Source organism: Qipengyuania aurantiaca, from assembly GCF_019711375.1.
Lineage (GTDB): Bacteria > Pseudomonadota > Alphaproteobacteria > Sphingomonadales > Sphingomonadaceae > Qipengyuania > Qipengyuania aurantiaca.
In genome coordinates, this window is record NZ_CP081295.1 from 2,651,437 (window position 1) to 2,707,256 (window position 55,820).

57 protein-coding genes (2 of these 57 only partly in view) are annotated in these 55,820 nt (G+C 64.0%); 19 read left to right on the plus strand and 38 right to left on the minus strand.

Translation table 11 applies throughout. The annotated features are described in order from the left end of the window. From ilvD to K3148_RS12935, 5 genes are all read right to left on the minus strand, one after another. On the minus strand, positions 1-1,744 hold the 5' portion of the coding sequence (gene ilvD / locus K3148_RS12915; RefSeq protein ID WP_221425166.1) for a dihydroxy-acid dehydratase. The gene continues 104 nt to the left of window position 1, outside the view; the window shows 1,744 of its 1,848 coding nt (coding positions 1-1,744); it begins with the start codon at positions 1,742-1,744; its stop codon lies beyond the left edge, outside the window. Positions 1,745-1,832: 88 nt separating this feature from the next. Then, positions 1,833-2,558: an N-formylglutamate amidohydrolase gene (locus K3148_RS12920; protein ID WP_221426726.1), complete on the minus strand. Its 726-nt coding sequence runs from the start codon at positions 2,556-2,558 to the stop codon at positions 1,833-1,835. Continuing rightward, positions 2,558-3,370 carry a 4-(cytidine 5'-diphospho)-2-C-methyl-D-erythritol kinase gene (locus K3148_RS12925; RefSeq protein ID WP_221425167.1) on the minus strand — a complete coding sequence of 271 codons (813 nt, stop codon included), beginning with the start codon at positions 3,368-3,370 and terminating at the stop codon, positions 2,558-2,560. The genes K3148_RS12920 and K3148_RS12925 overlap by 1 nt, the downstream gene beginning before the upstream one ends. 15 nt (positions 3,371-3,385) lie before the next feature. Next, the gene (locus K3148_RS12930) at positions 3,386-3,634 is read right to left on the minus strand and encodes a hypothetical protein (RefSeq protein ID WP_221425168.1); all 249 of its coding nucleotides are present in this window, start codon (positions 3,632-3,634) and stop codon (positions 3,386-3,388) included. Positions 3,635-3,640: 6 nt separating this feature from the next. Then, the gene (locus K3148_RS12935) at positions 3,641-5,287 is read right to left on the minus strand and encodes an electron transfer flavoprotein-ubiquinone oxidoreductase (RefSeq protein WP_221425169.1); all 1,647 of its coding nucleotides are present in this window, start codon (positions 5,285-5,287) and stop codon (positions 3,641-3,643) included. An 82-nt stretch (positions 5,288-5,369) separates the two neighbouring features. Between K3148_RS12935 and K3148_RS12940 the strand changes: the two genes are divergently transcribed. Genes K3148_RS12940 through moaB form a run of 3 tightly spaced genes read left to right on the plus strand, consistent with a single transcriptional unit; the run spans position 5,370 to position 8,408 of the window. Next, positions 5,370-6,155 (plus strand): uracil-DNA glycosylase family protein, encoded by a 786-nt coding sequence (locus K3148_RS12940; RefSeq protein WP_221425170.1) that lies wholly within the window; start codon positions 5,370-5,372, stop codon positions 6,153-6,155. After that, on the plus strand, positions 6,152-7,867 hold the full coding sequence (locus tag K3148_RS12945) for a lytic transglycosylase domain-containing protein (protein ID WP_247711583.1): 1,716 nt from the start codon (positions 6,152-6,154) through the stop codon (positions 7,865-7,867). The genes K3148_RS12940 and K3148_RS12945 overlap by 4 nt, the downstream gene beginning before the upstream one ends. Positions 7,868-7,880: 13 nt before the next feature. After that, complete coding sequence (moaB, locus tag K3148_RS12950; protein WP_221425172.1) at positions 7,881-8,408, plus strand: molybdenum cofactor biosynthesis protein B; 528 nt, start codon at positions 7,881-7,883, stop codon at positions 8,406-8,408. On the opposite strand, the gene K3148_RS12955 is transcribed toward moaB, so the two are convergent. Beyond that, positions 8,405-8,917: a YcxB family protein gene (locus K3148_RS12955; protein WP_221425173.1), complete on the minus strand. Its 513-nt coding sequence runs from the start codon at positions 8,915-8,917 to the stop codon at positions 8,405-8,407. The genes moaB and K3148_RS12955 overlap by 4 nt on opposite strands. A 75-nt stretch (positions 8,918-8,992) precedes the next feature. Between K3148_RS12955 and K3148_RS12960 the strand changes: the two genes are divergently transcribed. Beyond that, positions 8,993-10,069, plus strand: a complete 1,077-nt coding sequence (locus K3148_RS12960) for a PA0069 family radical SAM protein (protein ID WP_221425174.1) — start codon at positions 8,993-8,995, stop codon at positions 10,067-10,069. Here K3148_RS12960 and K3148_RS12965 read toward each other — a convergent pair. From K3148_RS12965 to K3148_RS13015, 11 genes are all read right to left on the minus strand, one after another. Next, positions 10,066-10,497, minus strand: coding sequence for a DUF1330 domain-containing protein (locus K3148_RS12965; protein ID WP_221425175.1), 432 nt, complete (start codon positions 10,495-10,497; stop codon positions 10,066-10,068). The genes K3148_RS12960 and K3148_RS12965 overlap by 4 nt on opposite strands. A gap of 10 nt (positions 10,498-10,507) precedes the next feature. Continuing rightward, positions 10,508-11,053, minus strand: a complete 546-nt coding sequence (locus K3148_RS12970) for a pseudouridine synthase (RefSeq protein ID WP_221425176.1) — start codon at positions 11,051-11,053, stop codon at positions 10,508-10,510. Then, positions 11,050-11,622 (minus strand): hypothetical protein, encoded by a 573-nt coding sequence (locus K3148_RS12975; protein WP_221425177.1) that lies wholly within the window; start codon positions 11,620-11,622, stop codon positions 11,050-11,052. The genes K3148_RS12970 and K3148_RS12975 overlap by 4 nt, the downstream gene beginning before the upstream one ends. A gap of 62 nt (positions 11,623-11,684) precedes the next feature. Beyond that, positions 11,685-13,283: a long-chain fatty acid--CoA ligase gene (locus K3148_RS12980; protein WP_221425178.1), complete on the minus strand. Its 1,599-nt coding sequence runs from the start codon at positions 13,281-13,283 to the stop codon at positions 11,685-11,687. Between the two features lie 47 nt (positions 13,284-13,330). Further along, entirely contained in the window at positions 13,331-16,804 is a 3,474-nt protein-coding gene (dnaE, locus tag K3148_RS12985) for a DNA polymerase III subunit alpha (RefSeq protein ID WP_221425179.1), read from the minus strand. A gap of 75 nt (positions 16,805-16,879) precedes the next feature. After that, entirely contained in the window at positions 16,880-17,209 is a 330-nt protein-coding gene (locus K3148_RS12990) for a hypothetical protein (RefSeq protein WP_221425180.1), read from the minus strand. Positions 17,210-17,240: 31 nt separating this feature from the next. Next, a complete protein-coding gene (locus K3148_RS12995) occupies positions 17,241-17,720 on the minus strand; it encodes a glutathione peroxidase (protein WP_221425181.1) in 480 nt (159 codons plus the stop codon). Positions 17,721-17,727: 7 nt separating this feature from the next. Continuing rightward, positions 17,728-18,249 carry a hypothetical protein gene (locus K3148_RS13000; RefSeq protein ID WP_221425182.1) on the minus strand — a complete coding sequence of 174 codons (522 nt, stop codon included), beginning with the start codon at positions 18,247-18,249 and terminating at the stop codon, positions 17,728-17,730. 78 nt (positions 18,250-18,327) lie between these two features. Then, on the minus strand, positions 18,328-18,606 hold the full coding sequence (locus K3148_RS13005) for a hypothetical protein (RefSeq protein WP_221425183.1): 279 nt from the start codon (positions 18,604-18,606) through the stop codon (positions 18,328-18,330). Between the two features lie 50 nt (positions 18,607-18,656). Next, positions 18,657-19,343 carry an ABC transporter ATP-binding protein gene (locus tag K3148_RS13010; protein ID WP_221425184.1) on the minus strand — a complete coding sequence of 229 codons (687 nt, stop codon included), beginning with the start codon at positions 19,341-19,343 and terminating at the stop codon, positions 18,657-18,659. Further along, a complete protein-coding gene (locus K3148_RS13015; protein WP_221425185.1) occupies positions 19,336-20,577 on the minus strand; it encodes a lipoprotein-releasing ABC transporter permease subunit in 1,242 nt (413 codons plus the stop codon). Before K3148_RS13015 ends, K3148_RS13010 begins: the two co-directional genes overlap by 8 nt. A gap of 171 nt (positions 20,578-20,748) precedes the next feature. On the opposite strand from K3148_RS13015, the gene purF reads away from it, so the two are divergent. The 3 genes from purF (at position 20,749) to K3148_RS13030 (ending at position 23,417) form a co-directional block, all read left to right on the plus strand. After that, the gene (purF, locus tag K3148_RS13020) at positions 20,749-22,239 is read left to right on the plus strand and encodes an amidophosphoribosyltransferase (RefSeq protein ID WP_221425186.1); all 1,491 of its coding nucleotides are present in this window, start codon (positions 20,749-20,751) and stop codon (positions 22,237-22,239) included. Position 22,240: 1 nt separating this feature from the next. Beyond that, positions 22,241-22,948, plus strand: a complete 708-nt coding sequence (locus tag K3148_RS13025; RefSeq protein WP_221425187.1) for an SDR family NAD(P)-dependent oxidoreductase — start codon at positions 22,241-22,243, stop codon at positions 22,946-22,948. Between the two features lie 121 nt (positions 22,949-23,069). Next, positions 23,070-23,417 (plus strand): PilZ domain-containing protein, encoded by a 348-nt coding sequence (locus K3148_RS13030; RefSeq protein ID WP_006832268.1) that lies wholly within the window; start codon positions 23,070-23,072, stop codon positions 23,415-23,417. A 131-nt stretch (positions 23,418-23,548) separates the two neighbouring features. Here the strand turns inward: K3148_RS13030 and K3148_RS13035 are convergent, their stop codons facing one another. Genes K3148_RS13035 through K3148_RS13045 form a run of 3 tightly spaced genes read right to left on the minus strand, consistent with a single transcriptional unit; the run spans position 23,549 to position 27,434 of the window. After that, positions 23,549-24,703, minus strand: coding sequence for a serine hydrolase domain-containing protein (locus K3148_RS13035; protein ID WP_247711584.1), 1,155 nt, complete (start codon positions 24,701-24,703; stop codon positions 23,549-23,551). A 47-nt stretch (positions 24,704-24,750) separates the two neighbouring features. Beyond that, positions 24,751-25,998 (minus strand): SAM-dependent methyltransferase, encoded by a 1,248-nt coding sequence (locus tag K3148_RS13040; protein ID WP_221425189.1) that lies wholly within the window; start codon positions 25,996-25,998, stop codon positions 24,751-24,753. A gap of 41 nt (positions 25,999-26,039) precedes the next feature. Next, on the minus strand, positions 26,040-27,434 hold the full coding sequence (locus tag K3148_RS13045; RefSeq protein WP_221425190.1) for a cryptochrome/photolyase family protein: 1,395 nt from the start codon (positions 27,432-27,434) through the stop codon (positions 26,040-26,042). 41 nt (positions 27,435-27,475) lie between these two features. Between K3148_RS13045 and K3148_RS13050 the strand changes: the two genes are divergently transcribed. Further along, a complete protein-coding gene (locus tag K3148_RS13050; protein ID WP_221425191.1) occupies positions 27,476-28,246 on the plus strand; it encodes a phosphatase PAP2 family protein in 771 nt (256 codons plus the stop codon). Here the strand turns inward: K3148_RS13050 and K3148_RS13055 are convergent. Beyond that, positions 28,243-29,190 (minus strand): metal-dependent hydrolase, encoded by a 948-nt coding sequence (locus K3148_RS13055; RefSeq protein ID WP_221426727.1) that lies wholly within the window; start codon positions 29,188-29,190, stop codon positions 28,243-28,245. The two genes, K3148_RS13050 and K3148_RS13055, sit on opposite strands and share 4 nt — an antisense overlap. Before the next feature lie 50 nt (positions 29,191-29,240). Between K3148_RS13055 and K3148_RS13060 the strand changes: the two genes are divergently transcribed. Continuing rightward, the gene (locus K3148_RS13060; protein WP_221425192.1) at positions 29,241-29,993 is read left to right on the plus strand and encodes a phosphatase PAP2 family protein; all 753 of its coding nucleotides are present in this window, start codon (positions 29,241-29,243) and stop codon (positions 29,991-29,993) included. On the opposite strand, the gene K3148_RS13065 is transcribed toward K3148_RS13060, so the two are convergent. Both K3148_RS13065 and K3148_RS13070 read right to left on the minus strand, forming a co-directional pair. Next, positions 29,990-31,024 carry a 2-oxoacid:ferredoxin oxidoreductase subunit beta gene (locus K3148_RS13065; RefSeq protein ID WP_221425193.1) on the minus strand — a complete coding sequence of 345 codons (1,035 nt, stop codon included), beginning with the start codon at positions 31,022-31,024 and terminating at the stop codon, positions 29,990-29,992. The genes K3148_RS13060 and K3148_RS13065 overlap by 4 nt on opposite strands. Beyond that, positions 31,024-32,961, minus strand: coding sequence for a 2-oxoacid:acceptor oxidoreductase subunit alpha (locus tag K3148_RS13070; RefSeq protein ID WP_221425194.1), 1,938 nt, complete (start codon positions 32,959-32,961; stop codon positions 31,024-31,026). Before K3148_RS13070 ends, K3148_RS13065 begins: the two co-directional genes overlap by 1 nt. A gap of 172 nt (positions 32,962-33,133) precedes the next feature. On the opposite strand from K3148_RS13070, the gene K3148_RS13075 reads away from it, so the two are divergent. Together K3148_RS13075 and K3148_RS13080 are read left to right on the plus strand one after the other, a co-directional pair. Further along, complete coding sequence (locus K3148_RS13075; protein ID WP_221425195.1) at positions 33,134-34,084, plus strand: alpha/beta hydrolase; 951 nt, start codon at positions 33,134-33,136, stop codon at positions 34,082-34,084. Positions 34,085-34,116: 32 nt separating this feature from the next. After that, the gene (locus K3148_RS13080) at positions 34,117-34,554 is read left to right on the plus strand and encodes an RNA pyrophosphohydrolase (protein WP_247711689.1); all 438 of its coding nucleotides are present in this window, start codon (positions 34,117-34,119) and stop codon (positions 34,552-34,554) included. Positions 34,555-34,557: 3 nt separating this feature from the next. On the opposite strand, the gene K3148_RS13085 is transcribed toward K3148_RS13080, so the two are convergent. Genes K3148_RS13085 through guaB form a run of 3 tightly spaced genes read right to left on the minus strand, consistent with a single transcriptional unit; the run spans position 34,558 to position 37,777 of the window. Then, positions 34,558-35,058: a hypothetical protein gene (locus K3148_RS13085; protein ID WP_221425197.1), complete on the minus strand. Its 501-nt coding sequence runs from the start codon at positions 35,056-35,058 to the stop codon at positions 34,558-34,560. 58 nt (positions 35,059-35,116) lie between these two features. Continuing rightward, positions 35,117-36,298: an RsmB/NOP family class I SAM-dependent RNA methyltransferase gene (locus tag K3148_RS13090; protein WP_221425198.1), complete on the minus strand. Its 1,182-nt coding sequence runs from the start codon at positions 36,296-36,298 to the stop codon at positions 35,117-35,119. 15 nt (positions 36,299-36,313) lie between these two features. Then, positions 36,314-37,777: an IMP dehydrogenase gene (gene guaB, locus K3148_RS13095; protein ID WP_221425199.1), complete on the minus strand. Its 1,464-nt coding sequence runs from the start codon at positions 37,775-37,777 to the stop codon at positions 36,314-36,316. A 130-nt stretch (positions 37,778-37,907) separates the two neighbouring features. On the opposite strand from guaB, the gene K3148_RS13100 reads away from it, so the two are divergent. Then, positions 37,908-38,207: a GIY-YIG nuclease family protein gene (locus K3148_RS13100; protein ID WP_221425200.1), complete on the plus strand. Its 300-nt coding sequence runs from the start codon at positions 37,908-37,910 to the stop codon at positions 38,205-38,207. Positions 38,208-38,296: 89 nt separating this feature from the next. On the opposite strand, the gene K3148_RS13105 is transcribed toward K3148_RS13100, so the two are convergent. After that, the gene (locus tag K3148_RS13105) at positions 38,297-39,052 is read right to left on the minus strand and encodes a 3-hydroxybutyrate dehydrogenase (RefSeq protein ID WP_221425201.1); all 756 of its coding nucleotides are present in this window, start codon (positions 39,050-39,052) and stop codon (positions 38,297-38,299) included. Between the two features lie 89 nt (positions 39,053-39,141). Here K3148_RS13105 and ypfJ point away from each other — a divergent pair, with 89 nt between their 5' ends. Next, on the plus strand, positions 39,142-39,993 hold the full coding sequence (gene ypfJ / locus K3148_RS13110; protein ID WP_221425202.1) for a KPN_02809 family neutral zinc metallopeptidase: 852 nt from the start codon (positions 39,142-39,144) through the stop codon (positions 39,991-39,993). A gap of 73 nt (positions 39,994-40,066) precedes the next feature. Here ypfJ and creD read toward each other — a convergent pair whose 3' ends face one another. From creD to K3148_RS13125, 3 genes are all read right to left on the minus strand, one after another. Further along, positions 40,067-41,449: a cell envelope integrity protein CreD gene (gene creD / locus K3148_RS13115; RefSeq protein ID WP_247711585.1), complete on the minus strand. Its 1,383-nt coding sequence runs from the start codon at positions 41,447-41,449 to the stop codon at positions 40,067-40,069. A 127-nt stretch (positions 41,450-41,576) separates the two neighbouring features. Continuing rightward, entirely contained in the window at positions 41,577-43,277 is a 1,701-nt protein-coding gene (locus K3148_RS13120; protein WP_221425204.1) for a M56 family metallopeptidase, read from the minus strand. Then, positions 43,274-43,663, minus strand: a complete 390-nt coding sequence (locus tag K3148_RS13125) for a BlaI/MecI/CopY family transcriptional regulator (RefSeq protein ID WP_221425205.1) — start codon at positions 43,661-43,663, stop codon at positions 43,274-43,276. Before K3148_RS13125 ends, K3148_RS13120 begins: the two co-directional genes overlap by 4 nt. A gap of 152 nt (positions 43,664-43,815) precedes the next feature. Between K3148_RS13125 and K3148_RS13130 the strand changes: the two genes are divergently transcribed. Next, positions 43,816-44,376: an ATP-dependent Clp protease proteolytic subunit gene (locus K3148_RS13130; RefSeq protein WP_221425206.1), complete on the plus strand. Its 561-nt coding sequence runs from the start codon at positions 43,816-43,818 to the stop codon at positions 44,374-44,376. Positions 44,377-44,401: 25 nt separating this feature from the next. Then, positions 44,402-45,040: a peptidylprolyl isomerase gene (locus K3148_RS13135; RefSeq protein WP_221425207.1), complete on the plus strand. Its 639-nt coding sequence runs from the start codon at positions 44,402-44,404 to the stop codon at positions 45,038-45,040. Here the strand turns inward: K3148_RS13135 and K3148_RS13140 are convergent. From K3148_RS13140 to sdhC, 5 genes are all read right to left on the minus strand, one after another. After that, a complete protein-coding gene (locus K3148_RS13140) occupies positions 45,037-45,822 on the minus strand; it encodes a glycoside hydrolase (RefSeq protein ID WP_221425208.1) in 786 nt (261 codons plus the stop codon). The genes K3148_RS13135 and K3148_RS13140 overlap by 4 nt on opposite strands. Positions 45,823-45,886: 64 nt before the next feature. Further along, entirely contained in the window at positions 45,887-46,696 is an 810-nt protein-coding gene (locus K3148_RS13145) for a DUF4349 domain-containing protein (RefSeq protein ID WP_221425209.1), read from the minus strand. A gap of 162 nt (positions 46,697-46,858) precedes the next feature. Then, complete coding sequence (gene sdhA, locus K3148_RS13150; protein ID WP_221425210.1) at positions 46,859-48,700, minus strand: succinate dehydrogenase flavoprotein subunit; 1,842 nt, start codon at positions 48,698-48,700, stop codon at positions 46,859-46,861. Continuing rightward, on the minus strand, positions 48,700-49,086 hold the full coding sequence (gene sdhD / locus K3148_RS13155; RefSeq protein ID WP_221425211.1) for a succinate dehydrogenase, hydrophobic membrane anchor protein: 387 nt from the start codon (positions 49,084-49,086) through the stop codon (positions 48,700-48,702). The genes sdhA and sdhD overlap by 1 nt, the downstream gene beginning before the upstream one ends. Positions 49,087-49,100: 14 nt before the next feature. Continuing rightward, positions 49,101-49,481 carry a succinate dehydrogenase, cytochrome b556 subunit gene (gene sdhC, locus K3148_RS13160; RefSeq protein WP_221425212.1) on the minus strand — a complete coding sequence of 127 codons (381 nt, stop codon included), beginning with the start codon at positions 49,479-49,481 and terminating at the stop codon, positions 49,101-49,103. A gap of 112 nt (positions 49,482-49,593) precedes the next feature. Between sdhC and K3148_RS13165 the strand changes: the two genes are divergently transcribed. Genes K3148_RS13165 through K3148_RS13180 form a run of 4 tightly spaced genes read left to right on the plus strand, consistent with a single transcriptional unit; the run spans position 49,594 to position 52,808 of the window. Continuing rightward, positions 49,594-50,304, plus strand: a complete 711-nt coding sequence (locus tag K3148_RS13165) for an SDR family NAD(P)-dependent oxidoreductase (protein ID WP_221425213.1) — start codon at positions 49,594-49,596, stop codon at positions 50,302-50,304. Then, on the plus strand, positions 50,294-51,232 hold the full coding sequence (bla, locus tag K3148_RS13170) for a subclass B3 metallo-beta-lactamase (protein WP_221425214.1): 939 nt from the start codon (positions 50,294-50,296) through the stop codon (positions 51,230-51,232). Before K3148_RS13165 ends, bla begins: the two co-directional genes overlap by 11 nt. Further along, complete coding sequence (locus K3148_RS13175) at positions 51,229-52,131, plus strand: 50S ribosomal protein L11 methyltransferase (protein ID WP_221425215.1); 903 nt, start codon at positions 51,229-51,231, stop codon at positions 52,129-52,131. The genes bla and K3148_RS13175 overlap by 4 nt, the downstream gene beginning before the upstream one ends. Further along, positions 52,128-52,808: a DUF2459 domain-containing protein gene (locus tag K3148_RS13180; RefSeq protein ID WP_247711586.1), complete on the plus strand. Its 681-nt coding sequence runs from the start codon at positions 52,128-52,130 to the stop codon at positions 52,806-52,808. The genes K3148_RS13175 and K3148_RS13180 overlap by 4 nt, the downstream gene beginning before the upstream one ends. Here K3148_RS13180 and K3148_RS13185 read toward each other — a convergent pair. The 3 genes in view from K3148_RS13185 to ligA are tightly spaced (at most 50 nt apart) and all read right to left on the minus strand, a layout consistent with a single transcriptional unit that may run on beyond the window. Next, positions 52,805-53,917, minus strand: a complete 1,113-nt coding sequence (locus tag K3148_RS13185; protein ID WP_221425216.1) for a serine hydrolase — start codon at positions 53,915-53,917, stop codon at positions 52,805-52,807. The two genes, K3148_RS13180 and K3148_RS13185, sit on opposite strands and share 4 nt — an antisense overlap. A gap of 50 nt (positions 53,918-53,967) precedes the next feature. Then, a complete protein-coding gene (locus tag K3148_RS13190) occupies positions 53,968-54,150 on the minus strand; it encodes a glycine zipper domain-containing protein (RefSeq protein WP_221425217.1) in 183 nt (60 codons plus the stop codon). Between the two features lie 3 nt (positions 54,151-54,153). Continuing rightward, positions 54,154-55,820: the 3' portion of an NAD-dependent DNA ligase LigA gene (gene ligA, locus K3148_RS13195; RefSeq protein WP_221425218.1), read on the minus strand. Its footprint extends 406 nt past the window's final position; only the last 1,667 of its 2,073 coding nucleotides appear in the window; its start codon lies beyond the right edge, outside the window; the stop codon is at positions 54,154-54,156.

A 55,820-nucleotide genomic window follows, 5' to 3' on the forward strand; every position in this document is an offset into this window, starting at 1 on the left:
TCTTGGCCGGTGCCCAGCCCTGCTCCTCTCGCGGAGCGCGCCGCTCGGCGAGCACTTCGTCGGACACAGCCAGATTGATGGTGCGGTCGGGAATAGAGATTTCGATGAGGTCGCCCTCTTCCACCAGTCCGATCTCCCCACCCTCGGCCGCTTCCGGTGAGACGTGTCCGATCGAGAGGCCGGACGTGCCGCCGGAAAAGCGCCCGTCGGTAAGCAGGGCGCAGGCCGCGCCCAGACCCTTCGATTTGAGATAGCTGGTCGGGTAGAGCATTTCCTGCATCCCCGGCCCGCCGCGCGGCCCTTCGTAGCGGATGACCACCACATCGCCTTCCACGACCTGTTCGGTGAGTATAGCGGTCACGGCGTCGTCCTGGCTCTCATAGACCTTGGCCGGGCCGGAGAAGGTCAGGATGCTCTCGTCCACACCGGCGGTCTTCACGATACAGCCGTCACGCGCGATGTTGCCGTAGAGGACAGCGAGCCCGCCATCCTTGCTGAAAGCGTGTTCGGCGCTGCGGATGACCCCGCTTTCGCGGTCGGTGTCGAGGCTTTCCCAACGTGCGGACTGGCTGAACGCCGTCTGCGTAGGCACGCCTCCTGGCGCCGCCGCGTAGAATTCGCGGACCTTGTTGTTCTGCGTGCGCCCGATGTCCCAATCGTCGAGCGCGTCGCCCATGGTCGGGCTGTGCACGGTCGGCAACGCGGTGTGGAGGAGGCCCGCCTTTTCCAGCTCGCCGAGGATCGCCATGATGCCGCCGGCGCGGTGAACGTCTTCCATGTGCACGTCGCTTTTGGCCGGCGCGACCTTGGAGAGGCACGGCACTTTCCGGCTCAGCCGGTCGATGTCGGCCATGGTGAAATCGACGCCCGCTTCTTGTGCGGCGGCAAGCAGGTGGAGCACGGTGTTGGTCGAACCACCCATGGCGATATCGAGGCTCATCGCGTTCTCGAACGCCTCGAAACTGGCGATGGACCGGGGGAGGACGCTTTCGTCGTCTTCCTCGTAATAGCGGCGTGCCAGTGTGACCGAGAGCCGGCCCGCGCGCTCGAACAGGCCCTGCCGGTCGGCATGGGTGGCCAGTGTCGATCCATTGCCCGGCAGCGATAGGCCCAGCGCCTCGGTGAGGCAGTTCATCGAGTTGGCGGTGAACATTCCCGAGCAGCTGCCGCAGGTCGGGCAGGCCGAACGCTCGATGGCGGTAACTTCCTCATCGGAGTAGCTCTCGTCCGCAGCGGCCACCATGGCATCGACGAGGTCGAGCGCGACCTCCTTGCCCTTCACCACGACCTTACCCGCTTCCATCGGGCCGCCCGATACGAAAACCGCCGGAATGTTGAGCCGCATGGCCGCCATGAGCATGCCGGGCGTGATCTTGTCGCAATTGGAGATGCACACCATCGCATCGGCGCAGTGGGCGTTGACCATATACTCCACGCTGTCGGCGATGAGATCGCGGCTGGGCAGCGAATAGAGCATGCCGTCGTGGCCCATGGCGATGCCGTCATCCACCGCGATGGTGTTGAATTCCTTGGCGACTCCGCCCGCCTTCTCGATCTCGCGCGCGACCAGCTGGCCGAGGTCCTTGAGGTGCACATGACCCGGCACGAACTGGGTGAAGCTGTTGACGACGGCAATGATCGGCTTGCCGAAATCCTCGTCCTTCATGCCCGTCGCGCGCCACAGGCCGCGCGCGCCCGCCATGTTGCGGCCGTGAGTGGTGGTGCGGGAGCGGTAATGGGGCATGACTGGTCTCTCGAAACGGGAGAGCCGGTTCTAGCAGAGGTTCGGAGCCGATTGTGCGAGAATTACCGCAGCGGCCCCAAGATCCGCTTTAGACTTCGAGCGCGACGCGCCCCATGACATCGGCCAGCATCATCGCCCAGCGCGACTGGCCTGCCTCGGTCGTAATCTGGTCCTGCCGGATTTCCACGGTGCAATAGGGGATACCGTTGGCTTCCGCGTGGCGATCCATCGTCGCGTTCAACTGCTTTCCCGAATAAGGCTGGTTGTCGCCCACGGTCAGGCCCTGCTCGGCGAAGAGGCGGATGGCGTGACGCGCGGCGCGATCGTCCTGATTGTAGAGCAGCGAGACTTCCCAAGGGCGCTCATCGTCGCTGGTTTCCAGGCTCGGGGTGAAGCTGTGCAGCGCGACCAGCATGCGCGGTTTGACCTGCGCGATCATCTTGCCGAGCGCCTCGTGATAGGGCCGATGATAATTGGCTAGCCGCGCCTCGACATTGGCGCCGATGTTGCCGGGAATGAGTTTTCCGTCGCTCTCGGTCGGTACCACGGCGGCTTCGTCCTCGCGGCGATGGAAGTCGCAGACAAGGCGGCTGACGCAGGCGATATGGGCCGGCATATTGTGGCGGCGCGAGAGGCGGTCGGCGATGCCCTCCACCCCGATATCGAGCGCAATATGCTCGTTCATCAGCTTGGGATCGATGCCGAGTTCGATGCCTTCGGGCACGAAATTCGACGCGTGATCGGCCACGCACATCAGCCCGCCGGGCCGCACATCCTCCGCACCGACCTGGCGATACGGCAGATTGTCGATCATCATCGAAGATTACCCTTCATCTGCCACCAGTCCGGATGGTCGGCGGCGAGGCGCGCGGCGGCTTCGTCGCGCGCGAAATTGCTGTCGTAGAGCGCGAAACAGGTCGCGCCCGAACCGGACATACGGGCGAGAAACGGCGAAGTTCCGCGCAAGGCGGCGAGCACGCCTGCAATCGGGGGGCAAAGCGAGATGGCGGGCGCTTCGAGATCGTTGCGCCCTTCGACCGCAATACGGAGGGTGTCGCCATCGGGAAGCGGCCCGCGATCGATCCCGTCCCACGCCTTGAAGACCGGCCCCGTGGCAAGCGGCGTGCGCGGATTGACGAGCAGGACGGGCGTATTCGCCATCGCTTCATCGGCGGGTTCAAGTTCGGTCCCTGTGCCGCGCCCCAGACAGGTCCGGCTTTCGACGCAGGCCGGGACGTCCGCGCCCAACTTGGCTGCGCGTGCCTGCCAGTCTTCGGGCAGACCATGCGACTGCTCGACCATCCGGAAAATGGCCCCCGCATCGGCCGAACCGCCCCCAAGACCCGCTGCGACGGGGAGGTTCTTCTCGAGAGTGACCTCCAGACCGTCGGGCCGAGGCAAAGCCCCAAGCGCCTGCATCACGATGTTATTGAAAGGATTGTCCAGCGCACCGCCGAATTCACCGATAGTGTTGAGGCTGTCCCGCTCAGCAGAATGCGCCGTCAGGCGATCCCCGCCATTGACGAACGCGAAGACGGTTTCGAGCTCGTGATAGCCATCCTCGCGCCGCCTGCGGACATGCAGCGCGAGGTTTATCTTGGCGTAGGCGGCGTCTGTGATCGTCACAAAGCAACCACGGGATTAGGGCACTTCAATATTTTGCTCCGTCCCAGGAGGAAGCTCTTTCAGCTCAAGCTCCCATCGCTCGTTAACTCTCTCAATTTGAATATGAAACGTGGGACCTTCACCGCCGCTATTCATATACCACAGATCAATGAGGTCACCTTCAACGGCGACAAACTGGATGAAATCCATATCGACATAAGAGCCGATGTGTTCGGAAATCAGTTGCGCAATATCCAGCCCGCCGACTCTAGAAACCTTGCTCACTGACCCTCACATATTCGGGTAGTTCGGGCCGCCGCCGCCTTCGGGCGTGGTCCATTCGATGTTCTGGTTCGGGTCCTTGATGTCGCAGGTCTTGCAATGCACGCAGTTCTGCGAGTTGATCTGGAACTTGGGCTCGGCGCCCTCCTCGATGATCCACTCGTAAACGCCTGCCGGGCAATAGCGGGCCGAAGGGCCGCCGTAGACTTCCAGCTCGCTTTCCCGCTGCAATTCGCGGTCGCAAACCTTGAGGTGGACCGGCTGGTCTTCGGCGTGATTGGTGTAGCTGAAGCTGACATTGGTCAGGCGGTCGAAGCTCAGCGTGCCGTCGGGCTTGGGGTATTTCACCGGCGCGAAGAGGTCGGCGCGTTCGAGCATCTCATGGTCACGGTGGTGCTTCATGGTGATCGGCAGGCCGATCTTGAGCGTGCGCATCCACATGTCGATGCCGGCGAGCACGGTGCCGAGGTCCTCGCCATATTTGGCGACGGCGGGCTGCGCGTTCTTCACCTTCTTCAATTCGGTCGCGATCCAGCTGTCGCGCACGGCAGCGTCGTAATCCATCAGTTCGGTGTGCTCATGTCCCGCGGCGATGGCAGCCGCGATGCTTTCGGCGGCGAGCATGCCGCTCTTCATCGCCGTGTGCGTGCCCTTGATGCGCGGCACGTTCACGAAACCGGCCGAACAGCCGATCAGCGCACCGCCAGGAAAAGCGAGCTTCGGTACGGACTGCCAGCCACCTTCGTTGATGACGCGCGCGCCATAGGCCACGCGCTTACCGCCTTTAAGGATGGCGGCCACCTCGGGGTGGTGCTTCCAGCGCTGGAATTCCTGGTAAGGCGAAACGTAGGGATTCTTGTAATCGAGCGCGGTCACGAAGCCCAAGGCCACCTGTCCGTTCGCCTGGTGGTAGATGAAGCCGCCTCCCCATGTGCCGGTCTCGCTGAGCGGCCAGCCCTGCGTGTGGATGACCTTGCCCTGCTCGTAGACTTCAGGATCGACATCCCACAACTCCTTCACGCCAAGGCCATAGACCTGCGGCTCGCAATCGGCCTCGAGGTCGAATTTCGCCTTCATCTTCTTGGTAAGATTGCCACGCGCGCCTTCTGCGAAGAGCGTGTATTTCGCGTGGATTTCCATGCCGGGCTGGTAATCGGGCTTGTGGCTGCCATCCTCAGCAATACCCATGTCCTGCGTCACCACGCCGGCGACCGCGCCCTTGTCGTCGAAGAGGACTTCGGCGGCGGGGAAGCCGGGGAAGACCATCACACCCAGCCCCTCGGCCTGTTCGGCCAGCCAGCGGCAGGTGTTGCCGAGCGAGGCGGTGTAGTTGCCGTCATTGCTCATGAAGGGCGGCAGAAGGAATTCGGGCAAGTCGGACTTGCCGCCTTCGGAAAGCACCCAGTGGTGGTTCTCCGTCACCGGCGTTTCGGCGAGCGGGCAATCCATGTTCCGCCAGTCGGGGAAGAGCTCGTTCATGGCCTTGGGATCGACCACGGCGCCCGAGAGGATGTGCGCGCCGATCTCGCTGCCCTTTTCCAGCACGACAACCTCGAGGTCCTCGTTGATCTGCTTCAGTCGGATGGCCGCCGAAAGGCCGGCCGGGCCGCCGCCGATGATGACGACCTCGCAGGGCATCGATTCGCGTTCGCTCATATCTCTCTCTTTTCGTCGCTTAAGCGTTGGGATTGCCTTGATTGCTGGGCGGTTTGAGGTCAAGACCTAGGGCGGACGGAAAATGATCGCAGACACACTGGAAACCCGCGAATTATCGCCTGCTGACGCGCTGGAAGCCGCGCTCGACTGGTGGCGCGAGGCGGGCGTCGAGGACGATTATCGCGACGAGGCTACCAGCTGGCTGGCAGAGCCCGAAGAAAAGCAGGCCGTAGCGTCGCCCAAGGCGAAGAAACCGCCAGAAGAGCCCAGGCAGACCCCGCTGCAGCGCGCCTTCGAGGCGACGGCTCCGGCAGACAGGATCGGGGGCGCGCGAGAGGCCTATCCCGACAGTCTCGAAAAATTTCGCGAGTGGTGGCTGGTCGAGCCTTCGCTGGCCAGCGCAGGTCCGGAAAGCCGCCTGCCGCCGCGCGGAGTAGCGGGAGCGAAGCTCATGGTCCTCATCCCCGAACCGATGGAAGGCGATGGCGAGGCGCTCCTGTCCGGCGCGCCAGGCAAGTTTGTCGAGGCCATGCTGTCGGCCATGGGGATCGCCCCGCACGAAGCCTATCTGGCGAGCGCCCTGCCCGCCGGTGTCACCCTGCCCGACTGGGCCGATCTGTCGGCACGCGGCCTCGGGGACGTCACGCGGCACCATGTCGCACTGGCGCAGCCGCACCGCGTGCTCGCATTCGGGCGTTCGCTCGCCCCGCTCTTCGACATCGCGCCGGAAATGGCGCGCGAACCGGGCGTGATTAAGGCCGGCGACAAGACCCTGCCCCTGCTGCTCGCCCCCGAGCTTGCCGAACTCGCCCGGTCGGCCCCGCGCCGCCGCAATTTCTGGAACCGCTGGTTGGAATGGACCGCATGACCCTACGCCCCCTGCTCCTCGTTGCTGCTTCTGCGCTTGCGGGAATGGCCGCGCCGGTTGCCGCGCAATCGGACAGCGTCGCCTATTTCGGCCGTTCGCACGCGCAGGCGCTGCCGCAACTGCTTTCCGCCGACGATAGGCTCTATTATGCCTCGCTCTTCGACGCCCTCGAAGCGAAGAACTGGGACCGGTTCGAGCTTATGATCTCGCAGCGGCCCGAGGGTCCGCTGCACGGCGCCGCACTGGCGACCTATTTCCTCGATCCCGACAGCCCTCGCATCGAGCTCTCCCGCATCGAGGACTGGCTTCGCCGCTATCCGAACAATCCGCAGGTCGAAGGTATCGTGCGCCTTGGCCAGACGCGAGGCCTCTCCTGGACGCCGGACCTGCCGCGAGAGCGTGCGCTTTCCCGCCAACCCGGGCTCACACGGCGGGGCCTTCCCCCCACCATCAACGACGCGACCATGCCCGACAACGTGCGCAGCGCCATTCTCGAGCGGATCACCAATGACGATCCCGATGGAGCCCGGCTGCTGCTCGACGGTGTCGATGCGTCGCTCTCGTCAGCCGCACGTGCCGAATGGCGGCGCCGGGTGGCGTGGAGCTACTACATCGAGAACCGCGATGCCGAGGCCTATGGCATGGCACAGCTGGTCTCTCAGGGGTCCGGCCCCTGGGTGCCCGAAGGCGAATGGGTGGCGGGTCTTTCCGCTTGGCGGCTGGGCGATTACCGCCGCGCCGCCTACCATTTCGACGCTGCGGCAAGAGGAGCGAGCGACGCCGAACTCCAGACGGCGGCGCATTATTGGGCCGCGCGCAGCCTCATCCGCTGCCGCGACCCGCACCTTGCCGATGCGCATTTGCGCAGCGCCGCGCGGCACGACGAAACGCTCTACGGCATGCTGGCCAGCGAACGGCTCGGCAAGGCCCTGCCGGACGATCACAGCGCCCCCGATCTGACCGCTGCGGACTGGCAGCGCCTTGCGAACGAACCGGCAGTGCGCGAGGCGGTCATGCTCGCCGAAGCCGGGCGCCGCGATGTGGCCGACGAAGTGCTGCGCTGGCAGGTCCGCTACGGCGATCCCGACGATTTCGGCGCTCTGACCCGCCTTGCCCGGGCTTTGGGGCTTGCCGGGGCGCAGACCTACATGGCCTGTAACGCCCCGCGCGGCACCGCTTCACCGCCGAACCTGCGCTGGCCAGTCGCCTATCACACCCCTCATGGCGGGTGGCGCATCGATCCGGCGCTCGCCTACGCACACGCGCTGCAGGAATCGAGTTTCCGCGAGCGCGTGGTCAGCCCCGCGAACGCTATCGGGCTTATGCAAATTCGTCCGATCGCTGCGCGCGAATACGCCTCTTCGATCAACATGAGCGCCAATGCGGATCTGAAGGATCCCAAGACCAACCTGGCCTTCGGACAGCGCACGCTGGAGGCGCTGGCGCAGGCTGGATACACGGGCGGCACATTGCCCAAGGTCATGGCCGCCTATAACGCCGGTCCCACGCCCGTCTCGCGGTGGAACGCCGAAGTAAACGACCAGGGCGATCCGCTGCTCTGGATGGAATCGATCCCTTATTGGGAAACCCGTTCCTACGTGGCGATCGTGATGCGCAACTACTGGATGTATTTGCGGCAGGCGCAGGCCGATGCGCCGAGCCGCGTGGACCTGGCCGAGAACGACTGGCCGCTGTTCCCGCGGACGCGTTAGGAGGAGACAGGGCATGGCCATAGACGAAAGCGCAGCCTTCAAGCCAGTTCATATCGCGCTGCTGACCATCTCGGACAGCCGCAAGCTCGACGATGACACGTCGGGCGATATCCTCGCCGAGCGCATCGGAACGGCCGGCCACCACCTCGCCGCGCGCGAAATCAGCCGCGACGACAAGAACGAGATCGCTGCCCATCTTCATCGCTGGATCGACGACGAGCAGATCGACGCGGTGATCACGACCGGCGGCACAGGCCTGACCGGCCGCGATGTCACGCCCGAGGCGCTCGACCGGGTGAAAGACAAGGACATTCCCGGCTTTGGCGAGCTTTTTCGCTGGCTCAGCTACGAGACCATCGGCACCAGCACCATCCAGAGCCGCGCCTGTGCCGTGATCGCGCGCGGCACCTACATCTTCGCCTTGCCCGGCTCGAACGGCGCGGTGAAGGATGGCTGGGACAAGATCCTCGCCGCCCAGCTCGACAGCCGCCACCGGCCTTGCAACTTCGTCGAGCTGATGCCCCGGCTGCGGGAGCGCTAGAGCGTATCGACCCCTGCTTCGGTAAGCTTGCGGATCAGGACCGCAGCATCTTCCCCCAGCGCAAGCTTGGGGACCGGATTGAAATAGGCTTCCGTCTGGCTGAGCAGGATCAGCCGGTCTGTCTCGGCCCAGGCGTATAACTCAGCGAATGGCAGCCGCGCATGACCCCGATCGCTCGAAAAGAAAATCGCTTCATCGTCGAACTCCAAGCGATGTTCATCGCGCAGGGCTGCGCTCTGCCGATACTGCCGTCGCATCATCATGGGTGCGAGCAAATGCGGCACGAACCAGACCAGCGGTAGTCCGATCCCCAGCGACAGGAGCGACAGCAGGTTGATTGCGCCGTCTTCTATCACATCGAGAGCGATCAGGAGCAAGGCGCAAGCAATAAGGCCGAAAAGCAGGTAACGCGCCGGAGGCTGCGTGAGCCGCCGCCGGAAGAACAGCCGCCCCGCCGCCGCCAGGTCGCGCTCTTCGACGCGATAGATATAGGGTCCATGTCGTTCCATCGGCGCAGCTTTGCCAGATCCCGCCAGATACACAATAGTTCTTGCTTTGTTCTTCCACGGACCTAGACTGACGGCATGTCCCAGAGTGCAATCTCAGGACGCGGGGCTCAATCGGCCGCCGTGCCAACGCGATTCGGCCTCGCCACGCGAGAGGCCGATGGCGACTGGCGCGATCATATGGTCGCACTGGACGGTCCGCCGCCCAAATTGCGCACGCATGTGACGGATGAGCATCCGAAGACGATCCTCAGCTTCAACCAGTCGCACGACATCTTCTTCGACCGCTCGATCAACGCCTATCGCGGGTGTGAGCACGGCTGTGTCTATTGCTTTGCGCGCCCTACCCATGCCTATCACGACCTCTCGCCGGGCCTTGACTTCGAGACGCAGCTGTTCGCCAAGCCCAATGCCGCCGAACTGCTCCGCGCAACGCTGGCCAAACCGAAATACCGGCCCAAGCCGATTGCCATGGGGACCAACACCGATCCCTATCAGCCGATCGAGCGTGACTACCGGATCACGCGATCAATCTTGGAGGTGTGCCTCGATGCGCGCCACCCGGTGACGATCACGACAAAGTCCGACCGCGTGCTGGACGATCTAGACTTGCTGGCGGAGATGGCCGAGCGGCGCCTTGTCGCAGTGGCGATATCGGTGACGAGCCTCGACCCGAAGCTTTCGGGCAAGCTCGAACCACGCGCAGCTTCCCCGGCCAAACGACTCGCAGCATTGCAGAAACTGGTCGAAGCAGGCGTGCCCAGCCACTGCTCGGTCGCACCCGTCATCCCGGCCATCACCGACGAGTTCATGGAGGAGATAGTCCAGCGCGCCGCCGCCATCGGGGTCGACAGCGTGGGCTGGATCCCGCTGCGCCTGCCGCATGAGGTCGCACCGCTCTTTCGCGAGTGGCTCTCCGTCCACTACCCGGAACGCGGCGATAAGGTGATGAGCATCGTCCAGTCGATCCGCAACGGAAAAGACAACGACCCCAATTTCTTCTCGCGCCTCAAACCGACCGGCGTCTGGGCCGACCTCTTTCGCGCACGGTTCCGCCTAGCCTGCAAGCGCGCGGGACTGGGCAAGGCGAAGTTCGAACTGGATTGCACGCAGTTCAGGCCGCCCGCTGTCGGAGGGCAGTTGCGGTTGCTCTAGAAGCCCTCCCCCGCATCGCCCGGTGCAAATCGCACCAGTCGGCTGTCGGCCAAGGCCGCCGTGCGATTGACTACCGCCTTCTGATAGTCCGGGTCCTTGATCATCTCGAAGAAAGCGCCCGAGTTCGGATATTGCGCGACGAAACCGTCGTGCCATTGCATCGCCTCGGGACCCGTCACCACCGTCTGGAAGGCGCCGCGCCAGACGATGCTGCCGCCCACTCGGCGAAAGATCGGGCCACTGGTCTTGCCGTACTCTTGATAGGCGCGGCGGCCACTCCATCCCTTCCCCGCGTTCTCGTGACCAGCGGGATAAGCGGCTTCTTCGCGATAACGCAGGAGGTTGAGCATATGGATCGGCTCGTCGCGTGGCAGGTCCTTGAACGCCTGGAAATTCGCGGGGCTTGGGTCGATGTAGGTCTTGGTCACACTGCTCTCCTCATACCTCGATTTCACGATAGGTGCCCGGCGCGATGCCCTCGACGCTCCACTCTCCGATCCGCCAACGGATGAGGCGAAGTGTCGGCAGGCCCACGGCGGCCGTCATGCGGCGGACCTGTCGGTTTCGTCCCTCGTTAATCTCCAGCGCAATCCAGCTGTCAGGCACGCTCTTGCGATAGCGCACGGGCGGGTCGCGCTCCCACACGGGCGGCGGATCGATACGTTTTGCGCGGGCGGGTCGGGTCATACCGTCTTTGAGTTGGACGCCGCGGGCCAGCTGCTCAAGAGCCTCATCCCCCACCTCCCCTTCCACCTGCACAAGATAAGTCTTCGCCATCTTGTAGCGCGGCTCGGCGATTCGCGACTGGAGCCGCCCGTCATCGGTCAGCAGGAGCAGCCCCTCGCTGTCCTTGTCCAGGCGCCCCGCAGGATAGACCTCCGGAACGTCCACCAGGTGCGCGAGCGTGTCCTCGACACCCTCCCTGCCCCCGGTGAATTGCGACAGCACACCGAAGGGCTTGTTGAGCAGGATCAGGCGGCTCACAGCCCCTCGATCGAACGATACCGGTAGTCGAAAGTGCGCACGCCATCTTCTACCACCACCCGGTAAGCGAGCGGCATTCCGTCTACCGTGCGCCAATCGCTGAACCGGGCGACAATCGGGGACTGACCCTTTCGATAGGCGAGGATGGCGAATGGGATACCCGTTCGAGGGTCTGACTGCAGGGCCCGGTAGTGCACACCGAAGAACCGCGACCCCTCGTTCCCGATTTTTTCACGGCAGGGGGCGTCCTCCGTTCCGCAGGAGCGGATCATCGATACACCCTCGTTTAGCTCGGCAAATTCGGAAACTTGCGCGTGAAACAGCTGCGATTCGATGTGAAAGATATAGCTTTCCGGGATTTCGGTGCGCTCGCCGCCCTCAAGCGAATACGCCGTTTCGCCATCGGTGGAGTAATGCACGATCCGGTCGGAATATTCGGCCTTGTAGAAGGCACCGCGCGGGCCATAACCGGTCGTCACGCTGTACTGCGTGCCATCCGACACGGTGACATCGGCAATCGTCAGTAAGACCGGCCTGTCGGGAAGCGCCGCGATCCCCTTGTCGGACACGGCGCAGCCCCCAAGCGCGAGGCTTGCCGAAACGACCGATGCTGCAAGATTTCGTCTGTTCATTACGCCTCGAGCTTGTAGTCGGCGAACCGGTCGCGCAGGTCTTTCTTGCTGATCTTTCCGGTGGCGGTGTGCGGGATATCGTCCACGAACTCGACCGCATCGGGCAGCCACCATTTGGCGACCTTGTCGGAGAGGAAATTGAGGATCGACTTGTCGTCGCAATCCTGCCCTTCCTTTTTCACCACGAACAGCACCGGGCGCTCGTCCCATTTGGGATGGAACATGCCGATGCAGGCCGCTTCGGCCACCGCCGGGTGGCCGACGGCGGCGTTTTCCAGCTCCACCGAGGAAATCCACTCACCGCCCGATTTGATCACGTCCTTGGTGCGGTCGGTGAGTTGCAGCGTGCCGTCGGGATGGAGCATGCCGACATCGCCGGTGTTGAACCAGCCATCCTCGGTCACCGCGTCTTCCTCGGCCTTGAAGTAGCGCTTCACGACCCAAGGGCCGCGAATCTGAAGCGCGCCGCTGGTCTTGCCATCGCGCGGCAAGACCTTGGTCGGATCGTCGAGATCGACCGTGCGCAGTTCGACGCCGAAGATCGGGCGGCCCTGCATCATCGTCTTGGCGACCTGCTCCTCGAAGGAAAGCTGGTCCCAATCGTGGGTGGGGCCGCCAACCGTGCCGATCGGGCTGGTCTCGGTCATGCCCCAGGCGTGCTGGACGCGCGTGCCGTTCTTCATCAGCCGTTCGATCATGAACTTGGGCGCGGCCGAGCCGCCGATGGTCGCCGCCCGCAGTTTGGGCAGTTCGAGATTATTGGCGTCGCAATACTGGAAATGCGCCAGCCAGACGGTCGGTACACCGGCGCTGTCGGTCACGCCTTCGCGCTTCATCAGCATATCGAGCACCGCGGGATCGTTGACCTGGCTGAAGACGAACTTCATCCCCGCCATTGCGCCGGCATAGGGCAGACCCCAGCTGGCGGCATGGAACATCGGCACGACGGGGAGATAAACCGAAGAGGTCATGCAGTTTAGCGCGCTCGGCTGGAGGCCCGCCATGGCGTGCAGGATCGTGCTGCGATGCTCGTACTGCACGCCCTTGGGATTGCCCGTGGTGCCGCTGGTGTAGCAGATCATGCAGGGTTCGCGCTCGTCGCCCTCGACCCACTCAAACTCGCCATCCTCGGCGCCGATCCAGTCCTCGAACGAGGTGGTGTGTTCACCGCTGTCGAAGCAGATGTAGTGCTCCACCTTCGGCCAGCGATCTTTCATCTTGTCGATGATCGGCTGAAACATGGCGTCGTAAATCACCACGCGGTCGTCGGCGTGGTTGATGATGTATTCGAGCTGGTCCTCGAACAGGCGCGGATTCACCGTGTGGAGGACGCCGCCCATGCCCGCGACGCCAAACCAGCTGACGAGGTGCCGCGCGTGGTTCATCGCGATACTGGCGACCTTGTCTCCCGGCTTCAGCCCCAGCCTTTGTAGCGCCTGCGCCATCTTGAGCGCGTCGCGGCGAATGCCGGCCCAGTCGGTGCGGGTTTCCGTCCCGTCCGCCCAATAGGTGAGGATTTCGCGGGTCCCCGCCTCACGTGCCGCGTGGTCGATCACATGCGTCACGCGCATGGTCCATTCCTGCATCGCTCCGAGCATTCCAGCCTCTCTCCTTGCCTCGTGCGCCTCTCTCCGGCGCGTGTCGGTCAGGCGACGAGGCGAAGGTGCGAGCCGCCGCGCCGCTTGTCGAGCTGCACCTTGGCAAGGCCCGGCACGCTTGCCAAGCGTTCTGCAAGCTCCCCGTCGAGCGCGAAGTCGCGTCCCAGTCGCATGGCAGGTTCAAGCTCGCCGCCGATCCGTAGCGTCACGAGCACTTCGTCCTGTCCCTTGCCCGCCTCCGACAATTCCGCACTGAGCGTTTCGACCGCAGCGATATCGAGGATATCGAGCGTCAGGATCATCGGCGTGGCGCCTTTGACCTCCGCCAGCGGAGTACCGCCGCGCACGGTGATGCGGGGCGGTTCGTCGGGACTCGGCAAATCGAGTTCGACCTGGAGGAGGACGCAGGTCTGCTCCTCGGCCCATTTAAGGAAGCGTTCGACCATGCCTTCTTCGAAGCAAGCCGCGCTGAACTGGCCGGTCGCGTCGGAGAAATCGGCGCGGATGAAGGGTTTGCCGCGGCGCGTGGTGCCCTTGTTCACCTTCTCGACCATGGCCGCCATCACCGCGTTGGAGCGGCCACCGGAGGGCGCCCCGCCCGACATCAGTGAGGCATACGTTCTCGCACCATTGGCCGAAGCGATGTCCTTCCACGCGGCAACCGGATGGGCGGAGAAATAGAAGCCGAAATTCTCGCGTTCGCGCGCCATGCGTTCGGCGCGCGGCCAGTCCTCGACCTCGCGCAGGCGCAGTGTCTCGCCCGGAGCATCCTCGCCGCCGAACATGCTCGCCTGACCGCTGGTGCGTTCACGATCGGCCGCATCGGCGACCGCCAGCAGCATGTCGGCGTTCTCGAAGACCTTGGCGCGGTTGGGCTCGAGACTGTCGAGCGCACCCGCACAGGCCAGCGCTTCCAGCTGGCGCGAATTCATCGAGCCCTTGGGAATCCGCTCGAAGAGGTCCTGGAGGCTGTCGAACTGGCCGGATACCTCACGCTCGGCGACGATATTCTCCATCGCCTTCTCGCCGACATTGCGGATGCCTGCGAGCGCGTACCGCACGGCGTAGCCCGTATCGGTCTGCTCGACGGTAAACTCGGCTTCGGACTTGTTGAGGCACGGCGGCTCGACCGCGATGCCCTGCCTGCGCGCGTCGTCGACGAAGATCGTCAGCTTCTCCGACTGGTGCATGTCGAAGCACATGGATGCGGCAAAAAACTCTTCTGGGTAATGCGCCTTCAGCCACGCGGTCTGATACGCGAGCAGCGCGTAAGCGGCGGCGTGCGACTTGTTGAAGCCATAGCCTGCGAACTTGTCGATCAAGTCGAACAGCTCGTTGGCCTTGGCTTTCTCGATGCCGCTGACTTCCTTACACCCCTCCACGAAGCGTTCGCGCTGGATGTCCATTTCGGCCTGGACTTTCTTACCCATCGCGCGGCGCAGCAAGTCTGCATCGCCGAGCGAATATCCGGCGAGGATCTGCGCGGCCTGCATGACCTGTTCCTGGTAGACGAAGATGCCGTAGGTTTCGGCGAGGATGCCTTCGAGCTTCTCGTGCGGGTACTCGATTTCGACTTCGCCCGCCTTGCGCTTGCCGAACAGCGGGATGTTGTCCATCGGACCCGGCCGGTAAAGCGAGACTAGCGCGATGATGTCGCCGAAATTGGTCGGCTTCACTGCGGTCAGCGTGCGCCGCATCCCTTCCGATTCCAGCTGGAACACGCCGACGGTGTTACCCGCCTTCATCAGTTCGTAGACTGCCGGATCGTCCAGTTCGAGCTGCGACAGGTCGATCGTGATATCGCGCTTCTTGAGCAGGTCGGTCGCCTTCTTGAGGACCGACAGCGTCTTGAGGCCGAGGAAGTCGAATTTGACGAGGCCGCTGCTCTCGACATTTTTCATGTCGTACTGCGTCACCGGCATGTCGGAACGCGGGTCGCGGTAGAGCGGGACCAGCTGCGCCAGCGGCCGGTCGCCGATCACCACGCCGGCCGCGTGGGTCGAGCTGTTGCGCGGGAAGCCTTCCAGCTGCATCGCGAGGTCGATCAGGCGCTTGACCTCGTTGTCGTTGTCGTACTCGGCCTTGAAGTCGGCCGCCCCATTGAGCGCGCGCGGCAGCGTCCAGGGGTCGGTCGGATGGTTCGGCACCATCTTGCAGATGCGGTCGACATGACCGTAGCTCATCTGGAGGATGCGGCCCGTATCGCGCAACACGGCGCGGGCCTTCAGCTTACCGAAGGTGATGATCTGCGCGACATGGTCGTGGCCGTACTTGGCCTGCACATAGCGGATCACCTCGCCGCGGCGGGTTTCGCAGAAGTCGATGTCGAAGTCGGGCATCGAGACGCGTTCCGGGTTGAGGAAGCGTTCGAACAGCAGGCCAAGCTTGATCGGATCGAGGTCGGTGATCGTCAGCGCCCACGCAACGAGGCTGCCTGCACCCGAACCACGGCCCGGCCCCACCGGAATATCGTGGTCCTTTGCCCATTTGATGAAGTCGGCAACGATCAGGAAGTAGCCGGGAAAGCCCATCTGGTTGATGATCCCGACCTCGTAATCGAGGCGGTCGAAATAGACCTTGCGCTCGTCCTCCGGCAATTCGCCATAGGGTTCAAGCCGCGCTTCGAGGCCGCGCCGCGCATCCTCTTCCAGCATCTTCGCCTCGCCTTCGAGGTCACCGGCGAGGCTGGGGAGGATAGGCTTGCGATAAGGCGGCGCATAGGCACAGCGCTGGGCGATGACGAGCGTGTTGGCGGTGGCTTCGGGCAGGTCGTCGAAGGCCTCGTCCATCATGTGCGCGGTCTTGACGTAAGCCTCGGGATTGGACTTCGGGCGCTCGTCCGCATCGACATGGGTCGAGTTCGCGATACACAGCATGGCGTCATGCGCCTTGTACATATGCGGCTCGGCGAAATTGGCGGGATTGGTGGCAACGAGCGGGAGGTCGCGCTCATAGGCGAGGTCGACCAGCGCCGCCTCCGCGGCTTCCTCGACCGAGTTTCCGCGGCGGGCGAGCTCGATGTAGAGGCGGTCCGGGAACAGCGCCTGCAATTTGTCGAGCAGCGCGGTGGCGTGGCTCGTCTGGCCTTCCGCAAGCAGTCGGGTGACGCCGCCCTCGCTCGCGCCGGTGAGTGCGATCAGGCCCTCGGTGCGCCCTTCAAGTTCGCTCATCTGGATATGCGGCTCGAACTCCAGCGGGCGTTCCAGATGCGCTTTCGACACGAGGTGGCAGAGATTGTCATAGCCCGCCTCGCTCTGTGCATAGAGCGGCAAATAGTCGACCACCCGGCCTTCCTCGTCGCGCGCCACGCCGAGCAGTGTGCCGGTAATCGGCTGAATTCCCTCCGCCTTGCAGGCGTTGGCAAACATGACCGCGCCGTAGAGGCCGTTGCGGTCCGCAATCGCGATGGCGGGAAAGCCGCGCTCCTTCGCCAGCTTGGCCATGGCCTTGGGGTCGATCGCCCCTTCGAGCATCGAATAGGCCGAGAGCACACGCAGCGGGACGAAAGGCTTGTAGGGCATCCCCACAAGGTAGGATTTCGCGCGCCAATCGCAAAGCGCCGGCGGCGGGTTATTCTCCACCGCTTGTGGAGAAAATCACTCCTCGTCGGGCGCGGCGATCTTGCGGCGGGTGTCGCGGATCGTCGACCACGCCCCGTAGACGACCAGCGCGGCGAGGAAGATCCACACCCAGACCGGGATATTCCGCCCTGCAATCGCAAGATAGATATAGGCCGAAACGAAGAAAAACCCGGCGGCGAGCGTCGGGACCACGGTCGAGCGCCCCGCCCTCGCCCGCTTCACCAGCCAGGCGATCGAGGCGAGGAAGAAGGGGATCGCACCCACATAGATCCCGCCGAAGATATAGGGGTTCACGCCGTATTCGGCGCCGAGCGAGAGAAACCACTGGTTGATATCGGAAAGCATGACCCGCCTTTCGAACGCCGCTGCAATCCGGTTACAGCAGCTTCTCGATATCCTTCGCGATACCCGCCGGAGCGTCGGCCGGGCCGTAGCGCTTCACGACATTCCCCTCGCGGTCGATCAGGAACTTGGTGAAGTTCCACTTGATCGCTTTCGACCCCATCAGGCCGGGCGCTTCCTTTTTCATCCAGTCGAACAGCGGGCTGGCCTCGTCGCCGTTCACGTCGACCTTTTGCATCAGCGGGAAAGTGAGGCCGAAATTGACCTTGCAGAACTGCTCGATCTCCTCCGCATCGCCCGGTTCCTGCGCGCCGAACTGGTTGCAGGGAAAGGCGAGCACTTCGAAGCCCTTGTCGCCATAGTCCTGGTAAAGCTTTTCCAGCCCGTCGTACTGCGGAGTGAAACCGCATTTGCTGGCGGTGTTGACGACCAGCAGCACCTTGCCGAGCTTCTCCTGAAGTTCGAGCTCCTCGCCCTTGTTGGTGGCGACGGTGAAATCGGCAATCGTGGTCATCGGCGGGTCAGTCCTTGCGGCGATAGATCAGGTCGAAATAGTCGGTCCAGGTAGGGCCGTGGTCCTTGCTGGCCTGTCCGTGTTGGCGCACGCTGCCGTCGTCACGCAAACTATATGTCATTCGCACGAGCAAAGGCGTTCCATCGGCAGCCTTGCCCCATGGGCCGGTGAGGATCATTTTTCCGTCGACCGGGCCTCCGTCGAAGAACACGCGACCCGGTGTGCCCCCGACCCACAGCTGATGCCAGCCCTCGGTATCGGGATCGTAGGCGGAAAGGCTCGTGCCGCCCCGCCCCCGAAGCGGCATCCAGGTTTCCCGGATCGCACAGCCAGCGCTCACTTTTTCGATACGGCTTTCGGCCACCTTTGCGGGCTCGCCATCGGCACGGTGGGGATAAACATCCCACTCACCGACCCAGAAATCGAAAGCCTCGTAAGGCTCTCCTTCGCATTTCGGGGGAGTCGGCGGCGGCGCTGCTGCGTCCGGCGCAGCGGCCTGTGCCGTCAGCAAGATCAGGAATTCGAGCATGATGTAACCTCCCTCACCTCAAGCCTAGCTGGGTGAAGCCGAAAGGCCAGAGTTCATCGGCCAAGGGCGCAAAGGCGCTTACGAAGGGGGAAAGCCATCGCTGCGCGAAAGATCGATGATCTCCTCGATATGGTATTCGCGATCGCCCAGTTTCTCGATGTAGTAATCGGAACGCTCTGCTTGGGGCAGCAGCATGACATGACGGATAAGTTCGGCGAAGGTGCCGCTGCGCAGCCCCTTGGCACCGTCGAGCACGCCGTCGCCATCGCCCTTGCGATGAAGGGCCGCGCGGTCATCCCACTGGATACCCTTATGCTGCGTAGCATCGCCCTTGTAGGTGCTCGGATGGTCGGTCATGCAAAATTCCTCCTTTTGCCTGACCAACGGCTGAGACGCGTTCCGGGTCCTTATTCGAGCACGCCTTCGTGCAGGCGCACTACGCGGTCCATGCGCGCTGCGAGCCGTTCGTTATGCGTGGCAATCAGCGCCGCACTGCCCTCGCCCCGCACCAGCGCGAGGAATTGCTCGAGCACGCGGTCCGAGGTGGCCTCGTCGAGGTTGCCGGTCGGCTCATCCGCCAGCACGAGATCGGGCCGGTTCGCCAATCCGCGGGCCACGGCAACACGCTGCTGCTCGCCGCCCGAAAGCTGGCTCGGGCGGTGATCGAGGCGATGCTCGAGACCGAGCGCGGTAAGGAGTTCCTCCGCGCGCGCTTCGGCGTCCTTGCGCGGCGTTCCTGCCACGAGCTGCGGCAGCACCACGTTCTCGCGCGCGTCGAAGTCGGGCAGGAGATGGTGGAACTGGTAGACGAAGCCAAGGTGATCGCGGCGCAGGGAAGTGCGCGCGTTGGCGTTGCTCTTCTCGGCCGAGTGCCCGGCAATCAGGATTTCGCCGCCGAAGCCGCCCTCGAGCAGTCCCACCGCCTGCAAGAGCGTCGACTTGCCCGAACCGGAAGGCCCCAACAGGGCGACGATTTCGCCCGGCATGATGTCGAGATTTACCCCGCGCAGTACGTCGATACGCACGCCGCCCTGCTCGAAGCTACGAGTAAGGCCGCGCAATTCGACCACGGGGCGCAGATGGGCGTTACTCATAGCGCAGGACCTGTACCGGATCGGTGCTTGCCGCCTTGAGCGCCGGGTAAAGCGTCGCGAGGAAGCTCATCACCAGCGCGAGCCCGACGATCATGGCAATCTCCACCGGATCGGGCTTGGAAGGAATGGTGCTGAGAAAGCGCACCTGCGGGTCCCACAGATCGGCTCCGGTCAGCCAGCTGATGCCCGCCACGATCTGCTCGCGGAAGCCGAGAACCAGCGCGCCCAAGATGAGGCCGGCAATCGTACCAAGCGCCCCGACCGTAAAGCCGGTGGTGACAAAAATTTTCGTCAGGCTGCGGCGGGTCGCCCCCATGGTGCGCATGATCGCAATGTCGCGCGTTTTTGCGCGCACCAGCATGACAAGGCTCGAAAGAATGTTGAATGCGGCAACCAAGACCATAAAACTCAAGGCAAAAGCCATGGCCGCGCGTTCGACCTGAAGCGCCTCGAACAGCGTCGCGTTGATCGTCTTCCAGTCGCGCACCACGGCCCGTCCGGCGAGACTTTCCTGAACCGGTGCGAGGATTTCGCCGACCTCGTCCGGATCGGTCACCTGCACTTCGATCATGCCGATCTTGTCGCCGGTGAGAAGGAGCGTCTGCGCGTCCTGCATCGGCATGACGACGAAGGCGCCGTCGTAATCGTAGACGCCGACCTCGAAGATCGCGGCGACCTCGTAGCCTACCTGGCGAGGTACCGTGCCGAAGGGCGTCGAGCGGCCCTGCGGGTTGATGATCGTGATCGTATCGCCGACGCGCGCGCCGATATTTTCCGCGAGGCGAACCCCGATGGCGACCTTGCTCGCGCCGGGCTGCAGCGCGTCCATGTTGCCGCTGATCGACTTTTCGCCGAGTTCGCGAATGTCCATCTGTGTGTTTCCTCGCAGCAGGATCGCCTCGACGCGGCCGTTGAAGGTGGTCAGCAGCGGCTGTTCGATAAGCGGCGAGGCTTCGACCACGCCGGGGGTCTGCCGGACCTCCTCGAGCACATTCTCCCAATCGTCGAGACGACCGCCATAGGCCTGAACGATGGCATGGCCGTTGAGGCCGACGATCTTGTCCAGCAGCTCGGCGCGGAAGCCGTTCATCACGCTCATCACGATCACCAGCATGGCGACAGAGAGCATGACGACCGTTATGGAAATGCCCGCCACGAGCGCGATGAACGCCTCGCTCCTGCCGGGAAGCAGGTAGCGCTTGGCGATGGTTCGTTCGAAAGGTGAAAGCAGCAAGGCGACCCTTGGCGATAATTTGGCGTTGGATGGGGCGTTTAGGCACAGTTTCGTGGCGGCGCAATGAACGGGCGCAAAATCTCCCCCGCCGCCTGTCTCACAAACCTTGTAATCGCGCCGTAACATCGCCATTGGGGCCGCATTCGGTTGGCAGCGCGGACGAGCCCCCACATGAATACGCCCCTCGGGAACTGCACTCACCCCTTCCTCGACGAGGATGGCGACAAACTCCGCGAAGAATGCGGCGTGTTCGGCGCGATCAACGCGGCCGATGCGACCGCGGTCACCGCGCTCGGCCTCCACGCCTTGCAGCATCGCGGACAGGAAGCGGCCGGGATCGTCGCCTGGGACGGGGCGGAGTTCCGCGTTCGCCGCGGCCTCGGGCACGTGGCGGAGAACTTCTCCTCTTCCGAAGCGATTGCCGAATTGCCCGGCCATATGGCGGCGGGACACGTGCGCTATTCAACGACCGGCGGATCGGGCCTGCGCAATGTGCAGCCGCTTTACGCCGACCTTGCGAGCGGCGGCTTCGCCGTGGCGCATAACGGCAATATCTCCAACGCCGGCACGCTGCGCGAAGAACTGGTCCAGCGCGGGGCGATCTTCCAGTCGACGTCCGACACCGAGGTGATCATCCACCTCGTCGCGACCAGTCGCTATCCCACCATTGTCGACCGGTTGATCGACGCGCTGCGCCTGCTCGAAGGTGCCTATGCGCTGATCGTGATGACGCCCGAGGGCATGATCGCCTGCCGCGATCCGCTGGGCATTCGTCCGCTGGTCATGGGCCGCATCGGCGATGCCACGGTCTTCGCCAGTGAGAGCGTCGCTTTCGATGTGGTCGGCGCGGAAATGGTTCGCGAGGTCGAGCCGGGCGAGCTGATCAAGGTCGATTACGACGGCAACATCGATTCTTTGCATCCCTTCGGATCGCACAAGCCCCGCCCCTGCATTTTCGAACACGTCTATTTCAGCCGCCCCGACAGCTTCTTTGCCGGACGCAGCGTGTACGAAGCGCGCAAGGCCATCGGCGCGGAGCTCGCCAAGGAAAGCCCGGTGGAGGCCGATCTGGTCGTCCCCGTGCCCGACAGCGGCGTTCCCGCAGCCATCGGCTATGCGCAGGAAGCCGGTATCCCCTTCGAGCTGGGCATCATCCGCTCGCACTATGTCGGGCGCACTTTCATCCAGCCATCGGACGGCGCGCGGCACGCAGGGGTGAAGCGCAAGCACAACGCCAACCGCAATCTCGTCGCGGGCAAGCGGATCGTCCTGATCGACGATTCCATCGTGCGCGGCACCACCTCGCTGCAGATCGTCGAGATGATGCGCGATGCGGGCGCGAAGGAAGTCCATTTCCGCGTCGCCAGCCCGCCGACGGCGCACAGCTGCTTTTACGGCGTCGACACGCCCGAGCGCAGCAAGCTGCTCGCCGCGCGCATGGATGTCGAACCCATGTGCGAATTCATCAAGGCCGACACGCTCGCCTTCGTGTCGATCGACGGCCTCTACCGCGCCGTGGGCGAAAAGCCGCGCGTGAAGGAATGCCCGCAATTTTGCGACGCCTGCTTCACCGGCGATTACCCGACCTCGCTGACCGACCTCAACCGCCGCGAGGATAAGCAGCACGAACTCGCGCTACCCGTTGGAAAAAACGCCGCCTGACATGACCAAGTCGCTTGAAAACAAGCTCGCCCTCGTAACCGGCGCCAGCAAGGGCATTGGCGCTGCCACTGCTCTCGCCCTGGCCGAAGCCGGTGCGCACGTTGTGCTAACGGGCCGCGATGTCCGCGCGCTCGAGGCGGTCGAGGACCGGATCCACGATGCGGGTGGCGCTTCTACCATTGCGCCGGTCGACCTTGGCGAAAGCGACGGGATTGCCCGCCTCGCCTCCGCCATTGCGAGCCGCTGGGACAAGCTCGACATCCTCGTGATCTCGGCCGCCTACCTCCCTACCCTCACGCCCGTGACGCAGATCGACGGGAAGCAATTCAGCCAGGCGGTCACCACCAACCTCCTCGCCACGCAGGCGCTGCTGGCGAATTTCGATCCGCTGCTCAAGCGCGCCGAGGCCGGACGCGTGATCGGCCTTACCAGCAGCGTAGGTAAAGACCCGAGGGCGTATTGGTCCGCCTATGGTGCTACCAAGGCTGCGTTCGACAATCTGCTCGATAGCTACGCGCAGGAAGTCGAAAAGATCGGCAATGTCCGCGTGGCGGTGCTCGATCCCGGCGCGACTCGCACCGCGATGCGGGCAAAAGCCTATCCGGGCGAAGACCCGAAAACGGTGAAAGGGCCCGAAGTGGTCGGAAATCGCATCGTCGAGCTGGTTGTTAACGATTATCCCACGCGCCACCGAGAGCGGGTGGAATAAGCCGTTAACCCTGCCCCGTGACCTTTCCTTAAGCCCGACGCGAGAGATTCCGATAAATGTCGCGCGCGTCTCCGGTGCGTGGCGAAACGGTACTCGGACTCAGGGCAAAAGGTCGGCGGACATGAACTACCAGACGCAAGATCGCTACACGATGGTCGCGCAAGAAGATCGCTGCGCGCCTCGCACGAAACTCACCATTCCCGGACAACTGCGCGCCAGCGGTGGCCGCGCCTTCCAGACGGTCGTTCACGACCTCTCGATCTCGGGCTTCTCGGCTGCGGCGATCAACCGCATGCACGAAGGTCAGATGTGCTGGCTGACGCTGCCGGGCTTGGAATCGCTCCAGGCGCAGGTCGTCTGGTGGGAAAACTGCATGGTCGGCTGCGCTTTCAACGAGCTGCTCTCGCCGATCGTGCACGACAACATCCTCGCGCGTTACAGCGGTCAGGGCGCCTACCGCCCTTACTGATCCAGACGAGCAAGGCGACGACACCGACAGCTTTGGCGGCGGCCTGATGGGCCTGGCCTGAACCGTGTCCGGATGGCTCGTCGTCGGTGGCGGTGAGCCTTACGGCCTCCGCCACCACTCGCATCGAGAGACTACTGCGCGCTGAGCGCGATCTGACGCACCAGCTCCTGAAACTTGTTGCGATTGGCGGCGCTCGTCGCGGTCGGCCAATTGCTGACCACCGCGACCACGAGACCCTGTTCGGGCACGATGGTGATGGCCTGTCCGAAAATACCCTGCGCGCCGTAGGTGTTACCGGGGTAGGACCACCACTGATACCCATAGCCATAGCCGGGAGCGCGCGGCCCGAAATCGACCTGCGGCGCGCCCGCCTCGGCGAACCAGCCTTCGGGAACGACACCCTCGCCGCCCTCCAGTACGAACTGACCGAAGCGCGCATAGTCGGGCAGGCTGAGCGACAGGCAGCACCCGCCGATATTCCCGCCCGTCAGGTCCTGCATCCAGAACAGGCCGTTCTCGAAGCCTGACGGCTCGACGATCTTCTCGGCGGCATAGGCTGCCAGCGACTTGCCCGTGGCTTCCTCGACGATCAGGCCGAGGAGATTGGTCTCGAGCGTCTTGTAGACCCACTTGTCCCCCGCCGGAGCCTCGCGCGTCAGCGTGCGGGCATAGGTCACCGCCTGCGACTCCCCCGCAACAGGCGTAACGGCGAGCATCTTGGCGACATCGCTATCGGGATCGGTGTAATCCTCGTTCCACGCCACGCCGGAGGTCATGGTCGCGATCTGGCCGACCGTGACACCGTCATAGGCGGTCCCTGCCAGAGCAGGGATGATACCGGTCACGGGCGCATCGAGGCTCTCGATATATCCGTCCGCAATGGCGGCACCCAGCAGGGTCGAGGTGAAGCTCTTGGCAACCGAGAAGCTGGTCCAGCGCTGGTCGGGCGCAAAACCGAGGCCGTACTCCTCGTAAACGACCTTACCGTCTTTCAGGACCATCACGCCAGCAGCAGCCGTCTCGGCCATGAATTGCCGCGCCTTGGCCGCGCTAGCTTCATCGAGGGGCGTTCCGGCAGGAAAATTGCGTGTCTGGTTTGCAGGCGCGACTTCGAGACCCGGAAAGAGGCTCTCCATGTCGCGGAATGCGGCCGAGCGGCGTTCGTCGCTCCAGAACAGGATCGAGTCCGACGGATCGAGGCTCGCCATGGTCTGCGGCGTCGATTGCGTGACGGCCGGGACCGTTGGCATTGCAGGTGCAATCGCAGGCTCATCGTAGGTGCTCACGCAAGCGCTCAAGGCCAGTGCCAGTGTCGAAACCAGAACGGTCCGCATTATTCTTCTCCCTCTTTCACCAGCGTCACCTGGTGGACATCGATGCCCCCGCCGCGGAAGCCGCCCTCGCAATACATCAGGTAGTAGCGCCACAGATCGCAGAACCGCGCGTCGAAGCCCGCGGGCAAGCGCCCCTCTTCCACGGCGCGGTCGAAATTAGCGCGCCATTCCAGCAGCGTCTCGGCGTAATCGAGGCCGAAATCCTTCTGGTCGGTCCATTGGAGCCCCCGCTCCTCTGCCAACTTGCGGAATTCGCTGGTGCGGATCAGCAGGCCACCGGGGAAGATATAGGCCTGAATGAAATCGGCGCTCTTTGCGTATTCCTCGAACAATTCGTCGCGGATCGAGATGTACTGGATCGCCGCACGCCCGCCGTGTTTCAGGTTTCGAGCAACGCAATCCATGAAGGTCGGCCAGTATTCCCGGCCCAGCGCTTCGACCATCTCGACGCTGACGATGGCATCGTATTGCCCCGAAGTGTCGCGATAATCCTGCTTGCGGAAATCGATGGCGCTCGCATGGTGCGACCGCGCCCAGGCCAGTTGCTCGTCCGAGAGGCTGATGGCGGTCACATGGCTCCCGCGCGCCTGCAGGTAATCGGCGAGAGCGCCCCAGCCGCAGCCGATCTCCAGCACCGTCTCCGCATCGCCCATACGTTCGTACAGTGCCGCCCACTTGCGCTTCTGCGCGGCTTCCAGAGCATCGTCGGCCACGGCCAGCGCGGACGAATAGCTCATCGTTGGGTCGAGCCATGCCGCGTAGAAATCGTTGCCGAGGTCGTAATGCGCGGCAATGTTGCGTTGCGCGCCCTCATGCGTGTTGCGATTGAAGAGATGCGCCAGCTTCAGCGCCCGGCGGAACGGACCTTTGGCGCGCGCGGTGTCGCCCATCCGTTCGGCGTGCTCCATGAACATGGCGAAGAGCGGGACGGGATCGGGGCTCCACCACTCCCCCGTTTCCCAGCCTTGGTAGAGGCCGACCGAGCCATTCGTCGCGATGCGGACCAGTGCGCGGTAGCTGCGCAGTTCGAAGACGCATTCGAAGCCGGGCGCACGGCCACCCAAGGTGCGCGGCGTGCCGTCGGGGAGCGTGCCGTGGATGGTCCCGGTAACCAGCGCCTCGTCGATGCGCGAGAGCATCTTCTCGACACCCGGCGCAAGCAAGCGCGCCAGCAGGCCGGGCTTGCGCGCAAAGGGCTTTGCGCCCTCGACAAGGCTGCGTCCGCGCGGGCTGGTCTGCATATCCATCCGCGCGCCTATGCCGCGCCGCAAAGCAAGCGGCAAGTCCGCTACGTCTTGCTTGCCCGATAGGCTTCGAGCGCCCGCTCGCGCGCTTCCTTGTGACCGATCATCTTGGCGGGATAGTCGCCACGCTTGTCGTCGGGCGGGTCGTGGATGCAGTCGTCGTCCAGATCGGCCAGTTCCGGCACATATTCGCGGATATAGGATGCCGCGTCGAACTTCTCGCTCTGGCTGAGCGGCGCCATGATCCGGCTAAACATATTGCTGTCGACGCCCGTGCCCGAAATCCACTGCCAGTTTACGCCGTTATTCCCGTAGTCCGCGTCGACGAGGCAATCCCAATACCACTGCTCGCCGTGGCGCCAGTCGATCAGCAGGTGCTTCACGAGGAAGCTGGCGCAAATCATGCGCACGCGGTTGTGGATCCAGCCCGTCTGCCACAGCTGGCGCATTCCGGCATCGACGATGGGGTAGCCGGTCGTCCCGCGCTGCCAGCATTCGAGGTCCTCCTCGATCAGATGGCCGGCATTGGGGTTTCGCCACAAGGTTCGTTCGTCATAATCGCGATAGCTCTCACGCGGGTAATCGGGAAACTGGTCGATGACGTTCTGCGCATAGTCGCGCCAGATAATTTCCTTGGCGAAGGTCTTCCAACCGTCGCTCCGCTTGTCCTTGAGCGCATGCCACACTTGCGCGGGACTGATCTCGCCCCAATGGAGGTGCGGCGAGAGGCGCGAGGTGATGTCCTTCGAGGGCAAGTTGCGGCCATCGTCATAATTGGCGACCTCGTCAGCCCACCAGTCGAGGCGGTCGTGGGCGGCCGCCTCGCCAAACTCCCAGAATTCGCGGATGCCGCCCGCCCAGTCGGGCTTTGTCGGGAGCAAGCCCCAGTCGTCGAGGTCATCGCTCTCCGGCCAGCTGTCGGGAGAGGAGATCGTCTCCGGCTCCCCCAGAACATCGCGCGGCGGCATGACCTCCAGCATCGATTTCGAGAACGGCGTGTAGATCTTGTACGGATCGCCCGAGCCGGTCGTCACCGATCCCGGTGGCAGCAGGTAATTGCCGTCGTAGAGACACAGCTTCCGCTCTTCTCCGAGAGCATCGCGCAACTCGTCTTCTGCTTCCTTCCACCAGGGCTCGTAATGACGGACAGCGTGGATGCAGCTGGCGCCTACCTCATCAGCCATGGAGGCCAGCACTTGCGGCGCATCGCCCTTGCGCAGGACGATCTTCGAGCGGCGGCTGCCGAAGCTCTTGCCCAGGCTCTCCAGCGAATAGTGCAACCACACCAGCGACGCGCCACCATAGGCGTGGTCGCCCGCGCGCTCGCTATCGAGCACGAAAACCGGTATGACGGGACCTGCTTGCGCGGCGGCATGGAGGGCGGGCTGGTCGGCCAAGCGCAGGTCGCGCCGCAGCCAGACGATCTGGGGGGAACTCATGCCAGCGGAACGGAAACACGCGGCCAAATGTTCCTCCCCTCATGGAAAGCACGCAAACCGCCGCCGTAGAGCAGGACGAAGCCCCCATCCCCGCCGAGGCCATTGTAGTCCCGGAGCGCGGCTTTACGATCAACCGCAAGAAGGCGCTGATTGTTGCGGCGTTCTGCTGGATCGGCTTTGCCATCATGGTCTACGCTGTCACCCACGGCATGACCGGGAATTTCGACGAGCGCGGCCTCCTTTCCTATCGCACCGGAGAAGCACTCGGTCCGAGCGGCCCCAAGCTCATCTTCGAGAGCGTGCGCGACGTGACGGCATTAGGCGGCGTGTTTCTGCGCAACCTCTTCGCGCTGGTAGCCGTGGTTGCGCTGCTATTCCTCAAGCTGCGGCGCGAGGCGTTTCTCTACGCGGCGACGGTTATCACCGGCTGGCTCGCCAACACCGGCGTCAAGCTTCTGGTCGGGCGCGAGCGCCCGCAGATCGTGCCGCATTTGACCGAGGCTGGCGGCGAGAGCTTTCCCAGCGGCCACAGCTTCTCGGCAGCCGTGGTCTATATCGGCATGGCCATCGCCTTTGCCGCGCTGAGCAAGAACCACACGGTGCGCTACACCGTGATCGGTTTTGCCATGGCGCTCTCCGCTATGGTCGCCTGGAGCCGCGTTATGCTCGGCGTGCACTTCCCGAGCGATGTGACGGCGGGCTGGCTGGGCGGCGCCGGCTGGGCGTTCTTGGCGGCGGCCCTGTTCTATGCACCCGCAAAAGCTGCGGCGGATAGCGAGGCAGGCAAGAAAATCGGACCGCGTACGCCTTAGCGGAAGAATTCGGTGCACGTGTTCTCAGGTAAGCGAACTGAGAACCGGTCACCCACGCGAGGGTCGACAAACCGTGCGTCACGAAGCCACAACTCATCTTCATCGCGTCGCTCGACAAATGGAACTCGCGACCAGAACAGGAATGCTTCGATCTCCGAATCTGCCCGGGCTGCGCCTTCCAGATCGCAGGAAGGAAGCCAGGCGTCTCCCAAAGAGTCCATCCGACCTTTTGCTTGTTTCCGGAAGCCCGAAATAGTGCCGTGTCGACCGTTGCGATTGACGAAGATAACATCCCGCGTGCGGGGGTCGAAAACAACCGGTGCCGCAATCGTTTCGCCGACCTCCATGTTCAAGGAATCCATCCGCTCTACATCGCGGGTAATCATCCAGTTCACGCCGATATACGCCAGCGCCCCGACGATCGCGACACGCGCAGGCCGCTTCCACTCCCCGCCCCGCCTCTCGCGCCGGAGCGAGAGCCATGTCGCAAAGCCCATCAGCGCCCAGAGCCAGACGTCGATGATGAACAGCGTGTCGCCATAGAACCATTGGCTGGAGAACGGCTCGAGCAGGCGGATGCCGTAGACGTTGAGCCAATCGAGCGCCGGGTGGGTAAGGCAGCCGATGAAGCTCAGCAGGAACAGCCATTTAAAGCTGACCGGCAGCCGGTCCTCGGGCCGCTTGCCGCGCTTCGCCTGCCAGTGGTCGAAACCGTAGAGCAACCCTGCAAGGATCAGCGGCAGCAGCACCAAGGCAGGCGGGCCATGCGTGATGCCGCGGCGAAAGCCGAGATGTTCCGCGCCCTCAAGCCAGAAGAAGCACGCCGCATCCACATCGGGCAGGTTCGCCCCGATGATGAGCGCGGGCATCGCAAAGCCGGTCTTCTTCTTGAGCCCCGCCTGCCCGATCAGCGCGCCAACGAGGCTGTGTGTCAGATTGTCCAGAGGTCCTCTCCCGCCCTTACCCCTTTTCCCGCCTCGCGAGTTGGGCTTTCATGAGCACTCCAAGATCGGTTCGCATCGCGCAAGGCCTTTGGCAGAAAATAGAGTATGAATACCGGCTGCTGCTGGGCTTCGTGGTCGCCATCGGCCTCGCCGTAACCTTCGGCGCGCTGGCAGGCGAAATGATGGAGGGCGATTTCCGGGCCTTCGACAGGAATTTCCTGCTGGCGCTGCGCCATTCGGACGATCTCGCCACACCCATCGGGCCTCAATTCATCGAGACGGCCATGGTGGACATCACAGCCCTTGGCAGCGAAACGATCCTGACGCTTGTCACGCTGATCGCTCTGGGCTTCCTGGTGCTGCGCAAACGCTATCGCCAGACGCTGCTGGTCGCGGCTGCCGTGGGCGGCGGGGCCATGATAAGCGGCATCCTGAAATCGCTCTTCTCGCGCGCCCGCCCGGATGTCGTGCCCCATCTTGTTCCGGTGAGTTCGGGCAGCTTTCCCAGCGGCCATGCGATGAACAGCGCGATCATCTTTCTCACGCTCGCAGTGCTTATCGCCCGTAGTTACGAAGACGCGCGCACGCGCAGCTTCATTGTCGGGCTGGCGGCGCTGGCGACGCTGACGATCGGCTTTTCGCGCCTTTATCTCGGCGTTCACTGGCCGACCGACGTAGCCGCTGGCTGGCTGGTCGGTCTCGCGTGGGCGCTGCTGATGGGGATGATTGCCATCACCCTGCAGAAACGCCGCAAGATCGAACAGCCGGTCGACGATACGACCGAAAGCGAGGAAAAGCTCTAGACCGGATCCTGCGCCGTGCCGCTGACGGTCCAGGTCTGGCCCTTGCCGAGCAGCTTGGCGAGGTTTGCTTCCTTGCCCTCGCTCGACAGTTTGCGCTCTTCGATCACCGCGTCCTCGAAAGTCGGGTGCGGATCGTCGTAGAGGACGCCCAGCGCCATCGGGAACGGGCCGAAGGGCATTTCGACCAGCATATGCGCGATCGATCGGTTCTTGACCTCGTGGACGATGACATCGGCAGCTTCCCAGTCGCCATCGACCACGTCGACCACTTCGAGGCTGAGGGTCTCGCGGTTGAGCGTGATGCCCTTGGTGTCCTTGGCGAACAACATGGGCTTGCCGTCTTCCAGCCAGAGCTGCCGGTCCTCGGCGCCCTTGGGCGCGGCGAAGTCGTTGAAGACGTCCTTGTTGTAGACGATGCAGTTCTGGAAGATCTCGATGAAAGCCGCGCCCTTGTGGGCGTGCGCGGCCTTGAGCACGTCGGGCAGGTTCTTCGAGACGTCGAACCCACGGCCCACAAAGCGCGCACCCGCACCCAGCGCGAAGGCGGCCGGGCGGGCGGGATGATCGTAACTGCCGATCGGGGTCGAAGGCGACTTGGTGCCTTCGCGGCTGGTCGGCGAAGCCTGCCCCTTGGTGAGGCCGTAGATCTCGTTGTTGAACAGCATGATCTGCATGTTCACGTTGCGGCGAAGCACATGCATCAGATGGTTGCCACCGATGGACAGCCCGTCGCCATCGCCCGTTACCAGCCAGATATCGAGTTCCGGATTGGCGAGCTTCGCGCCGGTCGCAAATGCGGGGGCACGGCCATGGATGGTGTGGAAGCCGTAGGTCTCCATGTAATAAGGGAAACGGCTCGAACAGCCGATGCCGGAGATGAACACGGTCTTGGCCGGATCACACCCAAGCTGCGGCAACGTGCGCTGCACGGCCTTGAGGATGGCGTAGTCGCCGCAACCCGGGCACCAGCGAACCTCCTGGTCGGTTTCCCAGTCCTTGAGCGTGGTTTCGATCTTAGCGGGTGCGTTCATTAGTCGTTCTCCGCCTTGGGGCTGGGAAGCTGCTGGTCGTTGACCGCGACCTCGCCGCCTTCATTACCGTCGATCCCGTCGAAATACTTGCCGATCTCTTCTTCGAGTTCCGCGATCTGGAACGGCTGGCCGCTGGTCTTTGTCAGCGCCTGCGCGTCGACGAGGAACTGGTCGCGCAGGACGGTCTTGAACTGGCCGGTGTTCATTTCGGGGACGAGGATGTTGTCATAACCGCACAGCAGTTCGCCCATGTTCCTGGGCATCGGCCAGATGTGGCGCACGTGGATGTGGCTGACGTCCAGCCCCTTGCGGCGGCAATTGTCGACCGCGCGGTGGATCGGGCCGAAAGTCGAGCCCCAGCCGACCACGGCCAGCTTGCCCGAAGTCTCGCCGAGGCAGACCTCCTGCTCGGGCACGACGATGCCCTCCACCTTGTTCTTGCGCGCATCGGTCATGCGCTGGTGGTTGTCGGGCGAGTAATCGATATTGCCGGTCAGCTCGTGTTTCTCGATCCCGCCGATACGGTGCATCAGGCCGGGCGTGCCGGGCTTTACCCAAGGGCGCGCTCCCTTCGCGTCCCGCTTGTAAGGCAGGAAGTTCTCGCCATCATTGGGCTGGTCGAGGAATGTGGCCGGGAACGGCTCAAATGTGTCCGGGTCCGGGACTTTCCACGGCTCTGCGGCATTCGCAATGTAGCCGTCGGTCAGCAGCATCACCGGGGTCATGTATTCGACCGCGATGCGGCAGGCCTCGATGGCCACTTCGAACGCGTCCGAGGGACTGCGGGCGGCGATCACCGGCATGGGCGCATCGCCGTTGCGGCCATAGACGGCCTGGTAGAGGTCGCTCTGCTCGGTCTTGGTCGGCAGGCCTGTGGAGGGGCCGCCGCGTTGCGAGTTCACGATCACCAGCGGCAGCTCGGTCATGATGCCAAGGCCAATGGCTTCGGTTTTCAGCGCGATACCCGGACCGGAAGAACTGGTCACACCCAGTTGCCCTGCCCAGCTCGCCCCGATGGCGGCGCAGACGGCGGCAATCTCGTCTTCTGCCTGGAAGGTCGTGACGCCGAATTCCTTCAGCCGCGCGAGATGATGGAGGATCGCCGAAGCGGGCGTGATCGGATAGCCGCCGAAAAACATCGGCAATTCGGCCAACTGCGCACCAGCGACAAGACCGAGGCTGACGGCTTCCGCACCCGTAACAGTGCGATAGAGGCCGGGCTCGCTGGGAACGGGATCGACATGAACCTGCTTGAGCGGTCCGGCGAGTTCCGCAGTTTCGCCGTAGGCATGGCCAGCATCCAATGCCGCGATGTTCGCATCGGCGATATCGGGCTTGGACTTGAACTTCGCCTTCAGCCAGTCGTGGATCGGCTCGCGCGGACGATCGAACATCCACAGGGCGAGGCCCAGCGTCCACATATTCTTGGAGCGCAGCGCGTCCTTGTTGCCAAGGCCATAGGGCTTTACGGCCTCGATCGTCTTCTCGCTAATGTCGAAGGCGAGCACGTCGAACTTCGCAAGACTGCCGTCCTCGAGTGGATTGGCCTCGTAATGCGCCTTGTCGAGATTGCGTTTGGTGAAGGCGCCGGTATCGGCGATGATGAGGCCGCCGGGCTTCAATGCTGCAAGGTTCACCTTCAGCGCCGCCGGGTTCATCGCCACCAGCACATCGGGCGCGTCGCCGGCGGTGTTGATCTCTCTGGATCCGAAATTGATCTGAAAGGCCGAGACACCGAACAACGTGCCCTGCGGGGCGCGGATCTCTGCCGGGAAATCGGGGAAGGTCGAAAGGTCGTTTCCGGCCAGCGCGGTGGAAAGCGTGAACTGCCCACCGGTGAGCTGCATCCCGTCGCCTGAGTCGCCGGCGAACCGCACGACGATGGCTTCGGGGCTTTCGTGGAGACCGTGGGGGCCTTCGGTGGCGGCTGTTGCCATCCAGAAAATTCCTTGTCGCGCGCCGTGTGTCCGGCGCTGTTCATCGGGAGCGCCACCTAGGAGCCGCTCCCTCCTCTCACAACGAAGTTTCTCTGCTAGCCGGAAAAAGGCAGGTGGAAAAGCGCCGAGCCTTCGCTAAGTCTCATTTTGCAACGCGAAGGGAGAGAGACCGATGGCGACAGACGAACACTTCGTGCGCGAGGATGTACGCGCTTTCCTCGATATGCTCGAGGCGATGGGCGGCAAGGGCGTGGAGGAAGTCGGCGCCGTCGAAGGCCGCACCCAGATGAAAACTTTGGGGTCGCTAGCCGAAGCGCCGGCCCGCGACTTGGCGGTAATCCGCGACTTGTCCTGCCCTGGCCCCGATGGCGATATCCCGCTGCGCTTCTACGACGCGAAGGAAAGCCGCGAGGCCGGGCCGTGCGTGGTTTTCATCCACGGCGGCGGCTTCGTGATCGGCGACCGCGATGTTTACAACGCTCTGTGTACCGAGATCGCCTACCGGCTCGATTTGCCGGTGGTCTCGGTCGAATACCGCCTCGCCCCTGAAGACCCCTTCCCCGCCGCGCCCGACGATTGCGAAGCGGCAGCGCGTTGGGTCGCCTCTTCGCCAGATGCGCTGGGCCTCAACATCACAGGTCTTGTGATCACGGGCGACAGCGCGGGCGGCAATCTCACTATCGTCACCACCAACCAGCTGGTGAACGACCCTGCCGATGTGCCCGTCATCGTGCAGGCGCCGATCTATCCGGTGGCGAGCGACGTCTCGAAACACCGCTCGCGCAAGGATTTCGGCGACGGCTACCTACTGACCGGCGCGGCGATGAACTGGTTTACCGAGCAATACGCCGCCGACCCCGAAGACCCGCGCAATCTGCCGATGATCGGCGACTGCTCGAACACGCCGCCCACGGTGGTCTGCACCGCCGGTCTCGATCCCTTGCGCGATTCCGGCCGTGAATACGCTGCGCATCTGATCGAGCAGGGCACCGAGGTCGTCTATCTCGAATTTCCCGGGATCATTCATGGCTTTACAACGCTGCGCAAGGCGATACCGAGCGGGCAGAAAGACCTCGACGCGTTTCTCGATGCGGTCGAACTGATGGTGGAGCGTTACAAGTGAACGAACTGGGATACCGGCCTTGCGTCGGCGTGATGCTGGTGAACAGCGAAGGCCGTGTCTTCGTCGGGCGGCGGATCGACAACAAGGAAGGCGACTGGTGGCAGATGCCGCAGGGCGGCGTCGACGAAGGCGAGGATCTGAAGGACGCGGCTCTACGCGAATTGGCCGAAGAAACCGGCGCGCGCGAGGAGCATGTCACGCTGATCCGGCAAACCGCCGAACCCATCCGCTACGACTTACCCGAGGAGCTGATCGGCAAGCTCTGGGGTGGCAAGTACCGCGGTCAGGAACAGGTGTGGTTCCTCGCCCGCTTCTCCGGTTCGGATGCGGACATCGATCTCGAAGCGCATGATCCGCCCGAGTTCTGCGACTGGAAATGGGTGGAGGCCGAGACGCTTCCCGACCTCATCATTCCCTTCAAGAAGCGCGTCTACCGCGCTGTTCTGGAAGAGTTTCGCGAGCTGGTCTGAGGGTCAGTTCGACTGCGGCTGCGGCTGGACCACGGCCTCTGCCGTCATGACCGGCTGACGCGGACCCGCAGCGATGGCCGCAGCGAGTTCGCGCGTTTCGGGGCAGCTATCTCCGCACAGCGACTGGACCTTGGCAAGGCTGAGCCGGGCCTTCTCGATCGCACCCTTTTCGGCCATGGCCGCCCCCTCGCCCGCGATGGCGGCGAGGTTGTTGGGATCGCGCGCCAGCGCTTCGCGGTAGTAGCGGATGGCCTTGCCCTGAAGCTCGTCCGCGCGCGCGGCTTCGGCGAGATGGATGAAGATCGGCGTGTAGCCTGGGTCGACCGTCAACGCGGCTTCATAGGCATCGATGGCGCCTTGCGTGTCGCCCGCTGCCAAGGCCGACTGCCCTTCGGCAATCAGCATCCCCGCCCGCGGGTCCGGATCGCGCGATTGCCCGAGGCTGACGCTGGCGGTCATGGCAAGGGCCAGTGACAGGGCGGCGGCGGCAGGGGCAAAACGCATAATCGTCTCCGTTAGCGATGATCTCGCGGAAGGCTGGTCGTTAGCCATACCAAGAAAGCTAACACGATCTATCTGCACGGGCGATGAAAAATCCGTCCGTACCGTCGTGATACGGTGTCAAGCGGATGCCGTTCCCGCGCGGGCGACCGGCGGGCAGAGAAATACCCTGCGGGGAGAAGGTGTTAACCCTCTCCAAGAACGCTTCAAACTGCCCTGCCCCTTCCTCGTCGAGCAGCGAGCATGTGACATAGATGATACGCCCGCCCGGTTTCACGAGGCGCGTCGCGAGATCCAGAAGCTCCGATTGCAGCGCCGTGAGCCGCGCCAGTTCTGCCTCGTCGAGCCGCCAGCGCGCCTCGGGATTGCGGCGCCATGTGCCCGTGCCGGAGCAGGGGGCATCGATCATGACGGCGTCGGCCTGGCCTTCCAGATCGGCCAGCGCTTCGAACTCGCGCTTGGGATCGAGGAGACGGGTCTCGATGATGGTGGCTCCGGCCCGTTCCGCGCGCGGCGCAAGGCGCGACAGGCGGCCGCGGTCTGTGTCCGAAGCGATCAACCGGCCGAGATTGTCCATTGCCGCTGCCAGCGCGAGCGTCTTGCCCCCGCCGCCGGCGCACAGATCGATCACCGTCTCGCCCGGTTTGGCATCGACCGCGAGGCAGGCGAGCTGCGAGCCCGTGTCCTGAACCTCGAACGCGCCCTCGCGCCATTCGGCCCATTGCTCGACCTGCGTGCCGGGTTCGAGGCGAAGGCCATGCGGCGCGTCGGTGTTGGCGGTCTCCACCGGCAGCGCCAGTGTAGCGCGATCGGCCTTGAGCGTGTTCACGCGCAGGTCCAGCGGCGCGCGACCGAGAAGTGCCTCGGCTTCCGCACCCTCGATGTCCGACTGGGAGAGGCGCTGGGCGAGCCACGCGGGCGCCACGCCGCCTTCCGCCGCCGCCTCCCCGGCACCGATCGGCGCAGGGCCGTAATTCGAGCCATCGAACAGCGGCGCAAGGCTGGCGTCGCTTTCGGCGAAGCGCAGCATGGCCGCGCGGCCACTGTCCGGCACCGGACCGCAGGCGCGGATGGCGGAATAGACCAGCTCGCGGATGGCGCGGCGGTCTTTCGATCCAGCAAAGCGGTTGTTGCGAAACCACTCGGCGAGGATACGGTCGGCGGGCGCACCCTTGCTGCGCGCAGCCTCGATGATCGCGTCGAGCAGTTCGATGGAGGTCTGGACGCGGGCGGCGGGTGTCATCGCTCCCCTCCCCGATTAGCGCGTCGGATAATTCGGCGCTTCCCGCGTGATCGACACATCGTGGACGTGGCTCTCGGTCAGGCCGGCGTTGGTGATCCGCACGAAGTTCGCGTTCTTGCGCAGGTCCTCGATGGTGGCGCTCCCGGTGTAGCCCATGGCCGCCTTGATTCCGCCGACCAGCTGGTGGACCACCGCGCTGGCCGGCCCCTTGTACGGGACCTGCCCCTCGATGCCTTCGGGCACGAGCTTCTGCTGGCTGACATCGGCCTGGAAGTAGCGGTCGGCCGAGCCGCGGGCCATCGCGCCGACGCTGCCCATGCCGCGATAGGCCTTGTAGCTGCGGCCCTGGTAGATGAAGGTTTCGCCCGGTGCTTCCTCGGTCCCTGCGAGCATCGAGCCGACCATGATGGAGGACGCGCCGCCTGCCAGAGCCTTGGCCGCATCGCCGCTGGTGCGAAGGCCACCGTCGCCAATGACCGGGATGCCCAGCTTGTCGGCTTCCTCGACGCTGTCCATGATGGCGGTGAGCTGCGGCACGCCGACACCGGCGACCACGCGCGTGGTGCAGATCGAGCCCGGGCCGATGCCGACCTTCACCGCATCCGCGCCCGCGCCGCACAGCGCCTTGGTCGCTTCGCCCGTCGCTACATTGCCCGCGATCACCTGCACCGCGTTGGAAAGCTTCTTCACCCGCTCGACTGCAAGAGAGACCTGCTTGTTGTGCCCATGCGCCGTGTCGATGACAACTACGTCCACGCCCGCGTCGATCAGCGCCTCGGTGCGCTCGAACCCCTTGTCGCCAACCGTGGTCGCGGCGGCCACGCGCAGGCGGCCCTGCTCGTCCTTGGTGGCGTGCGGATAGGCGACCGCCTTCTCGATATCCTTGACCGTGATGAGGCCGACGCAACGCCCGCCATCATCGACCACCAGCAGCTTCTCGATACGGCGCTGGTGGAGGAGCTTGCGCGCTTCTTCCTGGCTCGTTCCCAGCGGCACGGTGGCGAGGTTTTCGGTGGTCATCAACTCGCTGACCGGCTGACGCGGGTTCTCGGCAAAGCGCACATCGCGATTGGTGAGGATGCCGACCAGCTTGCCGCTGCGATCGGTGACCGGGATACCGCTGATGCGGTTGGCGGTCATAATCTGCTGCGCATCGCCCAGCGTCGCGTCTGGCAGGATGGTGATCGGATTGACAACCATGCCGCTCTCGTAACGCTTCACCGCGCGCACCGCGGCGGCCTGTTCGTCGACCTCGAAATTGCGATGCAGCACGCCGATGCCGCCCAGCTGCGCCATTGCGATGGCCATGTCGGCTTCCGTCACCGTGTCCATTGCAGAGGACAGGACCGGGATGTTGAGCTGGATCTCCTTCGTCAGGCGCGTGGCGGTGTTGGCCATCGAAGGCAGGATGTCGCTCTCGGCCGGACGCAGGAGAACGTCGTCGAAAGTAAGGCCGAGGGGGATGTCGAGATGTGCCACTATGAGAATCGCCTGCCGAGGGGGAAATGTGGCGGCCCATGTAACGACGGTGTGGGGGATTAGCTAGTGTATAACCCGCTCACGTCACCCCGGGCTTGACCCGGGGTCCCGCTTCCTTCTTCTACGAGCAATGGAAGAAGGGAAGCTCTGCGGCTGGGTTTACATCATGGCTAACCGGTATCGAGGCACGATGTACGTCGGCGTTACGGCACATCTGCCTCTTCGTATCCAACAGCATCGCGACGGCAAGGGTTCCGATTTCTGCGCGAAATACGGATTGACCAAGCTTGTGTGGGCGGAATTCGCCAAAGATATCGAAGCGTGCATCGCGCAGGAAAAGCGCATCAAGCGCTGGAAGCGGGAATGGAAGTTCGAGCTGATTGAGCGTGCCAATCCTGACTGGGATGATCTGTTCGATACCTTGGTCTGAAAGAGAAGCGGGACCCCGGGTCAAGCCCGGGGTGACGGCAGTTCCGTAACCCATGTCACCCCGGCCCCCGAGCCGGGGTCCCGCGCCTACTACTCCGCAGTCCACCCGCCATCGACGCTCCAGTTCGCACCGTTCACATTCTGCGCTTCGTCGCGGCAGAGGAATACGGTGAGGGCGGCGATTTCCTCGGGCTGGACGAATTTCTTGGTCGCCTGTTTCACCAGCAGCACGTCGTTGATGACTTCCTCGCGGCTCATTCCGCGGGCCTTCATCGTGTCGGGGATCTGGTTCTCCACCAGCGGGGTCCAGACGTAGCCGGGGCTGATGCAATTGGCGGTGATGCCGTCGGCGGCCAGTTCGAGCGCGATGGTCTTGGTAAAACCGTCGAGGCCGTGCTTGGCCGAATTATAGGCGCTCTTGAAGGGCGAGGCGACCTTTGAGTGGGCGCTGGCGGTGTTGATGATGCGGCCCCAGCCTTTCTCCTTCATCCCCGGCACGGCGAGGCGCGTGGTGTGGAAGGCGGCGGTGAGGTTGAGCGCGATGATCGTGTCCCACTTGGCCACGGGAAATTCCTCGACGGGCGCGACGTGCTGCATGCCCGCGTTGTTGACGAGGATGTCGATCCCGCCGGCTTGCTCCATCATCTCCTCGATCTGGGCCACCTCGGTAAGATCCGCGCCCGAATGGGTTGCGCCCAGTTCCTCGCACAGCTGCGCGATTTCCGCCTCGTCGCCGAAGCCGTTGAGAACGACGCTTGCACCCTCCTTTGCCAGCGCGCGGGCGATGGCGAGGCCGATGCCGCTGGTCGATCCGGTGACAAGCGCGCGCTTACCTTCGAGAAACATTTGGCTCTCCGAGCGTTAGGGGAACAATCACATACGGCCATCGCGCACGGGGAGCGTGCTGTAAAGCGGCCAAACGCAAGGGGAGTAGAATGCGGCTCAATCCGTTCAACACCGGCAATATCCAGGTCAAGGGCAGCAGCGGCGGAGGAGTCGGCAAGGCGGGCGGCCTTGGCTGCGGCACGATCATCATCGCCGCACTCGGCTATTTCGTCTTCGGCCTCGACCCGTTCCAGACCGCGGCCACGGTGGAGAGCGTGCAACAGGGCTCGCAAAGCTCCGGCGGCACCGAAATGAGCGAGCAGGAAGCTTGCACCGCGAACGAATATTCGCGCGAGGCCTGCGACGGGCTCCAGTCGCTCAACCAGACCTGGGCGCGCGTCTTCCAGGAGCAGGGGCTCGGCGATCGGTTCCAGCAGCCGACCCTACACCTCTACAGCGGCGGCGTGCGCACGGCCTGCGGCAACGGCAGCGCGAACATGGGACCGTTCTACTGCCCCAGCGACCAGACGATCTACATCGACACCAGCTTTTACGACCAGCTCGCCCGCATGGCCGGCGGTGGCGGCGATTTTGCGCGTTACTATGTCCTCGCGCATGAGTACGGCCATCACATCCAGACGATCACCGGTATCTCCGGCCAGATCCGCAGCCAGCAGCAACGCGTGAGCCGCGGGCAGGCGAACCAGCTCAATGTCCGCATGGAATTGCAAGCCGATTGCTACGCCGGTGTCTGGGCGGGCAAGAACCGCAATCTGATCGAGCCGGGCGATATCGAAGAAGGCATGCGCGCCGCCTCGGCCATTGGCGACGACAAGCTGACCGGCGGCCGAGTTTCTTCGGAAAACTTCACCCACGGCACCAGCGCCCAGCGCAGCGAGGCGCTTCGCACGGGTCTTCGCGGTGACGATAGCGCCTGCGACGCGTACACTATCGTTAGCTAAGGTCTCTGGCTCCCACGAAAAAGGGGCGCGAACCAACTCCGGTCCGCGCCCCTCTTGCTTAAGACTTCCGCACTTACTCGTAGTCCTCGTCACCTCCGACGGCTGACCAGTCGACATTGCGGGTCGCATACATCACGCCCGCCAGTGCGGCGAACATCAGCAGCGATCCGACGATCAGCGCCGCCGCTTCGAGGCTGAGCAGCACATACAAAACGCCATAGAGCGCAACGAGCATGGCGCCGACGAAAGACGCCCTGCGCCACCCGCCAAGAACAGCCGCGCTGTAAGCGGTCAGCAACGAGATGATCGCGGCGCTGGCAATGACATAGGCCAACGCAAAGCCGGTCCATTCCGCAAACGCCAGGAGCAGCACGAAGAACAGCACCAGACCGGCTCCGGTGAGCAGATACTCCGCCGCCGCCACACGCGCGCCGCCGACCACATCGAAGAGGAAAAAGGCGACGAAGGTGAAGCCGATGAAGAGGAATCCGTACTTCACGCTGCGATCGACCTGGGCGTAGATATCCGCCGGCTCGATGAGGCTGATAACCGCCGTACGCGCCTCGCCCGCTTCGCTGGATCGCTCGTCGACCATCGCTTCATAGGCTCGCCCCTCGAAGTCGGACGGTTGGGTGAGATCCTGGCTCATGACCATCGGCTGGCCGAGAGCGAGATTGCCGACGGACCACTTCGCGGTGAAGCCGTCATCGCCGATATCGCTCGTATCGGGCAGGAAGCTTCCGCTGAATCCCGGGTGCTTCCATGGCGAGGTAACCGTCAGGTCGGTCTGTCCTCCGCGCGGGATCAGGGTCAGCTTGCGGCTCCCGCGGATGGCGTAGCTGTAGTCGATGGCGAGCGCCTCGCCCTCGCTCCAGTCGATTTCGCCGTGGAAGCCGGAACCGCCGCTGGCGCGTACGCCCTCGCCCGGTTCGAGGTCGAGCGGTGCGCCATCGACACGCACGTCGGCTGCGGCCCTCAATCCCCTGGGGTCCGAAGTCCCGAAGCGGACCTGCGTTTCGTCGAGCAGCAGGCGATCGGGGTTGATGCCGAAACGCGCAAGATCGTCCGGCATCACGAAGCGCGCCCTGCCCTCCACCTGAGCCAAGTAAAGGACGGTTTCGTATTGCGCCTTTTTCTTACGCTCGGGTTCGAGCGCGGTATCCACCGTGTGTTCGGCAGGCGAAAGATAGAACTCTCCGCGCTCGGTCGACGTGCGCCGGGTGACCTTGCCATCCACCGTTTCGCTGATCGTCTTGTCCACCTCATACGGAACGACGAGCACCGGGCCGGAGAGGATCTGGGGGCCGCCCGACCCGGCGGTGATCGTGTCCTGCGCAATCCGCGCCTGATGCTGCCGGTCGGAGACCAGACCGTAGATCAGCAAGAGGGGTATCACCAGCAGGAGGCCGACAAAGCCGGCCAAAAACAGTTTGAAACCGGCAGATCTCTTTCGCATTCTCATTCTCCTCACAGCTGCGATAAAGCGTTCTCTGTGAGCGACGAGTTGAATTCCAGCTTAACTTTTGGACTCAAAAAGGCGGCCAGCGTCGAAAAGAAGCCGGCCGCCTAGAAACCGCGCCAAATTATAGAGCGCGGCGAAGCTCCGCGATCTCACGATCGAGTTCGCGCACGATCTCTTCGCGGATCGCCGCGTCGATCGCGCCGTCGGAACTGATCGACAACCGGGTCGACTGAAGCGCCGAGATGGCGATACGAGTACCCGCGCTCTCGCAGACGTAAAGCTTCACCTTGCCGTCTGCCGTGTGTTTCGTGACGACAGGCTGTTCCGGTTCGACGCATTTCTCGATGACCTCGGGCACATGGGTCATGCTGGAGGCGACTGCGTGAGCGGTTGCGGTGCGGGTGACCTCGTCGGCGTGCGCGCGCGCCCAAGCTTCGCGTTCGGCCGCCCACTGCTTGCGACCCTCGGCCCATTGCTTGCGCCCTTCGGCCCACTGGATGCGACCGTCGGCCCAGGCACGGCGACCGTCGGCATAAGCGATGCGGCCTTCCGCCCACTCCCTGCGCCCCTCGGCATAGGAACGCGCATGCTCGCTATCGCTCCAGCCTTTCCATTCGCGATGGGCCTCTTCGCGCGCCAGTTCCATATCGCGGCGCGCTTCGGCCATATCTGCTTCGGCTTCGATCATGTCGAGCCGCTGCTCTTCAAGATCGGCCATGGCTTCCATTTCCACCTCGGCCTCTTCCTGCCGGAGCTCATCCTGCTCCTGCTGGACATCGGCCTCGGTCCATTCCTCGACATCGGCAATGGCCATCTGGTGGTCGGAGGGAGCTGCCGTGGCGTAGCTGATTGATGCGGTGAGCGGCACTGCCAGGAAGACAGCGGCCAGTGATACGCGGCCGGCAGTGCGGCGGCGCGGCGAAAGTTCGGACATGGATAAATTCCTCAAACGATGGATTATCGACTTGTCCCCCAGAACCGGGCAGGCCATCGGCGCCGCCAGCGCAGGGCGCGGCGTGAGCGACGGACGGCGTGCGAAATCGGCAATGATGCCGGCATAGGCGGCGCGCTCTTCCTGCGGACGCGCGCTGACGACGCGCGCGTCGCAAAACGCCTCCTGATCGCGGCGCAGCGCGTGCCATCCCAGCCACCCGAGCGGGTTGAACCAGTGAATGGCAAACAGCGGCTGCACCGCCATGTTGACGAGCAGATCCCCGCCGCGATGGTGCGCGAGTTCATGCTCGATGGCGAGATCGCGGTGCTGGCGCTCGCGCGTGGCCATGAAGCCGTCGGGCAAGGCAATCACGCGATCAAGCACGCCGAAGGCCATCGGACCGGAGATAGCGCGTGTTTCGATCAGGCGGATCGAGCCAATCTCGCCAACCGGGCGCGCATCCGAGAGGAGCTCGCTTCGCAGCTGGAAATAGAGATGGAAACGGCGGATCAGCATGATGGCCGCGCCGACCAGCCACAGGGCCACCAGCGGCATTAATATGTCGGACAGCTCCCATCCGGGAGCGGTCGTCGGAACGGTGATCGAGGCGGCCTCAATCACCGGAGCGGCCAGAGGCTCTGCCGCAGGGACTGCCATATCGACCGGCGCGAGCGCAGCCTCGCTCGCCGGTGCCATCCAGTTCGGAAGCGTCACCGGCGGCAGCAACAAGCGCCCCAGCGGCAGGAACCACAGCGCATAGGCCGCGCCCGCCCCGAAAAACCGCGCCACCGGGCGCCGCAAGATCATGACCAGCGCGATCAGCGCGCCTGTCCAGAGCAGCGTGTCGAACAGGAACCCGTCCCACGCCTCGCGTAGCAAATCGGTCATTTGCGCATCCCCTTCAACAGCGCCTCGATTTCCTCGAGGTCGTCGTCGCTCAAAGCCTCGCTCTCGGCCAGCTGCGCAAACAGGGGCGCAGCACGGCCGCCGAACAGCCGGTCGACCAGACGGCGGCTTTCACCCCCGACATAGTCCGACCGCTCGATCAGCGGGTGATACAGGAATTTGCGGCCATCGGGCTCGGTCCCCACAGCACCCTTGGCAACGAGACGGCTGAGCAGAGTCTTTACGGTCGGGATAGACCAGTCGTTTGCGGAGCAGACGCGGTCACAGACATCGGCGGCCGCCAGTGGACTCTTGTCCCACAGCGCTTCCATTACAGCGTGCTCGGCTTCGCTGATGCGTTCCCCGATCGCCTGTTTGCGCTTCGCCATGTCCGACTCACTCCCGATAGACTTGATATTGCGCAGCCTCCTACCGGCCACGACTACGAATGTAAACACTATTCGTCGCGGTAGACTTTCAGGAACATCGAGCACTGCCGATCACTGGAGCTAGGCCAGCGACAAAAGGAAGCGCTCATTTCATGGATAACGACGACCGCAACGCCGTTCTTACTGCACCGCAGATCCGGCTGGTCGGTAGCGTGGACGAGGCGATGTATGCCGAGTTCCGCAACCAGCTTGGCGCCTCGCCGACCGATGGGCCGTTGGTGATTGCTCTTACCACCCTGGGCGGCAATCCGGAAATTGCCCGCGCCATGGCCGACGACGTCCGGTTGCTTCGCGAAGCGGGACGCACGATTTATTTCCTCGGCAAAGCGGCCGTCTACTCGGCCGGTGCGACCTTCATGGCGGGGTTCCCGATTGCCTGCCGGTTTCTCACGCAAGACACCACCCTGCTGATCCACGAACGGCAGATCAGCAGGACCATCTCGCTTTCCGGCCCCTTGCGCAGCTGCACCAACCAGCTGAAGGCAGCGCTCAACGAAATCGAGCAGTCGATCGCGATCGAGGAGGCGGGGTTCCGCGCGCTGGCGGAGGGGTCAAAGGTCGATCTCGACGAAATACGCGAGAAGGCCCCCGACAACTGGTACCTCGGATGCGAGAAGGCAAAAGAACTCGGCCTCATCGCGGATGTCATCTGACGCGCGAATGGGTTAGGCTGGGTCCATGATGAAAGCGATCCTTCCCGCCCTCACCCTCCTCGCCGCGCCGCTGGCTGCGCAGGAAGCCGCGCCGCCCGGCGATCCTCCGGACACCACGCTTGTTGTGATCGAAACGACCATGGGCGACATCACCGTGGCGCTCGAGACCGAGCGCGCACCGGTCACCGCCGGCAATTTCCTGCGTTATGCCGACGAGGATCGCTTCGACGGCACGGTCTTCTACCGCGCCATGCACCTCGACTGGGGCGAGCCGCCCAATGGCCTGCTGCAGGGCGGGACGCAGAACGATCCCGAGCGCATTCTTGACGGTATCGCGCACGAGCCGACCAGCGAGACCGGCCTCAGCCACACGGACGGGGCACTCTCCATGGCGCGGCTCGATCCGGGCACGGCAACGGGCGATTTCTCGATCATGATCAAGGACCAGTCCGGCCTCGACGCGCATCCCGACAGCTCGGACCCGAACCTGCAACTCGGCTATGCAGTCTTCGGCTATGTGGTCGACGGCATGGAGGTCGTGCGCGCGATCCACGCCACCCCGCGTGATCCCGAAGCCGGCGAAGGCTGGATGAAGGGCCAGATGCTGGCCGAGCCTGTGAAGATCGTGGATGTGCGTCGGGTCGAGGACGGAAGCGCCGACTAGCACTCTTCGGCGGTATTCTCCGGCGGCGGTCCCGGCGGAACGCGCGCGGCGCTCATCCAGAAGGGATCGGACTTGAGGCGGTGCGTGTCGCCATAGGCCTTGCCGAGCGCGGCATAGAGGCGCGGGTCATAGGCTTCGAGGTCCGGATGGTTGAGGATCTGCCGCCCGTCGACCACCACGAGCCGGTTCGAATTGAACCAGATTTGCGTGCCCTCTGCCCAGTATTCCTGGATGGTGGTGGTGGCGTATTCGTTGAGCCAGAGATCGTTCGCCAGCGCGTTCGCATAGGCCGCCTCCACCTCGGCATAGAGCGGCGGGTCGACCGCTTCGATGGCGAAGAGGATATTGTGCGCCATCTCGTGGACGAAGATCGTCTCGCCCCAATAGCGTGTCGAATAGAGGCCGAGCACGTCCTCCTCCGAACCCACCGTTCGCGGCCCGCCGATTCCGCGCGCGCGCTCGTCCCAATACTGCCGGTCGGACTTCGCCCCGATCCGCTCGTCGTAATGCTTGAGCTCGCAGCGGGTCAGCCGCGGATCCTCCCGCGCAGGCTTGGTCCAATGCGCCTTGTCCGGAAGGTCGAGCAGCGCCTCTTCGTCCGCAATGATGGCGACGCGGTAGTCGTTGGCGACAAGCCATTCGGCGAATTCGGGGCGATGCGCCAAGAGGCCAGACGCCATGTCCCGCGCCGCGGAAAGCGCTTCATCGGGCACGCGAGTGGACGAGAGGATCGGCACGCCGCGGGCCGACACGTACTTTGTATAAAATGTCTCGGCAGACAATGCCTCGGGCGGTGGCGAAGGCGCGCTAGCGCAACCGCCGAGGACCAATGCAAGAAGGGCGAGCCTAACTATTTGCACGGACTTCCATGGACCTCTCCGGTTCGCCTGCAGAGCTGTCATCCGCATACTTGCGGCGCCAGAACTTGCGGAAGCGCAAAAAGGCTGTGCCGAGTATCCCGAAGTATACCGCAGTCAGGATCGCGACACCGAATACGGCAGCGAGCGAAAAGAAGAACATCGTCAGGACTTCGTCGATGGCGTCACTCAACCTGTCGCGTTGGGGGCCGCCGGCCTGCGAATTGTAATTGATCCGCACGGTGACCGCGCCTGGGGTTTCGCCCTGCTCTGCGAGCGTTTCCGCCACTTCGGTTTCCAACCGTTCAATCTGTGAATCGATTGATCGCAATTGCCGGCGCGCAGCGGCGCGCATGGCCGCGTCCTCGCCGTCGATAATCGCTTCTAGCGACTCTCGCTGGAGCGTGAGGAGACGTCTCTCGACCGCCTGCTCTTCCGGGCTTTGCCGCGGCTGCCCCCTTCGGGACTGATCGTTCAGGTTTACCGAAATTCCGTCGTCAAATTCGACATCGGTCAATTGCTGGACAAACGCATCCACCCTGTCTGGCGCGACGGCCATGATGAGATGTCCGCTGTTACGATCGTACTCGTTGATCGAGAAGCCGAGAACCTGACAATCGGGAAGTCCGATCTCGTCGCACTGCTGTTTGTGCTTCTTCAAGTAAGCGGCGACCCGCTGCTCGGCGGAAGCTCGGTCGAAGCTGAACAAGACGAATTTGTCGCCGCTCGGCAGCGGAGTTACCGGTTCCGCTGACCGACTTATGGGGATCGTCTCCGACGCCGCAGGGGTAGCCGCCATAAGACCAGCGATGAAAACGCCGAGTGCTGTGACACGCAAAGGAGTTTCTCCTCCAAAAATCAGATGGCTTGAATGGAGGATATAGTATCACATAGCAAGATGCAAAAAGAGAACTTCCGCCCCCCAAGAGGCGAAAGCTCCCTATATTGCCAATCCGGAAGATCAGTAGACCCGCTTCTTCGGCTCGATATACTTCACATCGTCCGTCAGCGTGTATTCGTGCACCGGGCGATAGTCGATCTTCACGCCGCCGCCCTGGCCGCCCCAGCCATCGAACCATGCGATGGTGTGCTTCATCCAGTTGGCGTCGTCACGCTCGGGGAAGTCTTCGTGCGCGTGGGCGCCGCGGCTTTCCTTGCGGTTTTCGGCCGATGCCATGGTGACGTTGGCCTGCGCCATGAGATTGTCGAGTTCGAGCGTCTCGATGAGGTCGCTGTTCCAGATCAGCGAGCGGTCGAAGACCTTGATGTCTTCCATCCGCTTGTTGACGGTCTTGAGGACCTCGACACCTTCGGCCAGCAGCTTGCTGTCGCGGAAGACGGCGGCGTGCTTCTGCATGCCCTTCTGCATTTCCGCGCGCACCTCTGCCGTGGGCGAAGCGCCGTCGGCATGGCGGAAGTGGTCGAGACGACCGAGGGCCATGTCGGCGCTGTCCTTGGGCAGTTCGGCGTGGCTCGCGCCGGGCTTCACGATTTCCTTCAGGCGATGGCCGGTCGCGCGGCCGAAGACCACGAGGTCGATCAGCGAGTTCGAGCCGAGACGGTTCGCGCCGTGGACCGACACGCAGGCCGCCTCGCCGACCGCGAACAGGCCGGGGACGATCTTTTCCGAATCCTTCGGATCGCCCGCCATGACTTCGCCGTGGAAGTTACAGGGGATGCCGCCCATGTTGTAATGCACCGTCGGCGTGACCGGCAGCGGCTGCTTTGTGAGGTCCACACCGGCGAAGATCTTGCCGCTTTCGGTGATCCCCGGCAGACGCTCGCCCAGCACCTTGGGATCGATGTGGTCGAGGTGGAGGAAGATGTGGTCGCCATCGGGGCCGACACCGCGGCCTTCGCGCATTTCCAGCGCCATCGAACGCGACACGACGTCGCGCGAGGCGAGGTCCTTGGCGGAAGGCGCATAGCGTTCCATGAACCGCTCGCCCTCGGAGTTGGTGAGATACCCACCTTCGCCGCGCGCGCCTTCGGTGATGAGCACGCCCGCACCGTAGATCCCGGTCGGGTGGAACTGGACGAACTCCATGTCCTGCAGCGGCAGGCCCGCGCGCAGCACCATGCCACCACCGTCGCCGGTGCAGGTGTGGGCGCTGGTCGCGGTGAAGTAACAGCGGCCATAACCGCCCGTCGCCAGCACCACGGCCTGGCTGCGGAAGCGGTGGATGGTCCCGTCGTCGAGGCACATGGCGATGACGCCGCGGCATACCTTGCCGTCAGGGCCGTCTTCCATGATCAGGTCGAGCGCGAAATATTCGATGAAGAAGTCCGCGTCATACTTCAGGCTCTGCTGGTAGAGCGCGTGGAGCATGGCGTGGCCGGTGCGGTCGGCCGCGGCGCAGGTGCGCTGCACCGGCGGGCCTTCGCCCATGTTCTGCATGTGGCCGCCGAACGGACGCTGGTAAATCGTGCCGTCGTCGTTGCGGCTGAAGGGCACACCGGCGTGCTCCAGCTCGTAAACCGCCTGCGGGGCTTCACGGACCATGTATTCGATCGCGTCCTGGTCGCCGAGCCAGTCGGAGCCCTTCACCGTATCGTACATGTGCCACGACCAATGGTCGGGCGTGTTGTTGCCGAGGCTGGCGGCGATGCCGCCCTGCGCTGCAACGGTGTGCGAACGGGTCGGGAAGACCTTGGTGATGCAGGCCGTCTTGAGGCCCGCTTCGGCGCTGCCCATGGTGGCGCGCAGGCCCGAGCCGCCGGCGCCTACGACGACGGTGTCATAGGTGTGGTCGATGATCGGGTAGCTACGACCGCCGATTTCGAAAGTGTCGGTGCGGGCCATCAGGCGGCTCCTCCGAGGGCGATGCGGGCGATCGACACGAGGCCGAAGGCTGCGCCGCCGATTGTTGCAAGGTTGAGAAGGACGAGCGTGGCAAACTTGGTGCCCGCTTCGTGGACATAGTCTTCGACCAGCACCTGCAGGCCGAGGCGCGCGTGCCAGAACACGCTGACGATCAGCAGCGCCAGCGCGGTGGCGGGCAGCGTCTGCGAAGCCCATTTGGTCATGCTGGCGTAGTCATAGGCCGGGAGCAGCGCGAGGCTGGTCACGAGGAAAAGCATCAGCACCAGATTGCCGATGGCGGTGAAGCGCTGCACCAGCCAGTGATGCGCGCCCTCATGCGCCGAGCCGAGCCCGCGCACGCGTTTGATAGGAGTGTCGTGTGCCATGTGGTGCGAGACCCTTAGCGAAGCAGGACGACCGCCCAGAAGGCGATCGTGAGGAAAATGGCGAGGATGGGCGATGCGATCGACCACATCTTGTTCGTGTCGAGTTCGTAGCCTGCGCCGATATCGAGCACGAAGTGGCGAAGGCCGCTCATCATGTGGGTGAAGAACGCCCAGCTGAGGCCGACCAGCACGATCATGCCGATGGGCGAACCCATGACCTCGGCGAAGGTCGCATAGGACGCTTCGCCCCCAGCCATCGCACCCAGCCACCAGAGCAGCACGGCGAGACCGACGATGGCCAGCCCGTCGCCGGTGACACGGTGAAGGATCGAGACCAGCATGTGCGGGCCCCATTTCCAGATCTGCAAATGCGGTGAAAGCGGGCGGTTTGCCATGGATACGCGTGTCCGTTGCGATGAATTTCGTCGCGCCTCCTTAGCGAAGCTGTCGCCTCGTGCAAGGCGCGCGGCCTCGACATTTGTCGCAAAGTTTCGAATAGCGTGATGCATGACATGCATTCTCCTCACCGGCTCGTCGCGCGGAATTGGCGCTGCGGCCAAGACGGCGCTCGAAGCGCGCGGGGCCAAGGTCGTCGGGCAGGCGACCTCCAGCGACAGCACCGACACGGTCCCGGCCGACTTTTACGAACCCAATGCGCCGCAGGAATTGTGGGAGGCGGCGCTTGCCCGCGCGGGCGGCAAAATCGACGTGCTGGTGAACAACGCCGGCCTGTTCGACCCAAATCCGATCGAGCGGTCGGACATCGAATGGCTCGACGCGTGGGAGGACACCATGCGGATCAACCTCACCGCCGCGGCGCAGCTCAGCCGGTTCGCGGTCAGGCACTGGCAGGAACGCGGGTGCGAGGGCCGCATCGTCCATGTCGCCAGCCGCGCCGGCCACCGCGGCGATTCGCCCGCACACTGGCACTATGCGGCCAGCAAGGGCGGCATGCTGGCGATGCACAAGAGCATCGCGCGCGCCTATGCAGCCGAGAAGATCTACAGCTTCGCCATCACCCCCGGCTTCACCGACACGGCGATGGCGGGGGATTATCTCGACAGCCGCGGCGGGCCGGGCCTGCTCGCCGACATCCCACTGGGCCGCGTAGCGGAGCCGGAGGAAATCGCCAGGCTGGTCGAATTCTGTGCACTCGACGCGCCGCCCAGCATGACGGGAGCGACCCTTGATGCGAATGGGGCGAGCTATGTCCGTTAAAACACTCCTCGTCGCCGCGCTCTCGCTGGCTGCGACAGCCTGCGCCAACACGGCCGCGCAGCCTGCTTCCGATCCCGTCGTCGCGCCCCCTGCATCCGAGACGGCGCCGACCCCGCGAGAGCGTGTCGCCGCTTTTCTCGAGACGTGCGAAGAATGGGACGAGTGGGACAAGCCTGCCCCGCCCTTCCAGATCCTCGGCAACACCTGGTATGTCGGCACCTGCGGCATTTCCGCCATCCTGGTGACGAGTCCGGAAGGCCATGCCCTAATCGACAGCGGAACCGAAAGAGGCGCGGAGATCGTGCTCGCGAATATCGAGGCCGCGGGCTTCGCTCCGAGGGACGTGCGCTATCTCCTGCCCAGCCACGAGCATTTCGACCACGTCGGCGGTTTCGCAAAAATCCGGGAAGCGACGGGTGCGGATGTCGTTGCATCAAGCATCGCAGCGCAGGTCTTTCGCAGCGGAATTGCAAGCCAAGACGACCCGCAGGCTGCTATGCTTGATCCCATAGCCCCCGTCGAAGTCGCCCGCGTGGTCGGCAACGGCGAGGTCCTGCAGCTCGGCGACATGGAATTCACCGCCCATGCCACGCCGGGTCACACACCCGGCGCGCTCAGTTGGACCTGGACCGCTTGCAGCAATCCGGGCGAGCCGCCGATTTGCCGCCGCATCGCCTATGTCGACAGCCTCTCTCCCATTGCGGCGGACGGCTACCGGTTCAGCGATCATCCGGCTTATGTCGGCGCGTTCCGTACGAGCATCGACCGCGTGCGCGCCCTGCCCTGCGACGAACTCTACACGCCCCACCCTTCGGCCAGCGGGATGATAGGGAACATGCGCACGGGGAAAATCGCGTCCTGCACCGATTACGCGGCTGCCCTGACCCGCAAGCTCGATGAGCGCCTTGCGAAAGAAGCTGCGCAATGAGCGCGTGGAAACTTTCCGGCGAAGCCGACAAGAAGACCGTGCAGGCCGCCCTGCTCGCGCATGACGAGGCTTGGGATTTTCCCGAGGAGCTGGTCGTCTCAGGCCGCGAGATTGCGGAAGACAAGCCCGACGACTGGATCCTCGAAGTCTGGCTCGACCACAAGCCGACCGCGGCTGACAGGAGAGCCGTCGCGGGGTTGTTTGCCGATGGCGCGCCCGATCTCTCGGCGGAGAAACTGCCCGAACAGGACTGGGTGACGCTCAGCCAGCAGGGTGTCGAACCGATCCGCGCGGGCTGCTTCCATGTCCGCACGCCCGACTATCCGGCCGACGACACGCTGGTCGATTTCATCATCCCCGCCAGCCAGGCCTTCGGGACCGGTCAGCACGAGACCACCGCCGCCTGCCTCGCCATGCTCGATCTGATGAAGCGCGAGGGGCTGGTGGTGAAGAACCACGCCGACATTGGCACGGGCACGGGCCTGCTCGCCTTTGCCGCCATGCACCTGTGGCCGCACGCCAAGGCGATCGCTTCGGATATCGACTATGTCTGTGCCGGCGTGGTCGCGGATAATTGCGCCGCCAACGCGGTGGCCATGGGGTCAGGCCCCGGCGAGCTCACCATGGTCATCGCGCCGGGCACGGACGATCCACTGATAGAAGCCCGCGCGCCCTACGACCTGCTGATCGCCAATATCCTCGCCGGGCCACTGGTGGAGCTTGCCCCCGACTTCGCCGCAGTCGTGACGCCGGGCGGCAGCCTGCTCCTGGCCGGCTTGCTTCAGACGCAGGAGGCCGAGGTGCGCGCGGCCTACCGCAGGCAGGGCTTTCGCCTCGCCCGGCGCGTCACCAATGGCGACTGGTCGATCCTCTGGCTGCGCAAGAGCCGCGTGCGGTGACACGCAAGCGAGCGGTTCGCATTGCGGCGTGGGCTTTCGGCGTGCCCATCCTCGCCATGCTGCTGTTCCTTTTGTCCGCATGGATAGGCAGCTCGATCCCGCGCAATTCCGACTGGAGCGAGCCGGAAATCGGCATCGAGATCATGGTCGGCGACAACGGCATCCACACCGAAATCGTCATGCCGCTGGTCAGCAATGTGAAGGACTGGCGCGAGACCTTCCCGGCAAGCGACCTTCCCAAGCCCTACCGCCCATACACCCATGTCGCGGTAAGCTGGGGCGAACGCGAAGTGTTTCTCAACACACCGACCTGGGCGGATCTTAGCATCCCCACCGCTGTCAACGCAGCGACGGGCGGCGACGGTCTGGTCCACGCGGCGCATTACGTCCGCCCTGCCCCCAGCACAACCAACCGCCCCCTCCGCCTGACCGAGGGGCAGTACAGGCGGCTGGTGGAAGCGATCGAAGCGCAGGTGCCCTCGCCCGGCAACCGCGAAGTCTATCCGGGCTATGCGAGCTACGACGTGTTTTACGACGCGCCCGGCACCTATCACCTCGGCAACACCTGCAACCAGTGGACGGGCGACACGCTGGCCCATGCCGGTGTGAAGATAGGACACTGGACGCCGCTGCCCGGCGGCGTGATGAAGTGGATATCCGATCCGGAGGCGAATTAGGCCTCGACGTTGCTCTCGCGCGCCTCGTGGTAGCGGACCACTCTCCGGGTAACATCCTGCATCATCTCCATCCGCGCAGCATAGGACGCGCGCGTCTGGCCGATCAGCACCACCAGCGCATAGCGCGTGCCGTCGGGGGCGGTGAGGATGCCGACATCGTTATAGCCGGACTGTACGCCGTCAAAGAACTGGCCGGTCCCGGTCTTGTGACCGAACTCCCATCCGGCAGGCACACCGCCCTTGAGGCGTCGCGGACCCGATTTCGTGCGCGACATAGTTTCCAGCAGAAGCTGGGTCGATTCTTCCGATAGTAGGTCCCCTCGTGCCAGCCTTGCCAACGCACGTGCTAGACCTTCTGCGGTTGCACCATCCATCGGGTTGTCGAGATAGTCCTCGAACGCCGCACGGCGATCCGCCTCCGGCACCTCGTCACGCGCGTCGTAGAAAGTGTTGCCTTGCGAATAGGACTGACGCCATTCGAGCCCGGCGATGCGGCTTTGCTTGGTCCGCTCATCCGTCCCGAATTGCACGCCCTCAATGGCGTTGCGGCGCAGGAAGCCCTCGACCGCCTGCACCCCACCGACATGGCGCAGGAGGCGGTCGTTGGCGGTGTTGTCGCTCTGCGTGATCGCGCGATCAATCAGGTCGCCATAATCCGTGGTGAACGATCCGCGCGCCTTCACGATATTGCGGATCGGCTGGTAGAAAACGGTCAGGTCCTCGCGCCCGATGGTGACCCGTTCGGACAAGTCCAGCGCGCCTTCGTCCACCCGGTCGAGCGCGGTCATCGTCACCCATAGCTTGCTGACGCTCTGCTGCGGCATGGGCGCCGTGCCGTTGTAGGACATGGTGGCAAGGCTGTCCGCCTCGGTGATCGCAATGCCCACCACTCCGGCGAAACCTTCACCGATCTCCTGCAATTCGGCCTGCAGGGCCGTTTGTGCTTCGGTCAATTCGGGATCGGGCGGAGCGTCCACTTCCTCCTGCGAGATGGTGATGCGCTTTTCGAACTCGGCCGCGCTTTCGCCCGGCGTGCTGACCGAGGTGGCAAGGACAAGGAAGGCGCCGACGCCGGCGACGGTCAGGAACAGGACAGGGGAACGACTCACATCACCCTAACGAGAGGTAAGCCGATGGTTTCCGAACAATTTCCTCAGCTTCAATCCTCGCGTCCCTCGGAGGTATCCGGCGCTCTCTCATCCTGCTCGTCTTCCTCCCGAAAAGCAGCGGTGAAGGCGACCGCGAAGCATAGGCCGATGGCGAGGCCGACCGCGATATTGTCCAGCGTGACGGCGAACATGACGCCGAAGACCCCTCCCAGGGCGAGACCGCGCGTGTCCATGGTTCAGCCCGCCTCCGCCACGATTTTCGCCCAGCCCGCCTCGTCGATCACCTCGATCCCGAGGTCGGCGGCCTTCTTGAGCTTGCTGCCCGCGCCCGGCCCGGCGACGAGCAGGTCGGTCTTGGCGCTGACCGATCCGCTGGCCTTCGCGCCGAGGCGTTCGGCCTGCGCCTTGGCCTCGTCGCGGCTCATGGTTTCCAGCTTGCCGGTGAAGACCACCGTCTTGCCGCTTACCGGGCTTTCCTTCGTTTCCACGATGTAGGGCGGAGGCGAGACTTCGGAGAGGATGTCGTCCCACACGGCCTTGTTGTGGTCCTCGTGGAAGAAATCACCCAGCGCCTCCACAACCGCGCCGCCGATCCCGTCGATCGAGGTCAGCGAAGCGGCCGCCTCCTCGACCCCGGCACGCGCGGCTTCGGCCGCTTGGCGCAACGCGGGAAGCTCGTGGAAATGCTTCATCAAATCGCGTGCCGTCACGGCGCCGACATGGCGGATGCCGAGACCGAACAGCAGGCGCGCGGCATCGGGGGCCCGGCGCGCCTCGATGCTGTCCACAAGCTTATCCACAGACCGCTCCTGCCATCCTTCGAGCGCGAGGATGGCGTCGCGACGCTGGTGCAGTCGGAAGATATCGGCGGGGCTTTCGAGCCATCCCAGCGCGAAAAACTGGTCGATGGTCTTTTCGCCCAGCCCGTCGATATCGAGCGCGCCGCGGCTGACGAAATGCTTCAATCTTTCCGTGCGTTGCGCGGGACATATGAGCCCGCCTGTGCAGCGCACATCGACCTCGCCCTCCTCCGCCACGGCTTCGCTGCCGCATTCGGGGCAGTGATCGGGGAAGGCGAAGGGTTCGCGCTCCGCCTCGCGGGTGAGGTTATCCACAAGCTGTGGAATAACGTCGCCCGCGCGCTGGACCACCACGCGGTCACCCGGTCGCACGCCGAGCCGCGCGATCTCGTCCCGGTTGTGGAGCGTGACATTGGTGACGGTCACCCCGCCGACCAGCACCGGGGCAAGACGCCCCACCGGGGTCAGCTTGCCCGTGCGCCCGACCTGGATGTCGATCGCCTCAAGCGTGGTCTCGGCCTGTTCAGCCGGGAACTTGTGCGCCAACGCCCAGCGCGGTGCCTTGGCGACGAAGCCAAGCCGCTGCTGATAGTCGAGCCGGTCGACCTTGTAGACCACACCGTCGATTTCATAAGGAAGGTCAGGACGTTCCTTCGCGATTTTTGCATAATGTGCGAGCATACCCTCGACGTCATGCACGCGCGTGAACAGCGGCGAAACCGGCACACCCCAGCTCTCGATCCGGCGCACGACCTCTTCCTGCGTAGCGCCCGGCACATCGGACGCCGCGCCCCAGCCGTGGGCCCAGAACTTGAGCGGACGCTTTGCCGTCACGCTGGCATCCTTCTGGCGCAGCGAACCGGCCGCTGCGTTTCGCGGGTTGGCGAAGAGCTTGCCGCCCGCTTCCTCCTGTGCCGCGTTGAGCGCGTGGAAGTCGGCCTTGGCCATATAGACCTCGCCGCGGATCTCGAAGACCTCCGGCACGTCACCGGAAAGCTGCTGCGGGATGTCGGCGATATGCGCGACATTGGGCGTGACATCCTCGCCCACCTGCCCATCCCCGCGCGTGGCGGCGCGTACCAGCCTGCCGTTCTCGTAGCGCA

Bases quoted from the DNA above. Each gene is read 5' to 3' on its own strand.
- K3148_RS12920 (WP_221426726.1), bottom strand. From the start codon at position 2,558: ATGATCGACAATCTGCCGTATCGCCAGGTCGGTGCGGAGGATGTGCGG.
- K3148_RS12935 (WP_221425169.1), bottom strand. From the start codon at position 5,287: ATGAGCGAACGCGAATCGATGCCCTGCGAGGTCGTCATCATCGGCGGC.
- K3148_RS12940 (WP_221425170.1), top strand. From the start codon at position 5,370: ATGATCGCAGACACACTGGAAACCCGCGAATTATCGCCTGCTGACGCG.
- K3148_RS12945 (WP_247711583.1), top strand. From the start codon at position 6,152: ATGACCCTACGCCCCCTGCTCCTCGTTGCTGCTTCTGCGCTTGCGGGA.
- moaB (WP_221425172.1), top strand. From the start codon at position 7,881: ATGGCCATAGACGAAAGCGCAGCCTTCAAGCCAGTTCATATCGCGCTG.
- K3148_RS12955 (WP_221425173.1), bottom strand. From the start codon at position 8,917: ATGGAACGACATGGACCCTATATCTATCGCGTCGAAGAGCGCGACCTG.
- K3148_RS12960 (WP_221425174.1), top strand. From the start codon at position 8,993: ATGTCCCAGAGTGCAATCTCAGGACGCGGGGCTCAATCGGCCGCCGTG.
- K3148_RS12980 (WP_221425178.1), bottom strand. From the start codon at position 13,283: ATGCTCGGAGCGATGCAGGAATGGACCATGCGCGTGACGCATGTGATC.
- dnaE (WP_221425179.1), bottom strand. From the start codon at position 16,804: ATGCCCTACAAGCCTTTCGTCCCGCTGCGTGTGCTCTCGGCCTATTCG.
- K3148_RS12990 (WP_221425180.1), bottom strand. From the start codon at position 17,209: ATGCTTTCCGATATCAACCAGTGGTTTCTCTCGCTCGGCGCCGAATAC.
- K3148_RS12995 (WP_221425181.1), bottom strand. From the start codon at position 17,720: ATGACCACGATTGCCGATTTCACCGTCGCCACCAACAAGGGCGAGGAG.
- K3148_RS13000 (WP_221425182.1), bottom strand. From the start codon at position 18,249: ATGCTCGAATTCCTGATCTTGCTGACGGCACAGGCCGCTGCGCCGGAC.
- K3148_RS13005 (WP_221425183.1), bottom strand. From the start codon at position 18,606: ATGACCGACCATCCGAGCACCTACAAGGGCGATGCTACGCAGCATAAG.
- K3148_RS13010 (WP_221425184.1), bottom strand. From the start codon at position 19,343: ATGAGTAACGCCCATCTGCGCCCCGTGGTCGAATTGCGCGGCCTTACT.
- purF (WP_221425186.1), top strand. From the start codon at position 20,749: ATGAATACGCCCCTCGGGAACTGCACTCACCCCTTCCTCGACGAGGAT.
- K3148_RS13025 (WP_221425187.1), top strand. From the start codon at position 22,241: ATGACCAAGTCGCTTGAAAACAAGCTCGCCCTCGTAACCGGCGCCAGC.
- K3148_RS13030 (WP_006832268.1), top strand. From the start codon at position 23,070: ATGAACTACCAGACGCAAGATCGCTACACGATGGTCGCGCAAGAAGAT.
- K3148_RS13040 (WP_221425189.1), bottom strand. From the start codon at position 25,998: ATGGATATGCAGACCAGCCCGCGCGGACGCAGCCTTGTCGAGGGCGCA.
- K3148_RS13045 (WP_221425190.1), bottom strand. From the start codon at position 27,434: ATGAGTTCCCCCCAGATCGTCTGGCTGCGGCGCGACCTGCGCTTGGCC.
- K3148_RS13050 (WP_221425191.1), top strand. From the start codon at position 27,476: ATGGAAAGCACGCAAACCGCCGCCGTAGAGCAGGACGAAGCCCCCATC.
- K3148_RS13060 (WP_221425192.1), top strand. From the start codon at position 29,241: ATGAGCACTCCAAGATCGGTTCGCATCGCGCAAGGCCTTTGGCAGAAA.
- K3148_RS13065 (WP_221425193.1), bottom strand. From the start codon at position 31,024: ATGAACGCACCCGCTAAGATCGAAACCACGCTCAAGGACTGGGAAACC.
- K3148_RS13070 (WP_221425194.1), bottom strand. From the start codon at position 32,961: ATGGCAACAGCCGCCACCGAAGGCCCCCACGGTCTCCACGAAAGCCCC.
- K3148_RS13075 (WP_221425195.1), top strand. From the start codon at position 33,134: ATGGCGACAGACGAACACTTCGTGCGCGAGGATGTACGCGCTTTCCTC.
- K3148_RS13080 (WP_247711689.1), top strand. From the start codon at position 34,117: ATGCTGGTGAACAGCGAAGGCCGTGTCTTCGTCGGGCGGCGGATCGAC.
- K3148_RS13085 (WP_221425197.1), bottom strand. From the start codon at position 35,058: ATGCGTTTTGCCCCTGCCGCCGCCGCCCTGTCACTGGCCCTTGCCATG.
- K3148_RS13090 (WP_221425198.1), bottom strand. From the start codon at position 36,298: ATGACACCCGCCGCCCGCGTCCAGACCTCCATCGAACTGCTCGACGCG.
- K3148_RS13100 (WP_221425200.1), top strand. From the start codon at position 37,908: ATGGAAGAAGGGAAGCTCTGCGGCTGGGTTTACATCATGGCTAACCGG.
- K3148_RS13105 (WP_221425201.1), bottom strand. From the start codon at position 39,052: ATGTTTCTCGAAGGTAAGCGCGCGCTTGTCACCGGATCGACCAGCGGC.
- ypfJ (WP_221425202.1), top strand. From the start codon at position 39,142: ATGCGGCTCAATCCGTTCAACACCGGCAATATCCAGGTCAAGGGCAGC.
- creD (WP_247711585.1), bottom strand. From the start codon at position 41,449: ATGCGAAAGAGATCTGCCGGTTTCAAACTGTTTTTGGCCGGCTTTGTC.
- K3148_RS13120 (WP_221425204.1), bottom strand. From the start codon at position 43,277: ATGACCGATTTGCTACGCGAGGCGTGGGACGGGTTCCTGTTCGACACG.
- K3148_RS13125 (WP_221425205.1), bottom strand. From the start codon at position 43,663: ATGGCGAAGCGCAAACAGGCGATCGGGGAACGCATCAGCGAAGCCGAG.
- K3148_RS13130 (WP_221425206.1), top strand. From the start codon at position 43,816: ATGGATAACGACGACCGCAACGCCGTTCTTACTGCACCGCAGATCCGG.
- K3148_RS13135 (WP_221425207.1), top strand. From the start codon at position 44,402: ATGATGAAAGCGATCCTTCCCGCCCTCACCCTCCTCGCCGCGCCGCTG.
- K3148_RS13145 (WP_221425209.1), bottom strand. From the start codon at position 46,696: ATGGCGGCTACCCCTGCGGCGTCGGAGACGATCCCCATAAGTCGGTCA.
- sdhA (WP_221425210.1), bottom strand. From the start codon at position 48,700: ATGGCCCGCACCGACACTTTCGAAATCGGCGGTCGTAGCTACCCGATC.
- sdhD (WP_221425211.1), bottom strand. From the start codon at position 49,086: ATGGCACACGACACTCCTATCAAACGCGTGCGCGGGCTCGGCTCGGCG.
- sdhC (WP_221425212.1), bottom strand. From the start codon at position 49,481: ATGGCAAACCGCCCGCTTTCACCGCATTTGCAGATCTGGAAATGGGGC.
- K3148_RS13165 (WP_221425213.1), top strand. From the start codon at position 49,594: ATGACATGCATTCTCCTCACCGGCTCGTCGCGCGGAATTGGCGCTGCG.
- bla (WP_221425214.1), top strand. From the start codon at position 50,294: ATGTCCGTTAAAACACTCCTCGTCGCCGCGCTCTCGCTGGCTGCGACA.
- K3148_RS13175 (WP_221425215.1), top strand. From the start codon at position 51,229: ATGAGCGCGTGGAAACTTTCCGGCGAAGCCGACAAGAAGACCGTGCAG.
- K3148_RS13190 (WP_221425217.1), bottom strand. From the start codon at position 54,150: ATGGACACGCGCGGTCTCGCCCTGGGAGGGGTCTTCGGCGTCATGTTC.